The following is a 55345-nucleotide window of genomic DNA, read 5'->3' on the forward strand; positions in this document are numbered from 1 at the left end:
CACTGCTTGGTGAGTCGGACGACAAAAAAGCCCAAGTGCTTGTGGCGACTTGGGCTTCTTGCGTTGTCTGACGTTCGCGAACGGTTACGAACAATCAATCTCTGGCGGAGCAGGCGGGATTCGAACCCGCGGAGGGCTATTAACCCTCACACGCTTTCCAGGCGTGCGACTTAAACCGCTCATCCACCGCTCCTGAGCCTGCGATTGTAGCAGTCAGTTCAGGCCGGATTCGACGGCTTGCCTGCCTGGACCATGCGCATCGCCGAAGCGATGAGCGCGGCGGTCTCGGTCATGTTGCTCGGCACGATCAGTGTGGTCTTGGAATCGGCTGCCACCTTGCCGTAGGCGTCGACGGCGCGCTCGGCCACCTTGAGCTGCACGGCCTGCTCGCCGCCGGGCTGGCGGATGGCCGCTGCCACGCGTTCGATGGCGTCCGCCGTTGCGGTGGCCACAGCGGTGATTGCTGCGGCTTCACCCTGTGCGTTGTTGATCTGCGCCTGCTTCTCGCCCTCGGAGCGGGCGATGAAGGCCTCGCGTTCGCCGGTGGCGATGTTGATCTGCTCCTGGCGGCGGCCTTCCGAGGCCGCGATCAGCGCGCGCTTGCCGCGTTCGGCGGTGATCTGCGCCTGCATGGCCAGCAAGATCTCCTTCGGCGGCGTCAGGTCCTTGATTTCGTAGCGCAGCACCTTCACGCCCCAGTTGAGCGCGGCCTCGTCGATCGCGGCCACCACCTGGGCGTTGATCACGTCGCGCTCCTCGAAGGTCTTGTCGAGCTCGAGCTTGCCGATCACGCTGCGCAGCGAGGTCTGCGCGAGCTGCGTCACGGCCACGATGTAGTTCGACGAGCCGTAGCTCGCGCGCATCGGGTCGGTCACCTGGAAATACAGGATGCCGTCCACCTGAAGCTGCGTGTTGTCGCGCGTGATGCAGATCTGGCTCGGCACGTCGAGCGGGATTTCCTTCAGGCTGTGCTTGTAGGCCACGCGATCGATGAACGGGATCAGGAAGTTGGGGCCGGGCGTCATGGTGCCGTGGTACTTGCCCAGGCGCTCGCGCACCCAGGCGTTCTGCTGCGGCACGAACTTGACCGACTGGCTGATGAAGATGATCGCGATGACCAGGATGATGAGAGGGACCGAAAATTCCATGGTGCGCTTCCTTTTCTGAGTTTCTTCTGAGTTCTATGTATGGACGGACTAAACCTTGTCGACGATCAGCCGGCTACCGACCACCTCGACCACACGGTGCTCGCCGGTCGACGGCGTGCTGCCTGCGCGCTGAACCACCGTCCACTGCGCGCCGCGATAGCGCACAGTCGCCGTGCCGTCGGCATTCCAGGCATCGACATGCACGCTCTCGCCGATATCGAGGTTCACGTCGCGGTTGGCTTCGGTGGGCGGTGCAGGAGGGCGCTTGCGTTGGATCGAGTACCAGGTGAGCACGGCGCCCACGCCGATCACCGAGGCCACGATCAACTGCGTGACCGTGCCGAAGCCCAGGTGAGCCGAGATCGCCGCGGCCGCAAAGCCTGCGGCCAGCAGCAAAAGGTAGACGGTGCCCGAGAGCAACTCGACCACGATGGCGGCCCCCGCAATCAGCCACCAGACGGTGGAATTCGCCATTTCAACTCCTCTTTTTCCTTGTTCGATGCGCGCCATTCTGAGGCATATGCCCCAAGCGCTTGCAGTGGGTAGGGGTACTGCGCCGCAGCCGGAAAAAGGGGCCTTGCCGGACGGGCCGGAATGGCTTGCAGGAAGCTGACCGGATCCGTCATCTGAATTCCGTACACTTCGCGCCTCTCCTCATTGCCTGTCTGTCTGCCTGTACGGAGCCCCGCTCATGAAATTCCGCTTTCCCATCGTCATCATCGACGAGGACTTCCGCTCCGAAAACACCTCGGGCCTCGGCATCCGCGCGCTCGCGCAGGCCATCGAGACGGAGGGCTTCGAGGTGCTGGGCGTCACGAGCTACGGCGACCTGAGCCAGTTCGCACAGCAGCAAAGCCGGGCCAGCGCCTTCATCCTGTCGATCGACGACGAGGAGTTCACCATCGGCCCCGACCTCGACCCGGCCGTATTGAACCTGCGCAACTTCATCGGCGAAGTGCGGCGCAAGAACGCCGACGTGCCGATCTACATCTACGGCGAAACCAAGACCTCGCGCCACATTCCGAACGACATCCTGCGCGAACTGCACGGCTTCATCCACATGTTCGAGGACACGCCCGAATTCGTGGCGCGCCACATCATCCGCGAGGCCAAGAGCTACCTCGAGGGCGTGCAGCCGCCGTTCTTCAAGGCGCTGATCGACTACGCCGAAGACGGCTCCTACTCGTGGCACTGCCCGGGCCACTCGGGCGGCGTAGCGTTCCTGAAGAGCCCGGTGGGCCAGATGTTCCACCAGTTCTTCGGCGAGAACATGCTGCGCGCCGACGTCTGCAACGCGGTGGAAGAACTGGGCCAACTGCTCGACCACACAGGTCCGGTCGCGGCCAGCGAGCGCAATGCGGCGCGCATCTTCAATGCCGACCACTGCTTCTTCGTGACCAACGGCACCAGCACCAGCAACAAGATGGTGTGGCACCACACGGTGGCGCCGGGCGACGTGGTGGTGGTCGACCGCAACTGCCACAAGTCGATCCTGCACGCGATCATCATGACCGGCGCGATTCCGGTGTTCATGAAGCCCACGCGCAACCACTTCGGCATCATCGGCCCCATTCCGAAGAGCGAGTTCGAGCAGAGCGCCATCAAGGCCAAGATCAAGGCCAACCCCCTGTTGGCCGACGTGGACGCCGACAAGGTGAAGCCGCGCGTGATGACGCTCACGCAATCGACCTACGACGGCGTGATCTACAACACCGAGACCATCAAGAACATGCTCGATGGCTACGTCGACACGCTGCACTTCGACGAAGCGTGGCTGCCGCACGCGGCCTTCCACCCGTTCTACGGCGCCTACCACGCGATGGGCAAGCGCCGCGTGCGGCCGAAGGAATCGCTGGTGTTCGCCACGCAATCCACCCACAAGCTGCTGGCCGGCATCAGCCAGGCCAGCCACGTGCTGGTGCAGGACTCGCAGAACCGCCAGCTCGACCGCGACCTGTTCAACGAGGCCTACCTGATGCACTCGTCGACCAGCCCGCAGTACGCGATCATCGCGAGCTGCGATGTGGCCGCTGCCATGATGGAGCCGCCCGGCGGCACCGCGCTGGTGGAAGAGAGCATTCTCGAAGCGCTGGACTTCCGCCGCGCCATGCGCAAGGTGGAAGAAGAGTTCGGCAAGGACGAGTGGTGGTTCAAGGTCTGGGGGCCCGAGAAGCTCGTCGACGAGGGCATCGGCCGCGCCGAAGACTGGATCATGACGGGCGAGAAGAGCGGCAAGCCAAAGAACAAGAAGTCGCCGCGCAACTGGCACGGCTTCGGCGAGCTGGCCGACGGCTTCAACATGCTCGACCCGATCAAGTCGACCATCGTCACGCCGGGCCTCGACCTCGAAGGCAACTTCGCGGAGACCGGCATCCCCGCGAGCGTGGTGACCAAGTTCCTCGCCGAGCACGGCGTGATCGTGGAGAAGACCGGGCTCTACAGCTTCTTCATCATGTTCACCATCGGCATCACCAAGGGCCGCTGGAACACGCTGCTCACGGCGCTGCAGCAGTTCAAGGACGACTACGCGCGCAACCAGCCGATGTGGCGCATCCTGCCCGAGTTCTGCCAGCAGCACCCGGGCTACGAGCGCCTTGGCCTGCGCGACCTGTGCCAGCACATCCACCAGCTGTACGCGCGTTTCGACGTGGCGCGCCTCACGACCGAGATGTACCTGAGCGACCTGACACCGGCCATGAAGCCCAGCGACGCCTTCGCCCACATCGCGCACCGCAAGACCGAGCGTGTGGAGATCGACGAGCTCGAAGGCCGCATCACCACCAGCCTGATCACGCCGTACCCGCCGGGCATTCCGCTGCTGATTCCGGGCGAAGTGTTCAACAAGAAGATCGTCGACTACCTGAAGTTCTCGCGCGAGTTCAATACGCAATGCCCGGGCTTCGAGACCGACATCCACGGCCTCGTTGCGCGCATCGACGAGACGGGCAAGAAGCGCTACTACGCGGACTGCGTCAAGGAAGCGAAGTAGGCCGCTGCCGAAACCGTTCGAGGGGGTGGTCAGCCCTCGCGAACGCGCATGAAGCGTGCGAAGCGGGGCAGGCCCTTGGCCGTGGTGCCGTTGTAGCGGTAGGTCACCCAACTGCCGATGGCGGGTGGGTTCTCCCGTTCGGCATCGGTCAGTCCGGTGCCGAGCTTGAAGCGCTTGCCGTCGGACGTCTCGACCACCAGTGCGCCAAGCCGCGCGCTGTGCCGGCCCTTGCCGGGCACGTGCTCGATCACGCGAGCCTCGGCGTCTTCATAGGGCTTGACCTTCAGCAGGTCGCTGTTGCGCTCGCCGCGGTACTGGGAACTGCCGCGATGGAGCATCAATCCTTCTCCGCCCATCTTGACCGTCTTGTCGAGCAGCACCTGCAGTTCTGCATGCGTGGTCGCGCGCTGCTGCGGCACCGGCACCACCCAGGGTGCGTCGGTGATGGGCAGCAGCTTGCGCAGGACGGTCAGCCGCGTCGTGAAGTCGCCGCCCTGGGCGGGCAGGTCGAACACCATGAAGCGCATCTCGTGCCATGCAATGTCGTTGGGCGTCTGGCTGCGCACCGTCGACACGGCATGGGCGAAGCGGTCGCGTCCCGCCCACAACTCGCCGTCGAGCGGCTGCCGGGGCAGCGGTGCGGTGAACCAGGCCGGTGCCATGATCCGCTCGCCGCCGCGCGTCCAGAGCTGCTTGCCGTCCCAGTAGCCGCGCACGCCGTCGTACTTCTCGCTGACCCAGTAGTCGTTCAGCGACATGCCGGGGCGGTAGACGTCGGCCAGCATCAGCGAGGGTGCCGCCTCGCGTGCGAACGCGCAGGGCGCGGCGATCACGCCGAAAGCGGCAAGCAGCAAGGAACGTCGATTCAGCACGATGTGTGAAATGGGTTGCGCAGTACGGCCGCTTGGCAGCCGTGCCGGGGTTTGACGCAGGACTACTCGGCCATCCCGCCGACGACATTGCTGAAGCCGCCGTCCACATAAGTGATCTCGGCGGTCACGCCGCTGGCCAGGTCGCTCAGCAGGAAGGCGGCCACGTTGCCGACTTCCTCGATGGTCACGTTGCGGCGGATCGGCGAGGCGTCGGCCACGGCCGCCAGCATCTTGCCGAAGCCCTTGATCCCGCTGGCCGCCAGCGTCTTGATCGGGCCCGCGCTGATGCCGTTGACGCGCATGCCCTTCGGGCCGAGCGAGGCGGCCGTGTAGCGCACCGAGGCTTCGAGCGAGGCCTTGGCCAGACCCATGGTGTTGTAGTTGGGCAGCGCGCGCTCGGCGCCCAGGTAGGTCAACGTGAGCAGGGACGACTTGTCGTTGAGGTAGGGCAGGGCCGACTTGGCCATGGCCGGGAAGCTGTAGGCGCTGATGTCGTGCGCGATCTTGAAGCCTTCGCGCGAGAGCCCGTCGAGGAAGTCGCCTGCGATGGACTCGCGCGGTGCGAAGCCGATGCTGTGCACGAAGCCGTCGAACTTCGGCCAGGCCTGCGCGAGGTCGGCGAAGAGCTTGTCGATCTGCGCGTCGTCGCTCACGTCGCAGTCGAAAATCAGCTTCGAGCCGAAGTCTGCGGCATATTCGGTGATACGGTCCTTGAATCGCTCGCCGACATAGCTGAAGGCGAGCTCCGCGCCCTGCTCATGGCAGGCCCTGGCAATGCCATATGCAATGGAGCGATTGCTCAACACGCCGGTGATCAACAGTTTTTTGCCGGAAAGAAAGCCCATGAAGTTGCCTCGTGAAAATCTTGGGCAGAATTCTCGCATGCGGCTTCTCCGGGTCTGGTGGTTGATGGTGTGTGCGGTTCCCGCGTGGGCCGCGCATGGATATGCGCTCTGGGACGACCTGAAGTACGCCCCAGGCTTCAAGGCCTTCGACTACGTGAACGTGAACGCCCCCAAAGGCGGCGAGTTGCGGCTGGTGAGCAACCAGCGCTACTCGACTTTCGACAAGTACAACCCCTTCACCATCAAGGGGGCACCGCCGGCCTACCTCGACAGCATGCTGTTCGAGTCTTTGTTGGCCGGTTCGATGGACGAAACCGGATCGGGCTACGGCCTGCTGGCCGAGGATGTCGCGGTAGCCCCCGACCGCCGCAGCGTCACCTTCCGCCTGCGGCCCGAGGCGAGATTCCACAACGGCATGCCGGTCGAGGCGGCCGACGTGAAGCACAGCTACGACACGCTCATCGGCCCCTTCACCTCGCCGGGCTACAAGACGCTGCTGCAGGAAGTCGATGGTGCCGACGTACTCGATTCACGCACCATTCGTTTCCGCTTCAAGACGGTCAATCGCGAGTTGCCGCTGATCGTGGGCAGCCTGCCTGTCTTCAGCCGCGCCTGGGGCGTGGAGAACGGCAAGGCCAAGCCCTTTGACCAGGTCGTGATGGATATTCCCATCGGCAGCGGTGCCTACAAGATCGGCCCCGTGCGCTTCGGCAAGGACATCACCTACGTGCGCGACCCCAACTACTGGGGCCGCGAGCTGCCGGTGAACCGTGGTTTGCACAATTTCGACCGGATCACCGTCAAGATCTACAAGGACAACACGGCCCGGCTCGAAGCCCTGAAAGCGGGCGAGTTCGACATGATGAGCTTCTACTCGGCCGGCGACTGGGCGCGCCGGGTGAACGGCAAGCGCTTCAATACGGGCGAACTCGTCAAGCACGAGTTCCCGCACAAGAAGCCGGCGGGTTTCCAGAGCTTCGTGCTCAACAGCCGCCGCGACAGGCTGAGTGATCCGCGCGTGCGCGAGGCGCTCGGCCTGGCACTCGACTACGAGTGGATGAACCGGCAGATGTTCTACAACGGCTATCCGCGCGTGAAGGACCTGTTCGGAAATACCGATTGCGAGGCGCAGGGCTTGCCGTCTGCCGAGGAGAAGGCGCTGCTCGAACGTTGGCGCGGCAAAATCCCCGACGCGAGCTTTGGTCCGATGTTCACGCCGCCAATCACCGAGGGCGAGGGCCAGTCACTGCGCAACAACCTGCGCCGCGCGCGCGACCTGCTCAAGCAGGCCGGCTGGGAATACCGTGACGGCGCCTTGCGCAACGCCAGGGGCGAGGCCATGACGTTGGAATACCTCGACAGCAAGGAAGGCGGCGTGCGAACCGTGTCGCCTTGGATCCGCAACCTCGAGAAGCTCGGCATCACCCTGAACTTCGCGACCGTCGACTTCGCTCTCTACCAGGAGCGCCTCGACCGCTTCGACTTCGATATCACGACCATCAATTTCCCAGGCACGAACAACCCCGGGCAGCAGTTGCTCGAGATCTTCGGCAGCAAGGCGGCCAAGACGGAGAGCTCGGGCAACTACATGGGCGTGTCGACGCCGGCGGTCGATGCCTTGCTCAAGGACATCGTCGATGCCGACACCAAGGCCGATCTGATACCCGCCTGCCGTGCGCTCGACCGCGTGATCATGCACAGCCACTATCTGATTCCCCAATGGACGCTGAACTCGCATCGCATCGTCTATGACGACTGGCGGCTCTCGTTCAAATCGCCCATGCCGCCGTACGCCAACGGTGAGGACTGGGTCATGGGCACATGGTGGGCCAAGCCGCCGCGCCAGAAATAGAAGAGAAGGAAACAGGCCATGCTCTCCTATGTCCTCAAGCGTCTGCTGCTGTTCATCCCGACCCTGCTCGGCGTGCTGCTGGTGACTTTCCTCGTGATCCAGTTCGTGCCCGGCGGGCCGGTGGAGCAGTACCTGGCCGAAGCCAAGACGGCGGGGCGGGGCGGCGGTGGCGGCGGCTTCGAGTCCGGCGGCGGCAGCTATCGCGGCAACCAGGGCGTCGACCCGAAGCGGCTCGAGCAGATCAAGGCGCTGTATGGCTTCGACAAGCCGCCGCACGAACGGCTGTTCCAGATGCTAGGCCAGTTCGCCCGCTTCGACCTGGGCAAGAGCTTCTTCCAGAACAAGGACGTCTGGACGCTGATCCTGGAGAAACTGCCCGTCTCGATCAGCCTGGGCCTCTGGACCTTCTTCATCAGCTATGGCGTGGCGGTGCCGCTGGGTGTTGCGAAGGCGGTGAGGGCGGGCACGCGCTTCGACCTGATCAGCACGCTGATCGTGCTCATCGGCTACGCCATCCCGGGCTTCGTGCTGGGGGTGGCGCTGCTGGTGGTGTTCGGCGGGCAGTTGCAGTGGTTCCCGCTGCGAGGGTTGACCTCGGCCAACTGGGACGACCTGGGCTGGGGCGCGCGCATCGTCGACTATCTCTGGCACATCACGCTGCCCGTCACGGCGATGGTTCTCGGCAGCTTCGCGGTGACGGCCATGCTCACCAAGAACGCCTTCCTCGAGGAAATCCGCAAGCAGTACGTGCTGACGGCGCGCGCCAAGGGGCTGGGCGAGAAGCAGGTGCTCTGGAAGCATGTGTTCCGCAATGCGCTGATCCCCATCATCACCGGGCTGCCTTCGGCGTTCATCGGTGCGTTCTTCGCCGGCTCGCTGCTGATCGAAACGTTGTTCTCGCTCGACGGCCTGGGCTTGCTGGGCTACGAGAGCGTGATTCGGCGCGACTATCCCGTCGTGCTCGGCACCCTCTATCTCTTCACGCTGATCGGCCTGGTGACCAAGTTGATTTCCGATCTCTGCTACGTCTGGGTGGACCCGCGTGTCAAATTCGACTGAGGGCGTTGTGCCGGTGAGTGCGCCCGGTGGCACGGAGACGAAGGCAACGCCTGTGGTCGCAGCGGCCCACCTCTCCCCTGGTCGTCGTGCGTGGATGCGTTTCAAGCGCAACCGCCTCGGCTTCTGGAGCTTGGTGCTCTTCGCGACCCTGGTGGTGCTGAGCCTGTTCGCCGAGGTGCTGTCGACGGACAAGCCGCTTGTCCTGCGCTATGAAGGGCGCACTTATTTCCCGGTGCTGCGCGATTACTCCGAGAAGACTTTCGGCGGCGACTTCGAAACGCCAACCGACTACCTTGACCCCTTCATTCGAGAACGCATCACGAAGGGCGACAACTGGGCGATCTATGCGCCCAACCCCTACGGACCGAAAACTCTCAATTACTTCGCCAAGTCGCCGAGCCCGGCCGCCCCGACGGCCGACAATCTGCTCGGCACCGACGACCGCGGTCGCGATCTCTTCGCGCAACTGATCTACGGCTTCCGCGTGAGCGTGCTCTTCGGCCTGGCGCTCACCGCCATCGGCACGGTGCTGGGCGTTATCGCCGGCGCCGTGCAGGGCTACTTCGCCGGCAAGACCGACCTCGCGTTCCAGCGATTCATCGAAATCTGGAGCTCCATGCCGGAGCTGTACCTGCTGATCATCTTCAGCGCGATCTTCGCTCCCAGCGTGGCACTGCTGCTCATCCTGCTGAGCCTGTTCGGCTGGATGGGCCTGGCCGACTACGTGCGCGCGGAGTTCCTGCGCAACCGCCAGATGGACTACGTGCGCGCCGCGCGCGCCCTCGGCGTAGGCAACCTGCAGATCATGTGGCGCCACATCCTGCCGAACAGCATGGTGCCGGTCGTCACCTTCCTGCCGTTTCGCATGAGCGCGGCCATCCTGGCGCTGACCTCACTCGACTTCCTGGGCTTGGGCGTGCCGCCGGGCACGCCATCACTCGGCGAACTGCTTAGCCAGGGCAAGGCCAACATCGATGCCTGGTGGATCTCGATATCGACCTTCGGCGTGCTCGTCGTCACCCTGATGCTGCTGACCTTCATGGGCGACGCGCTGCGCGACGCGCTCGATCCGCGCAAGGCCGACAAATGATGAACGACCCACAACTCAAGCAGGCCCTGCTGGACGTGAAAGGCCTGCGCGTCGCATTCAGCGGCAAGGAGGTTGTGCACGGCATCGACTTCCAGGTGGCCGCCGGCGAAAAGCTCGCGCTGGTCGGCGAGTCGGGCTCGGGCAAGACGGTCACGGCGCTGTCGCTGCTGCGGCTGGTGCAGAACGCTGATGTCACCGGCGTCGCAAGGCTCTTCGGTGGCGCAGCGCCGCAGGGCGTGCGCGACCTGCTGTCGATTCCGGAGCGCCAACTGCGCGGTATCCGCGGCAAGGAGATCGCGATGATCTTCCAGGAGCCGATGACCGCGCTGAATGCGCTCTACAGCGTCGGCGACCAGATCGCCGAGGTGCTCGAACTGCATGAGGGTCTGTCGGCTCGCGCCGCGCAGGCAGCCGCCGTCCAGTTGCTGGCCGATACCGGCATTCCCGAGCCGGCGCGGCGGGCGAGGGCGTTTCCGCACCAACTCTCGGGCGGCCAGCGCCAGCGCGCGATGATCGCGATGGCGCTCGCCTGCAAGCCGCGCCTGCTGCTGGCCGACGAACCGACTACCGCGCTCGACGTCACGGTGCGCGCGCAGATTCTGGAATTGCTGGCCGACCTGCAGCGCAAGTACGGCATGGCCGTGCTGCTCATCACGCACGACCTGAATCTGGTGCGTCGTTTCGCCGATCGCGTGGTGGTCATGGAGAACGGCCACATCGTCGAGCATGGCACTGTGGCACCGGTGTTCGACGCCCCGCAGCACCCCTACACACGCAAGCTGATCGACAGCCATCCGCAGCGCAATGTGGCGGCCGTCGCTGCACGCGCTGACGCGGCGCCGGTGATCGAGGCGAAGGCCCTGCGCGTGATCTACCCGGTGCCGAGGCCCGGCATCGCCGGCTGGTTCCGAAAGGGCGAGTTCGTGGCGGTGCAGGGCGCAGACTTCCGCATCGTGCCGGGTGAGACCCTCGGTGTGGTGGGCGAATCGGGTTCCGGCAAGTCGACGCTTGCGCTGGCGGCGCTGGGGCTTTTGAAGCACCAGGGTGCGTTGAAGGTCGCGGGCAAGGGCTGGGCGGTCGATCGCGCCTCCGACCTCGGCCTGCGCCGCGTCATGCAGGTGGTGTTCCAGGACCCGTTCTCGTCGCTGTCGCCGCGCATGACGGTGGAGCAGATCGTGGGCGAGGGGTTGCGCGTGCATGCGCCCGAACTCGACGTCGGAGCGCGCCGCGCCCGCGCGCTCGCCGCACTGGCCGACGTCGGGCTGACGGAGGCCCAGTTCCCCTCGCTGCTCGATCGCTATCCGCACGAGTTCTCGGGCGGACAACGGCAGCGCCTGGCGATCGCCCGTGCGCTGATCGTCGATCCGCAACTGCTGGTGCTGGACGAGCCGACCAGCGCGCTCGACGTGACGATCCAGAAGCAGGTGCTGAGCCTGCTTCAGCGCCTGCAGCGCGAGCGTGGGCTGAGCTACCTGCTGATCACGCACGACGTCGAGGTGATCCGTGCCATGGCGCACCACGTCATCGTGATGAAGGACGGGGCCATTCTCGAAACCGGGCCGGTCGAGCGCGTGCTCGATGCGCCCGATCACCCCTACACAAAAAAGCTGGTGGCCGCCGCGCTGCTGGAATAAACGGAGTTTGCAAGAAATGTCGGAAACCGGACGCGACCGGCGCGGCGCCTGGCGCGCGGCGCTGGCCTGCATGGTCACCCTTGCGGTGGCGATGGGCCTGGGGCGCTTCGCCTTCACGCCCATGCTGCCCATCATGCTGCACGAGGGAAAACTGGAGCTGGCGGCGGGCGGGGTGCTGGCGTCGCTCAACTACCTGGGGTACTTCCTCGGTGCGCTGAGCTGCGCGGCCATCGGCATCAAGGCTTCGAGCATGGTGCGGGGCGGCTTGGCGGCCACGGCGGCCCTGCTGATCGGCATGGGGTTGCTTCACAGCTTCACGAGCTGGGGTGTGCTGCGTACGGCGGCGGGCGTGATGAGCGCCTGGGTTTTCGTCTTTGCCTCGGGCTGGGGGTTACGCCGCCTGTCGGAAACGAACGCGCCAACGCTGGCCGGGGTGATCTACACCGGGCCGGGCATCGGTATCGCCATGACGGGCCTGCTCGGCGGCGCGCTGGGGCGCTGGGGTTCCGAGGCGGGGTGGATCGGCCTGGGTGTCCTGGCCATAGTGCTGGTCGCGGTGATCTGGCGGGTTTTCGACGACGGCGAGCGGGCACCGGTCGGCGGCGGGGCAGCACCGGCGCCTGCTGCTGCGGCCCGCGCGGCCGGATCGGCGGCTGACCGCAGCGACGCGATCTGGCTGGTCGCGCTCTACGGGCTGGCCGGTTTTGGCTACATCATCACCGCCACCTTCCTGCCGGTGATCGCCCGGCAGGCGCTGCCGGGGTCGCCCTGGCCCGACTTCTTCTGGCCGCTGTTCGGGCTGGCCATCATTCCGGGTGCGCTGATCGGAGCCCGCGCGCCAACGCACTGGGACAACCGGCTGCTGCTGGCTGGCGCCTACGCGCTGCAGGCGCTCGGTGTCGTGCTGTCGGTGGCGTGGCCGACGATCGCCGGGTTCGCGCTCGGCAGCCTGCTGCTGGGCATGCCGTTCACCGCCATCACGCTTTTTGCGATGCGGGATGCCCGCCGTCTGCGAGGCAACGCCGCGGCCGGGCTGATCGGCTATGCAACGGCTTCTTATGGGGTGGGGCAGATCATCGGCCCGCTGTTTGCGGCGCCGCTCGCCCAGCGAACCGGGTCTTTTCAGCTGCCGCTGCTCGTGGCGGCGGCGGCGCTGGCACTCGGTGCGGTCCTGTTTGCGTTGGTTTGGTCTAAATCACGTCGCGCAATAGCCGATTGAGGGACAAAGCCCCTTCATATATTGCACAAATAGCATATAATTCGAGGCTCACGACCAAACGGGCGGGTACCAACCGCCCGTTTTTTTTGGTCTATGCATTCTGGGCTGAGCATTCATGGCTGAGCTCATGGCGATTTGGCATCCGTGGCGGGCGGGTGGCATGAACCCAGTTATTCAAAAGGCGCATTCGAACACGTGGCATTGCAGCAAATAGTGGAACAAACCGTGGCCGGTCTCGGCTATGACCTGGTCGAGATCGAGCGCTCGGCCGGGGGATTGCTGCGCGTGACGATTGATTTGCCCTGGACGGCCCCCACCTCTGAAGCTGTGGCTGCGGGTGTGCCCGAGCCCTTCGTGACGGTCGAGGACTGCGAGAAGGTAACGCGCCAATTGCAGTTCGCGCTCGAGGTCGATGGTGTCGATTACAAGCGGCTCGAGGTGTCCTCGCCGGGTATTGACCGTCCGCTGCGCAATGAGCAGGATTTCGAGCGTTTCGTGGGCGAGGTGATCGACATCACGCTCAAGGCGCCCATGGGCGCGGCAGCGGCGGGCCAAGTGTCGGCCAACCGCAAGAAGTTTCGCGGCACGCTGGAGCGGGTCGCAAAGGTAGAGGGTGCCGCTGGCGCCCAGGGCTGGCAAATCGTCTGGAACGATGCGCCGGAGCCCAAGCCAGGTCAAAAAGTGAGCAAGAAGCGCGCGCCCGCAACGCTGCAGGCGCTGGGCTTCGTGCTGGACGAGCTGCGCGACGCGCGGCTCGCGCCCATTGTGGATTTCAAGGGCCGCAAGGCCAAAACCCAACCGGGTTTTTCGGATATTGACGACGGAACGCAGGTTCCGGACTGACCAGAGGAGTGGTGGCATGAATCGCGAAATGTTGATGTTGGTGGATGCGATCTCGCGCGAGAAGAACGTCGAACGTGACGTCGTCTTCGGCGCGGTCGAATCCGCACTGGCGCAAGCCACCAAGAAGCTCCACCAGGGCGACGTGGACATTCGCGTCGCGGTCGATCGCGACAGCGGCGACTACGAGACCTTCCGCCGCTGGCATGTCGTGCCCGACGAGGCCGGCCTGCAGCTGCCCGACCAGGAAATCCTCCTGTTCGAAGCCAAGGAAGAAATGTCGGACATCGAAGTCGGCGAGTACATCGAAGAAGCTGTGGACTCGGTGCCGATCGGCCGCATTGGCGCCATGGCTGCCAAGCAGGTCATCCTGCAGAAGATCCGCGACGCCGAGCGCGAGATGCTGCTCAACGACTTCATGTCGCGCGGCGACAAGATCTTCGTGGGCACCGTCAAGCGCCTGGATAAGGGCGACATCATCGTCGAGGCCGGCCGCGTCGAAGGCCGCCTGCGCCGCAGCGAGATGATCGCCAAGGAAAACCTGCGCAATGGCGACCGCGTGCGCGCCATGATCATGGAAGTCGACCTGACGCTGCGCGGCGCTCCCATCATCCTTTCGCGCTCGGCCCCCGAGTTCATGATCGAGCTGTTCCGCCAGGAAGTGCCCGAGATCGAACAGGGCCTGCTCGAAATCAAGAGCTGCGCCCGTGATCCGGGTTCGCGCGCCAAGATCGCCGTGCTCTCGCACGACAAGCGCGTCGATCCGATCGGCACCTGCGTCGGCGTGCGCGGTACCCGCGTCAACGCCGTGACCAACGAGCTCGCCGGCGAGCGCGTGGACATCGTGCTGTGGAGCGAAGACCCGGCCCAGTTCGTGATCGGTGCGCTGGCTCCGGCCAACGTGTCGTCGATCGTGGTGGACGAAGAAAAGCACGCGATGGACGTGGTGGTCGACGAGGAAAACCTCGCGATCGCTATCGGCCGCGGCGGCCAGAACGTGCGCCTGGCTTCCGACCTCACCGGTTGGAAGATCAACATCATGGACGCCAACGAATCTGCACAAAAGCAGGCCGTCGAGACCGATGCCAGTCGCAAGCTCTTCATGGAAAAGCTCGATGTCGACGAGGAAATCGCCGACATCCTGATCTCCGAAGGCTTCAACAGCCTCGAGGAAGTGGCATATGTGCCGATTTCCGAAATGCTGGAGATCGAAGCTTTCGACGAAGACACCATCAACGAGCTGCGCACGCGAGCCAAGGATGCGCTGCTGACCATGGAAATCGCCAAGGAAGAGGGTGTCGAGCCCCAATCGGCAGTGTCGCAGGACCTGCACGATCTCGAAGGCCTGGACCCCGAGCTGATTCCCAAGCTGACCGAAGCGGGTGTGAACACCCGTGACGATCTTGCCGACCTCGCGGTCGATGAACTCACCGAAATCACCGGCCAGAGCGCCGATGACGCCAAAGCCCTCATCTTGAAAGCCCGCGAACACTGGTTCGCCGGCCAAGAGTGACGGTCATGGAGGCACGAAACCAATATGTCCAGTACCACTGTCGCCGAGTTCGCGAACGAGCTCAAGAAGACTCCCGAAACCTTGCTTGACCAGCTCAAGAGCGCAGGCGTGCCCAAAGCGGCCGCCACCGATGCACTCACCGAGGCTGACAAGCAGCGCCTGCTCGGCCATCTCAAGGCCAGCCACGGCAACGTCGAGCCCGAGCGCAAGAAGATCACGCTGACCAAGAAGTCGACCAGCGAGATCAAGCAGGCCGACGCCACCGGCCGCGCTCGCACCATCCAGGTGGAGGTGCGCAAGAAGCGCACCTTCATCCAGCGCGAGGATGGCCATCCGGCCACCCCCGAGCATGCCGAACACGTGGCAGAGGCGCCCGCAGCCGCACCGGCCGCACCTCAGATCGACGAGGCCGAACTGGCCCGCCGCGAGGAAGAAGCGCGCCGCCAGGCCGAGCTGATTCGCCGCCAGGAAGAAGAGCTGGCCGAAAAGCGCCGCCTGCGTGAAGAAGCCGAAGCGCGCGAACGCGAACAGGCTGAAAAAGCCGAGCGCGCCGAACAGGCTGAGCAAGCCCAGCAGGAAGCCGTGCGCATCGCCGCAGCGAAGAAGGCCGCCGCTTTTGCAGAAACCGCTGCAGTCAACGCGGCGAGCAAGGACGCGCATTCCAGGCCCGTGGCCGCACCCGCTCCCGCAGTGATTGCCGCAGCAGCCGCCGCTGAACAGCAGGCCGCCGACACCAAGCTCGCTGCACAGGCCGCCGCCATGCAAGCCAAGGAAGACGCGAAGGCCAAGGCCGCCGCCGAATCGAAGGCCCGTGCCGACGAGGAAGCGGCGCGCGCCAAGGACCTCGACGAGCGGCGCCGCAAGGCCCTCGCCGAAGCCGAAGCCATTCGCGCCATGATGAACGCACCGGCCCGCGTGCTGGTGCCGCACAAGGCGCCCGAGAAGCCGCAGCCCGAAAAGGCCGCGGTCAAGGGTACGCTGCACAAGCCGGCCACGCCCGCCGCACGCCCTGGTGCGCCTGCCGCGCCCGGCGCTGCAGCAGCACCCGGTGCCGCCGGTGCGGGCAAGGAAGTCAAGTCCGCGAAGCTCTCGTCGAGCTGGGCTGGCGATCCCGCCAAGAAGAAGGAAATCAAGACCCGCGGCGATGCCAGCGGCGGTGTCGGTCGCGGCAATTGGCGCGGAGGCCCGCGCGGGCGTCGCGGCAACGACCGTGGCGGTCATGACGAGCAGCACGCACCGGCCGCACCGGTCGAGGCACGCGTGCTCGAAGTGCACGTGCCCGAAACCATCACGGTGGCCGAGCTCGCGCACAAGATGGCCGTCAAGGCGCAGGAAGTCATCAAGCAGCTGATGAAGCTCGGCATGATGGCGACCATCAACCAGTCGCTCGACCAGGACACCGCGATGATCATCGTGGAGGACATGGGTCACAACGCCGTGGTTGCCGCGCTGGACGACCCGGAAGCCTTCACCGACGAGGACGTGTCGGCGCAAACAGCCGAAGCTCTGCCGCGCGCACCGGTCGTGACCGTCATGGGCCACGTCGACCACGGCAAGACCTCGCTGCTCGACTACATCCGCCGCGCCAAGGTGGCGGCGGGCGAAGCCGGCGGCATCACGCAGCACATCGGCGCGTACCACGTGCAGACCGAACGCGGCATGGTGTCCTTTCTCGACACCCCGGGTCACGAGGCCTTCACGGCCATGCGTGCCCGCGGTGCGCAGGCGACCGACATCGTGATCCTGGTGGTGGCGGCCGACGACGGCGTCATGCCTCAGACCAAGGAAGCCATCAAGCACGCGAAGGCGGCGGGTGTGCCGATCGTGGTCGCGATCAACAAGATCGACAAACCCGATGCCAGCCCGGACCGCGTGAAGCAGGAACTGGTGGCCGAAGAGGTCGTGCCCGAAGAGTACGGCGGCGACGTGCCGTTCGTACCGGTGTCCGCCAAGACAGGCCAGGGCATCGACAACCTGCTTGAGCAGGTGCTGCTGCAGGCCGAAGTGCTGGAACTCAAGGCGCCGGTGGATGCCGCCGCCAAGGGCCTGGTCATCGAGGCCCAGCTCGACAAGGGCCGCGGCCCGGTCGCTACCGTGCTGGTTCAGTCCGGCACGCTCAAGACCGGCGACGTGGTGCTGGCCGGCTCGACCTATGGCCGCGTGCGCGCCATGCTGGACGAAGACGGCAAGTCGACCAAGGCCGCGGGCCCGTCGATCCCGGTCGAAATCCAGGGCCTGACCGAAGTGCCGCAGGCGGGCGACGAGTTCATGGTGATGAGCGACGAGCGCCGTGCGCGCGAAATTGCCACCTACCGTGCCGGCAAGTTCCGCAACACCAAGCTGGCGAAGGCGCAAGCCGCGAACCTGCAGAACATGTTCACCGACCTGTCGGCCGGCGAAGTGCAGACGCTGCGCATCATCATCAAGGCCGACGTGCAGGGCTCGCAGGAAGCACTGGCGCAATCGCTGCTCAAGCTGGCGACGGACGAGGTCAAGGTGCAGGTGGTGTACGCGGGCGTGGGTGGTATCAGCGAAAGCGACATCAACCTCGCCATCGCCTCCAAGGCGGTCGTGATCGGCTTCAACGTGCGTGCCGATGCCGGTGCGCGCAAGCTGGCCGAAGGCAACGGCGTGCAGCTGAACTACTACAGCATCATTTACGACGCCGTGGACGAGATCAAGGTCGCGATGTCGGGCATGCTGGCGCCGGAGCGCCGCGAGGAAATCATCGGCTCGGCCGAGATCCGCACGGTGTTCGTGGCCTCGAAGATCGGTACCGTCGCAGGTTCGTACATCACCTCGGGCTCGGTCAACCGCAGTGCGCATTTCCGCCTGCTGCGCGACAACGTGGTGGTCTACACCGGCGAAGTCGACTCGATCAAGCGCATGAAGGACGACGTGCGCGAAGTCCGCGAAGGTTTCGAGTGCGGTATCAAACTCAAGAACTACAACGACATCAAAGAGGGCGATCAGCTCGAGTTCTTTGAAATCAAGGAGATCGCCCGTACGCTGTAACAGGCGTTCGATGCGACCGAGTCCATGCCGAAAAGAAAAGCCGCCGCCCCCAACCGCGCGTTCAAGGTTGCCGACCAGATCCAGCGCGATCTGACGGAGCTGATCGCGCGCGAGTTGAAGGACCCGCGCGTGGGCATGGTCACGATCCAGGCCGTCGAGGTCACGCCCGACTATGCGCACGCGAAGATCTTCTTCAGCCTGCTCACGGGCGACGTGGACGAGACCACCGAAGCGCTGAACCAGGCCGCGGGCTTCCTGCGCAACGGCCTGTTCAAGCGCCTGCATATCCACACCGTGCCCACGCTGCACTTCCTGTTCGACCGCACCACCGAGCGTGCGGCCGACATGAACGCGCTCATTGCGCAGGCCGTCGCTTCGCGCTCGAAAGACGACTAGCCATGAACGCGCCACGCACACGGGTGCAGCGGCGCCCTGTGCATGGGGTGTTGTTGCTCGACAAGCCGCTGGGACTCTCCAGCAACCAGGCCTTGCAGAAGGCCAAGTGGTTGCTGCGCGCCGAAAAGGCGGGCCACACCGGCACGCTCGATCCGCTTGCGACCGGCGTTCTGCCGGTGTGCTTTGGCGCGGCCACCAAATTCAGCCAACTTCACCTTGATGCCGACAAGACTTACGAGGCCACGGCCCGTCTGGGCGTCAAGACTGCGACCGGCGATGCCGAAGGCGACGTGATCGCCGAGCGGCCCGTACACGTCACGCCGCAAGACCTGGCGCGCGTCGAGGCGCAGTTCACCGGCCCGATCCGCCAGGTGCCCCCGATGCACAGCGCGCTCAAGAAAGACGGCAAGGCGCTGTACGAGTACGCCCGCGAAGGCATCGAAGTCGAGCGCGCGCCGCGCGACGTGGTGATCCACAAGCTCGAACTCGCCGCCATCGATGGCAACACGATCCGCATTCTTGCTGCCGTCAGCAAGGGCACCTACATCCGCACCCTCGGCGAAGACATCGGTGAGGCGCTGGGCTGCGGTGCGCACCTGACCTCGCTGCGCCGCACCGCTACGGGCGGCTTCGTCGAAGCCCAGTGCATCACGCTCGAGGCGCTTGAAGCCTTGGACGAAGAAGAGCGACTGGCACGGCTCCTGCCTGCCGAAGCCTTGGTGGACGGCCACAGCCGCGTCACGCTCGGCGCGGAAGATTCGGCACGTTTTCTCTCGGGACTGCGCCGCCGCGGCAGTTGGGCCGATGCGAGCGAGGTGGCCGTGTTCGGCACCGAGCCACCTGCCTTCCTCGGCACGGCCCACGTCACGGCCGGCGAACTGATACCGGGGCGCTTGCTGAACCCCATCGAAATCCAGCAAATTCTTTTGAACGCACAACAGATCGAAGCGACACCATGAGTACCAACCAAATCCGCAATATCGCCATCATTGCCCACGTGGACCATGGCAAGACCACGATGGTCGACCAACTGCTGCGCCAGTCCGGCACCTTTGCCGAGCACGAGAAAGTGGTCGACACGGTGATGGACAACAACGCCATCGAAAAGGAACGTGGCATCACGATCCTGGCCAAGAACTGCGCCGTGACCTGGGAAGGCACGCACATCAACATCGTCGACACCCCGGGCCACGCGGACTTCGGCGGTGAAGTGGAGCGCGCGCTGTCGATGGTCGACGGCGTGGTGCTGCTGATCGACGCGCAGGAAGGCCCGATGCCGCAGACGCGCTTCGTGACCAAGAAGGCGCTGGCCCTTGGCCTGAAGCCCATCCTCGTGGTGAACAAGGTCGACAAGCCGGGCGCGAACCCCGACAAGGTGGTCAACGCCGCCTTCGACCTGTTCGACAAGCTCGGCGCAACCGACGAGCAGTTGGACTTCCCCGTGGTGTATGCCTCGGGCATCAACGGCTGGTCGTCGCTGGAAGAGGGCGCGCAGGGCGAGCAGTGGGGTCCCGACATGTCGGCCCTGTTCAACACCATCCTGAAGCACGTGCCTTCGCAGAAGGGCGATCCCGCTGCGCCGCTGCAACTGCAGATCTCCGCGCTCGACTTCTCGACCTTCGTCGGCCGCATCGGCGTGGGCCGCATCAGCCAGGGCACCCTGAAGCCGATGACGGACGTGGTGGTGATGGAAGGTCCGGACGGCAAGGCCGTCAAGGGCCGCGTCAACCAGGTGCTGACCTTCCAGGGCCTGGACCGTGTGCAGGCGACCGAAGCCGGCCCCGGCGAGATCGTGCTGATCAACGGCATCACCGACATCGGCATCGGCGTCACCGTGACCGATCCCGCCAACCCGGCGCCGCTGCCGATGCTCAAGGTCGACGAGCCGACCCTGACCATGAACTTCTGCGTCAACACCAGTCCGCTGGCCGGCCGCGAAGGCAAGTTCGTGACCAGCCGCCAGATCTGGGACCGCCTGCAGAAGGAACTGCAGCACAACGTGGCGCTGCGCGTGAACGAGACCGACGAAGAGGGCGTCTTCGAAGTCATGGGCCGCGGCGAACTGCACCTGACCATCCTGCTGGAAAACATGCGCCGCGAAGGCTATGAAATGGCCGTGTCGAAGCCGCGCGTGGTGTTCCGCAACGTCAACGGCGAAAAGCACGAACCCATCGAGCTGGTCACGGCCGACATCGAAGAACAGCACCAGGGCGGCGTGATGCAGGCACTGGGCGAGCGCAAGGGCGAACTCGTCAACATGGAACCGGACGGCCGCGGCCGCGTGCGCCTCGAGTACCGCATTCCGGCGCGTGGCCTGATCGGCTTCACGAACGAGTTCCTGAACCTGACGCGCGGTTCGGGCCTCATCAGCAACATCTTCGACAGCTACGAGCCGCACAAGGGCGAGATCGGCAGCCGCAAGAACGGCGTGCTGATCTCCATGGACGACGGTGAGATCTTCACCTACGCCCTGGGCAAGCTGGACGACCGCGGCCGCATGTTCGTGAAGGCGAACGACCCGGTGTACGAAGGCATGATCGTCGGCATCCACAGCCGCGACAACGACCTGGTGGTGAACGCCACGCGTACCAAGCAGCTGACCAACTTCCGCGTCTCGGGCAAGGAAGACGCGATCAAGATCACGCCTCCGATCGAACTCACGCTCGAATACGGCGTGGAATTCATCGAGGACGACGAGCTGGTCGAAATCACGCCCAAGAGCGTGCGCCTGCGCAAGCGCTACCTGAAGGAACACGAGCGCAAGCGCGCAGGCCGCGACACGTCGCAGGGCTGATCGCCTTCGGATCGCCGCACCGTTCATGCGCCTGACGCACGGCAGCGCCGTCTGGCTGATGGCCGTCGTGACCCTGATGTGGGGCACGGCGGGCGTCGTCACGCGGCACCTCGCGCAGGCGCACAGTTTCGAGATCACCTTCTGGCGCAGCTTCTTCACGATGCTGGCGCTGCTGGTGATCTTGCCGCTTTGGCGGGGGCGCGCGGTGTTCTCGCAACTGCGCCATGGCGGGCGCGAGCTCTGGATTTCCGGCGTGTGCTGGGCCGTGATGTTCACGGCCTTCATGGTCGCGCTCACGCTGGCTTCGACGGCCAGCGTGCTCGTCACGATGTCGCTCGGGCCGCTGTTCACTGCGCTGGCGGCGCGCTTTTTCATCGGGCATCGGCTGCCCGCGCGCACCTGGCTGGCCATCGTGGTCGCGGGTGCGGGCATCGGCTGGATGTACGGCACGCAACTGCTGCAGGGCGGCGGCGGTTCGCTGGCCGGCACGCTCGTGGCGCTGTGCGTGCCCTTGGCCGGCGCGACCAACTGGACCGTGGTTCAACACGCGCAAGTCAAGGGCCACAGGATCGACCTGGTGCCTGCCGTGCTGATCGGCGCGGTGCTCTCGGCGCTGTTCACGTTGCCCTTCGCCTGGCCCTTCAGGGCCAATGCGCATGATCTCGGGCTGCTGGCTTTCCTGGGCGTATTCCAGCTCGCCATTCCCTGTGTGCTCTCGGTGCTGTGCGCCCAGGTGCTGAAGGCGCCTGAAGTCGCATTGCTGGCCTTGCTGGAGGTGATCTTCGGCATCGCGCTGGCCTGGATCGGCGCGGGCGAGCAGCCTGCAGCGAGCGTGCTGACCGGCGGTGCGCTGGTTATCGGTGCGCTGGTGTTCAACGAATTGCTGGCATTGCGCGGGCGGCGCACCACGGTCGCGGACAACACGCTTCCCAGCGCGCACTAGGCCGCACCCGTGGGCCAAAAAGAAAAGGCCCCGACATCTGTCGGGGCCTTGGAGTGAGGGCGCTTAGCGGGCCGCGATTGTGGACACGGCGGAGTTACCGACCGCAATGGCAGTGACCTGGTTACCCGACGCGAGCAGCGTGCTGCCAGCGGCGGCGCCGGAGATTCCAATGCCGTAGTTCACGCTGGTGGCCGTCGCAGCGATGGTGCCGGAGTTGGTCTGGTAGTTGCCAATTGCCGCAGTCGGCCGGCCGGCGGCCGGCGCTGTCACCGAGATCGTGTTGGTCGCGCTGTTGCCGTAGGCTCGTGCCGTGACGGTATTCGCCGCGACGGCCGCCGTACCGCCGGCCATGCCCGGGACTGTTCCCGCATTCAGACCATTGAGTGCGATCTGGTGGATCCCCGTGCTGGCCGCGGTCACGTTGCCGGTGTTGCCCTGGGTGTTCAGCACTGCGGCGGCTGCTTGCGTGCTGCCGCCCAAGACGCTGCCGGCGGGTGCCGCTTCCGGGATCCCGTAGCTGCTGCCCGCCGACACGTTGAGCGCATTGCTGGCCAAATTGCCACGGGCCAATGCCGTGGTGCTGTTGCCGCCGATCGTGATCCCGCTGTTCAGCGATGTGGCCGGCGCGGAGCCTTCCAACTGGAACGTGGCCGAGGTGCTGGCAGTAGCCGTGACCGCCGCGCCGCTGGTTTGCGTGTTGGCGAGGCCGGCGCTGGCGCCATGGAGGGCTGCACCGTTCAGCGCAACCGCGTTGACGGCGCGATTGGCGGAAGCTTCTGCCGCGGTGCCGTTGCCGGTGACCGTCATGGTGCTGTCGACCAGTCCCGAGGTGGCCGCGGCCGTCTGGTCCTGGTTGTAGAGCCGAGTAGTCGCCGTGCTGCCCACCGAGGTCGTCGCGCTCTGGCTGTTGTTGAGCACATGGTCGCCGACGGCGGTGCCGGCGACGAGTTGCGCATTCACCGCAGCACCCACCGGCGAGACGTTGGCAGTGCCGACTGTCAACGTGTTCGTCGCGTCGTTGATCACCCCGAGCGAGGTGTTCTGGTTGCGCGACAACTCCACCGCCGATGCCGACACCGCGCCCGGTGCATACAGCTCGAGGTTGGAGCCTGCGGCCACGGCCGCAGCACTCGACTGCTGCGAAGCGAGCGCCGAGGTAGTCGACAGGTTGGTGCCCGACACGCTCAGGCTGTTGGCCGCCGTGTTGGCCACGGCCGCGCCGTGTTGACTGTTGTCCGACACGCTCAGCGTCGAGCCGGCGATGGCAACTGCCGGCGCCGTGTCGATGGCGAAAGTGCCATGGACGCTGGACCTCAGCGCCGACTCGCCGGTGATTTGCTGCACGTTGGACAGCGCGTTGTCCGCCTGTGCACCCGTACCGGCCGCCAGGACACCCGCGCTCGCCACGGTCTGTCCGCTGCCAGCGGTGATCTCGTTGGCCGAGATTGCCATGCTGTTCGACGCGCTGTTGCCGACCACCGAACCGCTGGTGCTGTTGCCCTTGACCGACAGCAGCGAGCCGGTGACATTCTCCCCGACCGCGACCATGACGCCACCCTGGTTCGGCGTTCCTGCCGTCGCGGGAATGCCCGCTGCTATACCGACGAATGTCGCGCCGCCGCTTGCCGGCGACAGTTGACCGTAGCGTACCGGGCTAAGTGTCATGCCGGCGGCGTTCTTCTGATAGATGCCGGGGCCAGCCGGAGTCCAGCCGTCGCCGATCAGATACGCGATCTGATCGGCGGAGAAGCCCGTTGCGTTGACGTTCAAGGTACCGGTCGTTACCAGCCACGTGTCGCTCACGTTGTCGTACGTTCCGAACACCAGGGTTCCCGTGACCGTGTAATTGAACGGGCCACCCGGAATGCCAGGCGAACCCGCCACGCCAGCCTGGCCGATCAGAGCATTCACGCTGGCGCTGGTCGCCTGGAAGTTCTGCAGTGCACTGGAACTCGCCAGCTCGTTGGCCGCGATGCTCAGGCCGTTGGCCGCGCTGTTGCCCGTGGCCGCCGCGGTGGACGTGTTGCCGTTGGCCGCGACCGTCGAGCCGGTAACCGAGCCGCCGGTGGACGCGAACACGCTGGCTGCGGTATCGCCCAGGCTGTCCCACTGCGTGGCGGTCACCGTACCCGAACCGGTTTGGGCGTTCTGGACGCTGAAGGCCGCGTCAGTGGTCGACATCGAACCGTTGACTACGGCGCCGCCGAGCGGCGCGAGCGAGGCTGTGTCAATGGTGTTGCCAGCTACGGCGAGCGTGTTGCCGGTCGAGCGGTTGCCGAAGGCGAGTGCCTGGACAGGATTGTTTGAGCTGGACACGGTCGAGGCCGAGACATTGCCATCGATGAGTGTGTTCACCACGGTGCCGCTAGCGGCCGTGATCTCCGAACCGGTCACCGCCTGCAGGTTGGTCACGTTGGCGATCGAGGAAGAACCAGCGCTCGTCGCGCCGGTGCCCAGCGCGAGCTCGATGGCGCTGGCGGCGTCGTTGCCGTAGGCGGCGGCCACGAAGGCATTGTCCGCGTTGCTCACTGAGCTGCCGTTCACGTTGCCCTCGACGAGCACGGTCAGCGCGTTGGCGGGCGCGGTGATGCCCGAAGCCATCGCGCTCACGTCGCCCAGAACCGACTGGTTGTTCAGCACGCCGTAGGCGGCGCTCACGACAGCCGGCCGGGCTCCGACATCCACCATCGAGGCCGGCCCGCCCGATGCCTGCACGTCGGCGCTGTTGGCGGCCACGTTCAGCGTGTTCGATGCCGAGTTGCCGTAGCCGATGGCGCGTTGCAGGTTGTTTGCGAGCGACAGGGTGCTGTCGCTCGCATGCGTCCCCGCGTGCAGGCTGGCCGTCGAGTCGGCCAGTTCAGCCCAGACGGGCGAGTTGCCGTCCACGGTTTGCACGCTGACGATGCCGGCGCCCGAACCCACGGTGGTGCCGGCGAGCGACAGCGCGTTGGAGGCGCTGTTGCTCAAGCTGACGGCTTCCTGGGTATTGCCGCTGACGGTGAGCGTGCTGCCGTGGATGGTGTCGCCGGCAATGCCGCGCGAATCGGCCGACAAGCCAATGATCGAGCCCGCGTTCAAGGCGCTGACGGCGCCTGAATAGCTGTTCTGCTGGTTGCTGACGACGGCTGCGCCAAGGGCCGTGATGCCGTCCGGCAGGTGGCCGCCGATCAGCGACGCGGTGCCGCCGAGGGGCAGCGCATTGGCTTCGAGCGACAGGCCCTGGCCGATGCTGTTGCCGTGGGCGGTGGCGGCGGAGCGGTTGCCGGCCACGGCCACCGTGCTTGCGTTGGTGGTGCCGTCCTCTTGCCCGGTCACCGCGCCGATGAACGACAGACCAGTGACGGCCGACACGTCTGAGTTGAAGTTGCTTTGCTGGCTGGCGACCGCCGCGGTGCCGGCGAACGAAGCGCCGTTCTGGCCGCTGGCAATTGCGCTGGAAGCGGCGTTGCCGCTGGCTGTGGAGGTGACGCTGTTGTCCGACAGCGTGATGGAGCCCCCGTCGATCGACTGTGCACCGGCGCCAATGGTCGCGCCGATGGTCGCGCTGCCGAGCGAAGCACCGACGTTGCCCTGGCTGTTGGAGATCACCAGGTCGGCCATGACGTTGGCCGAGAGGCTGTCGGCGATGTAGGCACTGTTGCTGAGAGCGAGGCCCGTCGAGCCCGCGAACGACATGTCGTCGCCCAGCAGGATGCGGTTGCCGGCCACGCCCGCGGCACCGAGAGACTCGTTGCCGGTGGCTGCGCTCGTGATGCTGTTTCCCTGCACCGACAACGCACCTTGCAGAGTGTTGGCCGTGCCGGCGCCCGAGCTGTCGATGGTCGCGGCGATGGTCGAGCCCACGTTGCTTGCAGTGTGGGCCACAGGATCGACGGCCGTGTTCAGCTGCTGGTTCGACACAACGGCCGACCCGGAGAACGCGGGTGCGCCGCCGGCCTGGATGTCGACGGTGCTGGTTGCGCCGTTGCCCTTGAGCGTGGCCGAGATCGTGTTGCTGTCGAGCGCTGAGGCGGAGTCCACGGCGTTGGTGGCGTTGGATCCCAGCTCCAGCGACACGGTGTTGCCAGCGGCGACTGCGCTCGAGCCGGCGCCCGTGCCTTGCTGCGCCGAAGTGATGACGCTGCTGCCCAGCGCATTGCTGGAGCTGCTGTCCGGCGAATAGTTCAGGTTCACCAGGCCGGGCGTGGCCGAGGCGTGGTCGTTGGGCACCGTGCCTGCGATCGAGGACGTGCCATTGTTGAGCGTCGTGCTCGCGGAGATGGTGTTGAATGTGTTGGACGCCCCGCCGCTGGAGAAGCCGTTGAGGTCGAGCGCCACGGTGTTGCCGCTCGCGCTGCTCGAGATCACGCCGCTGTTGGTTGCCACGCCGAGCGAGGCGGCGCCTTCCGTGGGAAGCCCCGCGCTGCCTGTGAGCGACGAGTCGATCGAATTGCCGAAGGTGTTGGCGGTGGCACTGGCACCGACCTGGTTCCGCGTCACGGCGTTGGTGGTGCCTGCCTGGGGGCCGTCCACGGTGATGGCGATGTCCTGGTCCGATGCCGTGGCGGCCACGGGCAGTGCCTCGTCCTGCACCGACTGCACGGTCAGATAGCCGGTGGTCGTGACGGTTGCGGGGCCCGCTCCGATGCGGACGGAGGAGTCGGCGGCTTGTGCACCGCCGCCTATCAGGGTGGCGAGCACAGCGAGGCCGACGCTGTTGAGTACGGGCGTGCTGGCGACGCGGCCGTGATTCTTGCGATTCTTGTTCATGAGATTTCCCTGGGTTGTAAAAAACTGGCTGACGAATTGCCGGCCGGACCGCTCCGGCCATGCAATGAGACTGAAGATTGCGTGTCCGTTACTTGCCTCCGGTAGCGTTTTCTTCTCGGGCCGGCTTGGCCGGTCCGCTCCTTCCCGTGCCTTGGACGCGGAGCTTGGCCACTTCCTGCAGGCCGGGACCATCGCGATGGATCGATGTGTCTGCCTTGTCCGGCCGCCACGTGATGCTCACGCCGCCCGGCGCAACGCCTCGGGAAGCGAGTGCCGAGCTGACCACGCCGATGCGTTGGTCGGTCAGCATGTCGCGCTTGCCCGCATCCCAGTTCTCGGTGTCCCGCGCCACCAGCACGACCTCGGTCGCGCCTTTGGCGGCGGCTGCAGCAATCTGGTCGAGCAGGTTCAGGGTTCCTCCCGTCAGTGCAGCCGCGCCGAACTCGAACGGGATCTGCACGCTCGAGCCCGACAGGCTGGCCTCGGTCTGGCTGGCAGCATTGACCGCCTCGCCCTGCAGCACCGGCGCGCCCGCGGCATCGACGAGCGGGTTGCCCACCTTGCGCAGGTCCTCGGCCGGCGTGAGCTGCAGCTCGTTGGACAGGCGCATGCTGAGGCAGGGCTTGGGATCGATCTTCGCGACCGCCGCCACCAGGCGCACCACGCCTTCCTCCAACGCCGCGCGCACGCCCATCTGCACGGGCTCCTGGCCCTTCGCGCCCACGTCGATGTCGTACAGCTTGCTGCCGAAGAAGCGGAAGACGTTGAAGCCGACTTCGTAGCCGTTGAACTGCTTGGTCAGGCTGATGGTTTTCACGATCATCAGCGTCTTCGTATCGACGATGCGCAGGTCCACACCCACCGACTGGCTGAAGGTGCGCGCCTTCACGCCGATCTGGTTCACACCGATCTCGCCGCCACCCGAGTGGATGTTGTAGTTGAGTTCGGTGATCCCCCCGACGATGAAGTAGTCCGACTTGTTGATCGACCCGCCGAAATAGGGAAGCCATGGCACCGTTTGCCCGCCGTTGGGGCCCGCGAGCTGGTGCGTGCGGCCGTCGCCGAGTTGGCGCCGGTCGGCATAGCCGAGTTCGCGCTCGGCGATCACCGGGTCGAAGCGCTCGGCCACCTGCACCGCGCCGCCGAGCTTGCCGAGCGCCGAATAGACCATGAGCGCACCGCCTTGCGTGATGGCGTTGCCCTCGTTGATGCTGTACTTGCCGGTGTAGTCCTTGACGTCGCCCACAGTGATGACGATGGGCGGGCGGTGGGTGGCGGCCACGTGGTCGCCGAAACAGGCCAGTACGACCTCCATGGGGGTGACGTTCTCGCGCACCGCGGGGCCCAGGACAATGGGCGCTTCGTTCGGTGCCATGCGCTGCTGCGGCGCCATCACGCAACCGGCCAGGCTCATTGTGGCGGCAACGGCCAGCAGGCTGCGGCTGGCCGCCTTTGGACGAGCCAGGGCGCGGATCGACTTGAGTGTGATCATTTCTTTTTTCTTCCCTGTTAGTTGAGGGCGCCGAACGCGCATGCCGTGCTGCCGCTCACGCTCGCACTCTGGCTGCCGGTGTTGGTCTGGTTGGAGTTGAGAGCCTGGCTGGACCAGCCTTGCACGCTGCTGCTGGTCGAGCCGATCACGGCAGAGCCGACCGTGCCGCTGTTGGCCTGCCCCGTGCTCACCGTGCCAGTTCCTCCATAGCCGGTGTTCGCATTGCCGGTGGAGTCGGCCGCCGCGCCAGTGGTGCTGGGCGAATTGGCGACCGTGCTGTTGCTGCCCTGGTTGCCTTGGGCTGTCGCACCGACGTCGCAGTTGTACTGACGCCCGACGTAGTTGTTGGTGGTGTAGTTGGCCGCGCCATAGGAGCCGGCCTTCTTGCGTTGGATCATGTCCTGGACCGCGGCCTGGTTGGCCTTGTCGGTCGAGATCTGGAACTGCCAGGCGCTGTTCTCGCCCACGTTGTTGGCGGACGCCGCCATGGCAGCGCCCGCGAGCAGCGCGCAGACACCGCCCTGCGCGAGTTGTGCCAAGCAGGAATACCGGGTCCGGCGATTCGACCGCTGATCGCGCGGGACTTCCGAAGGCGGGAAAAATTGGTTTGGCATGGAATTCTTTTCAGAAAGAAAGGATGAAATGATGGATGCACAATGGCGGTATTCATCGGATGGCGGCGACCTTTGGCAGGCCGTGCCTTGTGCAAGCTATGAATTTTTTTGGTTGCATGAGCCCGGCGGCTGTTGCTGGGCCATTGCTTAAAAAACAATTGGCAACACCACTTTTGACAATGTAACGTCAGCCAGAAGTGCGCTATCGGCCATTTCGTCCCAGACTATTCAGAATTCGTCTCAATCGGCCCCGGTGGTGCGCGGATCGGGTCAGAGACGATTCGAAATCACCAGTTCTTGGTGGCTGAATAATTGCTGGCGACGCCCAGGCATGGAGCAGCAGGAAAACGATGAATGCGCTCGTCGTTATCCGGCTGAGATTGATTGAGGGTATTCCCTCATGGCAATTACCCGCATAATTGCCATTGCGCGCAGAAGAATTGCGTGGCAGCTATTGCCGGCAATTCGATCTCAACTACTCGAGAGCGTCAGGCCTTCGAGCCAAGTTTGCAGCCAATTGTCCTGCGGGCTGACGAGGTGCGCTCTGGTCAGGGTCCGCCGGTCCGCTTCTAGGAGCGCTTCGCGCGGCGGCATCCCAAAGCGCTGGCGGAACGCCCGTGAGAACGCAGCTTCCGTGCTGAAGCCGCAGGCAAAGGCCAGCTTCGAAACACTGCCCCGGCCGGCGCCTGCTGAATTGAGACGCAGGAAGGCGCGATCGAGGCGACGGCCGCGAATGTACTCGGCGACACCGCCCAGCGCCTCGAAGGTGCGATACAGCGCTGAGCGCGATAGTCCGAAATGGCGCATCAGCATTTCGGGCGACAAAGCGACGTTGTTCAGATTCCGCTCGATATAGCTCTGGATCGCCTGCAGCGAGCCCCCCACCAGGTCGCTGCCCACGATGGCGTCACGTCCCGAAACGGCAGCCGAAAGACTCGCCGCGACCAGCGTTGCGGTGACCTCGGCAGCGAGCCTGCTTTCATTGGTGTCGATCTGGGGAGCGACCCGTGCCATGGACGTCAAATGCTCGCGCAGGAGGGCTCCGAATGTCGTCTCGCCGTCAAGCACCGCACCGTGCAGCGTGTCCAAGGTGCGCGGGGCGAGCCGAAGCAGTTCCCGTGGGATGACGATGCTTATCGTTGCCAGCGGCGAAGTCCGGGAACTCATCTGCCGTGACATGTCGAAACAGACCACATCGCCGGCCTTGCCACGCGCTGCCTGGCCATCCGCCTCGAACTCGCACTCGCCCGAAACGTAGAGCTGAAGCATCAGATGGTCGATGCCAACGGCGGAGGCAAGTTGTCGATCACGGCGAAACACCAGCGGCGAGGCACTGGAAAGGCCGAGCAGAAAACCGCCGAAATTGTAGGCCGTGAGGTCGGCGCGGAACGCGTCAGCTTCAAAATCGGGAGGAAGGGTTTCGAATAGACTCGAGAGACTGTCGCGCCACTGCTCGAAGTTCTCTACTGGCGTGAGCAAGTCCGCCCTGATTTGGTGGATCGGCACAGTCCTGTTTTTCATTCCGAAACCTCGCACGCAGGCAAAAGATTTGGATCCGGTCCCTTCTTTATCGACCAGCTCCCTGGGCATCGCTCCGACCGGCATCAATGCACTCACGTCCGCTGGCCTTCGTTGAAATTTGCTGTTCATTGCAAGCCTTCTGAGCATAGGGCTTGCAATATTTAAATATGCGCGCGAGAGAATGATCACCAAATCGATCTCGCAGAGTGTATTCCAGGATGTAATTCTTAATTGCGAATTGGGGGCACATTTTAAAATTTCCGCAATTCGCTTCGCGAATTCAGTTCTATCAACAAGCGGAAAAGAAAAAAGGCCCCGGCATTCGCCGGGGCCTTTCACACTCAGGAGACTACGGGATCAGGGACGGGCAACCTTCCAGGCCCCGTTCAGGACGCCGTCGCCGGTCTTGTCGCCCGGCTTGCTGTCCTTCGCCCAGTAGTAGAGCGGCCAGCCCTTGTAGGCCCATTGCTTCTTGCCGTCTTCACGCATGATGATGGTGTAGCCGCCCATGGGCTTGGCCGTTTCGGACACCGGCAGCGGCGGCCAGTTAGCGGCGCACTGTGCATTGCAGGCGGAGGTTCCTGCACCGGCGGTGTCGCGGGCGAAGGTGTACAGCGTCATGCCATTCGGGCCGACCAGCACGCCATTGGCGGTGCGGGTGGGCGTGTCGGGCGCGCTGGCGGTCTTGTTGGACATGCCGCCGCAGCCGGCGAGCAAGGCCGCCACGAGGATCGAGGCGCTGAGCAATTTCATGCAGTTTCTCCTTCAGTTGAAAAATCGCGACAACAAGCTTGGTGACAGGCCAGGCAGGATGATTGCGCGAGCCGGCAGTTTATGCGGTCATCACGACAAATTGCGGTAGGCCGGGGTCGCGAGTTCGAGCAAAAGGGTCATGCGGCAACCTGCTGGAGATGGCGCCTGCGGGAAAAGACTCAGCGGCTGCGGTTCTTCATCGCGCGCTCGACCTCGCGCTTGCCTTCGCGGTCCTTGATGGTGTCGCGCTTGTCGTGCTCGGCCTTGCCCTTGGCGAGCGCGATCTCGCACTTCACCTTGCCGGCTTTCCAGTGCAGGTTGAGCGGCACTAGCGTGTAACCCTTTTGCTCGACCTTGCCTATCAGTCGGCGGATCTCGTCCTTCTTCAGCAGCAGCTTCTTGGTGCGGACCGAATCGGGATTGACGTGGGTGGACGCGCTCTTGAGCGGGTTGATCTGGCAACCGACGACGAAGAGTTCGCCGTTGCGGATCACCACGTATCCGTCGGTGAGCTGCACCTTGCCTTCGCGCAGCGATTTGACTTCCCAGCCTTCGAGGACCATGCCGGCCTCGAAACGCTCTTCGAAGAAATAGTTGTACGCGGCCTTCTTGTTGTCGGCGATGCGGGAGGAGGTATCTTGTTTCTTTGTGGCCATGACTCGGGAATGTGGGGGCTGCATGGCTTCAATACAATCCGTCGCGCACGCTGTGCCGATTCTATGAAAACAGTCAACAAGTCCGTCCTGATCTGGTACAGCGCCGAAGAGATGTATGCGCTCGTCATCGATGTGGCGAGGTATCCGCAGTTTCTTCCGTGGTGCGACAAGGCCCGCATCCTCGAGCAGGACGAGGCCGGCATGACGGCCGAAGTCGGCCTGGCTTTCGCCGGTTTGCACCAGAGCTTCACCACCCGCAACACGCACGTACCGGGGCGCGAGGTGCAGCTGAAGCTGGTCGACGGGCCGTTCTCCAACCTCGATGGCAAATGGAAGTTCGTGCCCGTGGGCGAGCAGGGCGAGCGCGCCTGCCGCGTCGAGCTGCACATGAGCTACGGCTTCAGCAACTTCGCCCTGCAGGCACTGGTGGGGCCGGTGTTCGACACCATCGCCTCCAGCCTGGTCGAGGCTTTCGTCAAGCGCGCCGAGCACGTCTACGGCTCGTCCTGATGATCATCGAGGTCACACTGAGCTGCTCGCCGGCGGAGCGCGAGGTGTTCGAGCAGGTCTTGCAGCTTGCGCCCGGCACGACGCTGGCCGAAGCGGTCCGGGCCAGCGATCTTTCTCTGCGCTTTCCCGATCTCGATTGGCGTCACGCCATGACGCCGGGCATCTGGGGCAAGGTGGTTGAGTGGGAGCAGGCCCTGAAGGACGGCGACCGCATCGAGCTGTGCCGGCCCCTCAAGGTGGACCCCAAGGTGGCGCGCCGGGAGCGGTTCCAGCGCCAGGGTGCTCGGGGCACAGGCCTGTTTGCGAATCGCCGCAAGGGCGGCAAGGCCGGCTACTGAGCGCCGGTTACTTGCAGTCGCTGTTGATGACTGTCTGAAGGCGCTTCTGCTCGGCGGCGCGCGCAGCGTCGTCCATGATCTCGCGCTCGCCCTGCGCATTGACCTTGGCAAGGCGGATGCCGCTGTCGACCGTGGCCTTGCCCTGGCGCGCGAGTGCGCAGTTGTCGGCCTTGGCCTTCGCAACCTTGGCTTCCTCTGCAGCCCGCTTGGCCTTTTCCTCGGCCTCGGCCTTCTTGGTCTTTTCCTCGAGTTCCTTGTCGACGCCAGTGGGCTTCGGTGTGCCCGCCGTCTTGGCAGGTGCACCAGCCTCTGCAGTCGCGCCTTCGGCGGGCGGTGCATCGACGTTGGGATTCGCGCGCGACACTGGCGGCGCACCCACGCGGCGCAGGATGTTCTTCTCGGGCACATCGGGCGGTGGCGCCTGATCGCTGAAGACCTTCTTGCCGTTCTTGTCGATCCATTGCCATTGCGCGCTCGCCGACAGCGGCAGCGCAACGACACATCCCAGTACCAGCCAGTGCACGAATTTCATCCCTGAAGTTTAGCCGGGCCTTACTTTTTGCAACATGCGGGGTGGGTGGTTTTGCAACGCTTCGAAAAAACCCGGGCCGGCAAACAGGTCAGGGGCCTCGTTACAATCCGTCTTTTGGAGCTTCACCCATGCGCCTTCTCGGCAAAGCGCTCACCTTCGACGACGTGTTGTTGGTGCCAGCGTTCTCCCAGGTCCTGCCCAAGGACACCTCTCTCGCCACCAAATTCTCCCGCAACATCACGCTGAACCTGCCGCTCGTCTCGGCAGCCATGGACACCGTGACTGAAGCCCGCCTCGCGATCGCCATCGCGCAGGAGGGCGGTATCGGGATCGTGCACAAGAACCTCACCGCGCAACAGCAGGCCGCCGAAGTGGCCCGCGTGAAGCGCTACGAGTCGGGCGTGCTGCGCGACCCGGTGGTGATCACGCCGACGCACTCCGTGCGCCAGGTGATGGCGCTGTCCGACCAGCTCGGCATCTCGGGCTTCCCGGTGGTCGACGCCGGCAAGGTGGTCGGCATCGTCACGGGACGCGACCTGCGCTTCGAGAACCGCTACGACGTGCCCGTCAGCGAAATCATGACGCAGCGCGACCGGCTCATCACCGTGCCAGACGGCACCACGCTGGCCGAGGCCAAGGCGCTGCTGAACAAGCACAAGCTCGAGCGCCTGCTGGTCATCAACAGCGACTGGGAGCTCAAGGGCCTGATCACCGTCAAGGACATCACCAAGCAGACCAGTTTCCCCAACGCCGCACGCGACGCCAGTGGCCGCCTGCGCGTGGGCGCGGCGGTCGGCGTGGGTGACGGCACCGAAGAGCGCGTCGAAGCCCTCGTGAAGGCCGGCGTCGACGCCATCGTGGTCGACACCGCGCATGGCCACAGCGCCGGCGTGATCGAGCGCGTGCGATGGGTCAAGAAGAACTATCCTCAGGTCGACGTCATCGGCGGCAATATCGCCACCGGCGACGCCGCTCGTGCGCTGGCCGACGCCGGCGCCGACGCGGTCAAGGTCGGCATCGGCCCCGGTTCGATCTGCACCACGCGCATCGTCGCCGGCGTGGGCGTGCCGCAGATCATGGCGGTCGACAGCGTCGCCACCGCGTTGCAGGGCACGGGTATTCCGCTGATCTCCGACGGCGGCGTGCGCTACTCGGGCGACATCGCCAAGGCCATCGCAGCCGGCGCCAGCACCGTGATGATGGGCAGCATGTTCGCCGGCACCGAAGAGGCGCCGGGCGAGATCGTGCTGTACCAGGGCCGCAGCTACAAGAGCTACCGCGGCATGGGCTCCATCGGCGCGATGCAGCAGGGCAGTGCCGACCGGTATTTCCAGGAGTCGACCACCGGCAACCCGAACACCGACAAGCTGGTGCCCGAAGGCATCGAAGGCCGCGTGCCTTACAAGGGCTCGATCGTCTCCATCGTCTACCAGATGGCTGGCGGCGTTCGTGCCAGCATGGGCTACTGCGGCTGCGCGACCATCGAAGACATGCAGAACAAGGCCGAGTTCGTCGAGATCACCACGGCCGGCATCCGTGAGAGCCACGTCCACGACGTGCAGATCACGAAGGAAGCGCCGAACTACCGGGCAGAGTAAGCCCGATCTGGCCAGACCTTGAAAGTCGGGCCACATTGGCATTAGAATTTGGGCCAGATTCAAATTTTCTGGCCCAAATGCAATCCATCGGCATCGCTGAAGCCAAGAACAACTTCTCGGCCCTGATCGACCTGGTCGAGAAGGGCGAGGAGGTTCGCATCACCCGCCACGGCAAGGAAGTCGTGCGCATGCTGCCGGTGCGCCGCAAGCCGGTCATCACCGATGAGCAGATCGCGCGCGAACTCGGGCAAATCGACGCGCTGCACGCCGCCATCCAGCCGGGCCTGCCATTGCGCGCCTTGCTCGACGAAGGGCGCCAATCGTGACAGCCTTCGTCATGGACGCCTCCGTCACCGCTGCCTGGCTGCTGCCTGATCAGGCCAGCGAACACACCCGCAAGCTCTACGCCGCCATTCGCCGCGACGAGGTCGAGCCGCAGGCGCCGAATGCCTGGCAATGGGAGTGCGCCAACATCCTCGCCAACGGCGTGCGCAGCGGCCGGATTCCACCGTCCGCGGTCGAAGGGCTGTGGAGTGTGCTCGACGCCATTCGCCACCGAGTCGAGCTGCACGAGCTCGCACCCGCCCAGCACAAGGCCGTGCTCGCCGTGGCCATCGACGTAGGCGTCTCGCTCTACGACGCGGGCTATCTCTGGCTCGCCAAGTCGCTCAATCTCCCGCTCGCCACCTTCGACGAGCAACTCATCCAGGCGGCGCCCAAGGCGGGCGTCAAGCTGTTCGACATTTCAACGCTCTGAGTCCCAACGCCCATGCAACACGACAAGATCCTCATCCTCGATTTCGGCTCGCAAGTCACGCAACTCATCGCACGCCGCGTGCGCGAAGCCCACGTGCTGAGCGAGGTGCACCCCTGCGACGTCACGGACGAATGGGTGCGCGAATACGCGGCCGATGGCCATCTCAAGGGCGTGATCCTGTCGGGCAGCCATGCCAGCGTGTACGAAGAAACCACCGACAAGTGCCCGCAAGCCGTGTTCGACCTCGGCGTGCCCGTGTTCGGCATTTGCTACGGCATGCAGACCATGGCGCATCAGCTCGGCGGCAAAGTCGAAGGCGGCCACAAGCGCGAGTTCGGCTTTGCGGCCGTGCGCGCCCATGGCCATACCGCGCTGCTGAAAGACATCTCGGACTTCACCACGCCCGAAGGCCACGGCATGCTCAACGTGTGGATGAGCCACGGCGACAAGGTCACCGAACTGCCGCCGGGCTTCAAGCTCATGGCCAGCACCGACAGCTGCCCGATCGCCGGCATGGCCGACGAGGCGCGCCGCTACTACGCGCTGCAGTTCCACCCCGAGGTGACGCACACGGTTCAGGGTAAGGCGATCATCGAGCGCTTCGTGCTCGGCATCTGCGAAGCGAAGCCCGACTGGGTCATGCGCGACCACATCGCTGAAGCGGTGCAGAAAATCCGCGAGCAGGTGGGCGATGAAGAGGTCATCCTCGGCCTGTCGGGCGGTGTCGATTCGAGCGTGGCCGCCGCGCTGATCCACCGCGCCATCGGCGACCAGCTCACCTGCGTGTTCGTCGACCACGGCCTGCTGCGCCTGAACGAAGGCGACATGGTCATGGAGATGTTCGAAGGCAAGCTGCACGCGAAGGTGATTCGCGTGGATGCGAGCGACCTGTTCCTTGGCAAGCTCGCCGGCGTGAGCGACCCCGAAGCCAAGCGCAAGATCATCGGCGGCGAGTTCGTCACCGTGTTCAAGCAGGAAGCCGCCAAATTGAAAGCAGGCGACGGCGGTCACAAGGGCGCTACCTTCCTGGCCCAAGGCACCATCTACCCCGACGTCATCGAGTCGGGGGGGGCCAAAAGCAAGAAGGCCGTCACCATCAAGAGCCACCACAACGTCGGTGGTCTGCCCGAACAGCTCGGCCTGAAGCTGCTCGAACCGCTGCGCGACCTGTTCAAGGACGAAGTGCGCGAACTCGGCGTTGCGCTCGGCTTGCCACCCGAGATGGTGTACCGCCATCCGTTCCCCGGCCCGGGCCTGGGCGTGCGCATCCTGGGCGAAGTGAAGAAGGAATACGCCGATCTGCTTCGCCGCGCCGACGCCATCTTCATCGAGGAGCTGCGCAACTTCAAGGACGAGAGCGGCAAGAGCTGGTACGACCTCACGAGCCAGGCCTTCACCGTGTTCCTGCCGGTGAAGAGCGTGGGCGTGATGGGCGACGGCCGCACCTACGACTACGTGGTCGCGCTGCGTGCCGTGCAGACCAGCGACTTCATGACGGCCGACTGGGCCGAGCTGCCTTATGCGCTGCTGAAGAAGGTGTCGGGGCGCATCATCAACGAGGTGCGCGGTATCAACCGAGTGACCTACGACGTGTCGAGCAAGCCGCCGGCGACGATCGAGTGGGAATGATCCGCATGGGTGCGAGGTCTATCGCGGATTTTTGAACTCACCGAACGGAAAAACTAGCTGATTGAGTCCCTCAAGGCTCTTTGGCTTGCGAAGAACGGCGCAGAAATCGAGAGGCGAGCGTACAGTTCGATGCTGAGCCGCGGCATTGGCGTGGGCCGCGACCTCTGCGCATGACCGCATCAGTTCATCGAAGGGCAGGGCGTTGCCGACCATGACTTCGTCCTCGAGCATCTTGGCGTAGTCTGTGGCAAGCGCTTCCCGGGCAGCGCCTTCGGGCACGATCTGCAAGGCACCTTGCACTGCACTGGCGTAATCGATGACCTCGCCGCCGGCGTCCTTCTCGCTGAAGAATCGCAAGCGCTTCCCGGGCAGCGCCTTCGGGCACGATCTGCAAGGCACCTTGCACTGCACTGGCGTAATCGATGACCTCGCCGCCGGCGTCCTTCTCGCTGAAGAAGCAGGACTTGTGCTCGGCCACCGCTCGGGCGACCGCCCGGTCGTCAATGGCGGTGCCGAAGTGCGCGCTCCGCATGATCGCGGCCAGGTCATGCCAATGTCGCGCATAGCGTTCGCCACGGATTCGCCCTTGAGCGCAATAGACGTGTGCCGCGGTGGCTTTCTCCCAGAATGTCCGCGCGACGTTCATCACCTGCGGAGATGCCACCGGGAAGGTCACGCCATCAACCTGAAGATCGAGGGCGGGCGGGTTTTTCTCGCGTTCGAGGGCTGATCTGTTCTGCCGCTGATCTGCAGTCTCTGTATCTGTTGCGCGGTGAGAGGGCTGGCGACAATGAACCTCCCTTTCACGGAAGCGCCATGACAGCAGAGACGACACGAGACCAGATCGCCGACCAGATTGCGGCGGAGCTGGGCCACAGCTTCGACGGCGAGATCATTGCCGGCGGCCACTATGTGCCGCTCGTGCGCGACGGCCGCACGGTCTACCTCAGCGGCCAGGTGCCGCGCGTGGGCACCACGGTGGTGGTCACAGGCCGCGTGGGCGACACGGTGTCGCTCGACAAGGCCCGCGAAGGCGCGCAGATCTGCACGCTGCGCAGCCTCGCGCTGCTGCGCAGGGCCTTCGGGTCGCTCGATGCCATCGAGAAAGTCTTGCGCGTCGGCGTGTTCGTGCAATGCACGGCCGACTTCACGCAGCAGAGCGAAGTGGCAGATGCCGCTTCCGACCTTTTGCACCGCGTGTTCGGCGAGGCCGGCGTGCACGTGCGCACGGCAGTCGGCGTCTATGCACTACCGAAGAATGCGACGGTCGAAGTCGAGATGACGGTCGCCGCCAAGCAGCACATCGGCTAGCGCGACGTGAAGCCGATGAGGTCGCGTGCCAGCTGGGCAATGGTCAGCGGCGCGCAGCCTTCGGCGTTGTTGCTGACGGTGACGAAGGCGTTCTGGCCCGCGCGCGTGGTTCCCGCGATCACCTTGGCCAGCGCCGTGCGCGTCTCGGGATCTGGGTCGACGATCTTGTCGAAGGGGCCGTAGAGCTTTTCCGCATCCTCATAGCCGAAGCGGCCGTGGCGCCGGTGCAGGTTCCAGCGGCACACCAGCGGACCGGCCCATAGCGCACGCAGCATCGGCAACTGGTCTTCGATGGGGGGCATCTTGGCGTGCAGGCCCATGCAGAAGGTGGCGCGCACGCTGCGCAGCATCGCGGCGAAGGCGGGGTTCAGCAACTGCGGGTCGCGCACTTCGACGGCGATCACCGCATCGGGCGCAACCGATGTGAGGTCGGGCAGCGAGTCGAGCATCTCGGCGATGCGCGCCAGCAGGGCGGGCTGGTCGGCCAGCAGGTGGCCCGGAATCGGGCTCAGCTGAAACACCAGCACGCCGATGCGATGGCCCAGCCCTTCGAGCGCGGGCAGCACGAACTCCTGCCGCGCGATCTCGCTGCTGAGGAACACGGGGTTGGCCTGCATGCCGCGGCCGCTTTCGTCGCGCACGGTGGCATCGGTCACGAGGCTCGGCGCCTTCACCACGAAGCGGAAGTCGTCCGGCACCATCGCCGCGTAGCGCGCGTACTGGCTGGCGGTGAGGGCGCGGTAGAAATTGCGGTCCAGGCTCACGGTGCGAAACAACGGGTGCTTCGCCAGCGCCGAGAGGCCGTTCTTCGACAGCACGGTCTCGGCATATTCGCCGTCCCAAACCAGGTCGGCCCAGCCCGGATAGCTCCACGACGAGGTGCCGAGCCGCAGTTCGGACGGCAATGCGGCGGCCAGCTCGACCAGCGCCGGATCGGTGGAAGCGGGCTCGACCGTGCCGGTGCGCGGCTTCTTCTTCGCGGGCGGGTCAACTTCCGTCTTGGCGGGCGCTGGCGCCGCCGCGGACGCCTCTTCAGGGCGCGGAAGATCGGGAAAAAGAGAGTCCTGTACGTCAGCCATGTCTGGACCCGCATTCTCGGCCAACGCCGGATGGGCTCGCCGCGCCGGGCACAATCCGCGCCATGAAACAGTGGATGCGCACGCAGGGTGGTTGGTGGCTGGCATGGCTGGCGCTCACCGCCGCGGGCGCGGTGTGGCTCGCGCGCGCCGAACTGGAGCAGATTCACCAGGACTTCGAGACCGACGTACGCATCGCGCACCGGCTCATGAGCCAGCAGATGGTGCAGTACGACGCCGTGCTGGCCACGCTCGCGCTGCTGGAGCCGAGCACCGGCGCGGACCAACCGGAGCAGCGCCTGCCTTCGGTGTATTCGTCGATCCTGCGCGTGCAGCGGCGCGACCGCGACGAGCCTTGGGCAGACAGTGCGCAGGCCGGCGCACTGGCCGCGGCCGAGGCGCGTTCGCGCAGCCAGCAGCGCCCCGAACTCGCCATGCTCGACCTGGCCCATGGCCGCTATGCGCTCGTGATCGGCGCCACGCCGTTCAGCTACGCGCTCGACATCGACCTGGCCGGCTCCGTGCCGTGGCGCGACTGGCCGATGGACCCGCAACGCAGCCCCGTGCGGTTGAGCCTGCAGCGCGACGGACAGCAACTGATGCTGCAACCCGGTGTGCCGGCCGCCAACGGCTGGCGCTTCGGCCTGACCAAGGCGCTGGCCTCGCCGAGCCAACCCTTCGACCTCGTGGCCGAGCGGCAGGTGGGGTGGGGCGAGCTGCCGTGGCGCCGCATCGCTGGCTGGGCCGCGGCCGTGGCGGTGCTGCTCGCCGGCCTGTGGGCCGCACAGCGCCAGCGGGTTGCGCGGCGGCGGGCCGAGGAGCTGCTGCGGCTCGGGCAGGTCGCGCGGCTCAATGCGCTGGGCGAGCTGTCGGCGGGCCTCGCGCATGAACTCAACCAGCCGCTCACGGCGGTGTTGGCCAACGCGCAGGCCGCGCGCCGCTTGCTCGACGACGAGCCGCCGGACCTGGCCACGGCGCGCGACGCGATGGGCCAGGCTGTCGAGCAGGCGCGCCGCGCGGCCGGCGTGGTGGGGCGCCTGCGTCGCGTCATCGAGCGTCCAGAGGCCGGCGGCGACGCGAAGCCGCTGGTGCTGCAGGAGGTGGTGCGCAGCGCCATGCACCTGCTGGCGCCGGAGTTCGCGAAGCACACGATCAACGCGCAGTTCGACGCCACCGCGCAGGCGCCGGTGCGCGTGCAGGCCGAGGCAGTGGCCCTCGAGCAGATCGTGCACAACCTGCTGATGAACGCGCTTCAGGCGCTCGAGCTCGTGCCGGCGGCCGAGCGGCGCCTCGTCGTCTCGGTCGGCCGCAATGGGCAGGAGGGTGTGCTGACCGTGACCGACAACGGACGCGGCATTGCGCCCGAAGCGCTGCCGCGCCTCTTCGAACCTTTCTTCAGCACGCGCGAAGGCGGGCTGGGCCTCGGCCTGAGCCTCAGCGAAACCCTGGCCGGCGGCATGGGCGGCAGCCTGAGCGCGGCCAACGCCTCGCCGCGCGGCGCGCGCTTCACCCTGTTGCTGCCACTGGTCGCGCCGTCCCCGTGAACACATCGAGCATCCATCCACCGCAATCCCCGCTGGTCCACTTGATCGACGACGACCAGGCAGTGCGCGACAGCCTGTCGCTGCTGATCGGCACGGTCGGCCTGCGCGTTCAGGCCTGGGCCGACCCGCAGGCCTTCATCGACGGCTTCGACCGCGCGAGCGTCGGCGCCATCGTGCTCGACGTGCGCATGCCCGGCATCAGCGGGCTGACGGTGCTCGACCGTCTGGTGGCGCAGGGCGTCGACCAGCCCGTGATCATGCTGACCGGCCACGGCACGGTCGAGATGTGCCGCCGCGCCTTCAAGGCCGGCGCGGCCGAGTTTCTCGAAAAGCCGGTGGACGACGAGCAATTGCTCGAAGCCATGCAGCATGCCGTGCGCCAACACGTGCGCTCGCGCGAACGCTCGCAGGCCGACAACGCCGCGCGCGAGCGGGTGGCGCAGCTGTCCGAGCGCGAGCGCGAGGTGCTCGCCTTCATCGTGCAGGGGCTGACCAACAAGGAGATCGCGCGCGCGCTCGCGCTGTCGCCGCGCACGGTCGAGACGCACCGCGCCAACCTGTTTGCCAAGCTCGGCTGCGATTCGCTCGCGCAATTGATACGGCGCTATGCCGTGCTGGTGGACAGCGCTGCGTAGAACTACGGAGCACCGCGCGTAGCCGTACGAATGGCCGTTGCGCGCCGGGTTTTCTACAGTGGCGCAGCCGTCGGCAACAGCCGGCGCAACCACCCGCATCCACTGGAGAAAACGAACAATGCATTCCATCCTTCGCCTCGGCGGCCTCGCCGCTCTGCTCGCCGCTTCCGCAGTCCAGGCCCAGACGCCCGCACCCGCGGCTTCGACCGTGCGCACCGAAAAGAACATGTCGCTCGCACTGGCCAACCAGATCGCGGCCGAAGCCGTGGCCGCCTGCGCGGCCAACGGCTACAACGTGGCGGCGACCGTGGTCGACCGCGCCGGCACCGTGCGTGCCGTGCAGCGCGCCGACAACGCCGGCCCGCACACGCTGGCTTCGAGCGAGCGCAAGGCCTGGACCTCGGCCTCGGCCAAGAGCCCGACGCAGGCCATGATGGAAGGCGCGCAGAAGAACGCAGGTGCGGCCAACCTGGTCTACCTGCCGGGCTTCCTGCTGCTGGGCGGCGGCGTGCCGGTCAAGTCGGGCAATGAAGTGATCGGCGCGGTCGGTGTGGGCGGCGCACCCGGCGGCCACCTCGACGACCAGTGCGCCAACGCGGCGCTGGAAAAGGTCAAGGGCCTGCTCTGATGAAGGCGTGCGGCATCTGGCCGGGTGTGATGGCGATAACGCTCGGGTTGGGCGTGCCGGTCAGTGCGCTCGCCCAGGTGCCGCCGCTGGCAGCGGAGGTGCTGGCCTACGAAGGACTGCACCAGGCCGCATGGCATGGCGACCTGCAGAAGCTGAAGGCGCTGGCCGCCTCGGGCGCCAACCTCGATGCGCGCGACACGCGTGGCCGCACGCCGCTGCATGTCGCCACGCATGCGCGGCAGCGCGAGGCGATCAAGCTGCTGGCCAAGGCCGGCGCCAACCTCGATCTGCTCGACGACGACCGCTACGACGCGGTCACCATCGCGTCGGTGGCCGATGACACGCCGACGCTTTCGCTGCTGCTGTCGCTTGGCGCCAAGGCCGGGCAGACCACGAGCCGCTACGACGGCACCGCGCTGATCGCGGCCGCACACCTCGGGCACGACGAGGTGGTGCGGCGGTTGATCTCGGCCGGTGCGCCGCTCGACCACGTCAACAACCTGCACTGGACGGCCGTGATCGAATCCATCGTGCTCGGCGATGGCGGCCCGCGCCACCAGCGCACGCTGGCCGCGCTGATCGATGCCGGCGCCAGCCTAAAACTGGCCGACCGCCAGGGCAACACGCCGCTGCAGCTGGCCAAGGCGCGCGGCTACGCCGCGATGGTGAAACTCCTGGAGGCGCCGCGTACAAGATAGGGGCGGCTCGGGGACAATCGGGCCTCGCCACGAGGAAAAACGCCCATGTACATGCCCCCGCAGTTCAATGCCAAGGATCCGTCCATCGCGCTGGAGCTGATGCGCTCGCACCCATTCGCGAGCCTGATCTCGAACGACGACGACGGGCTGCCGTACGTCACGCACCTGCCGCTGGTGGCCGAGCCGCGCGGAGGCGACGAACTGGTGCTGCTGGGGCATTGCGCCAAGCCCAATCCGCACTGGCGCTACCTGCAGGCGCGACCCCAGGCGGTCGTCACCTTCCTCGGTCCGCATTCGTACCTTTCGCCTTCGGTGTACCCCGACCTGGCCCGCGTGCCGACCTGGAACTACCTCGCCGTGCACTGCACCGTCGAGGCCCGGCTGATCGAGGAGCCTGTGGACAAGGACGCGCTGCTCAAGAAACTCATCGGCGACCACGAGCCTGCCTATGCGCAGCAGTGGCGCGACCTGGGCGAGGAGTTCCAGCTCAAGATGCTGGCCGGCATCACGGGCTTCGAGTTGCGCGTGACGGCGCTGCAATGCAAAGTCAAGCTCAACCAGCATCGCCGCGAGTCGCATGCCGCGATGCACGCGGTCTACAGCGCAGGCACGCCGGACGAGCAGGCGCTTGCCGTGTGGATGGGCCGGCTCGGCATGACGGCCGATGCGCCCGTGGCGGAGGAACGCTGAGATGCGCGGATTCGGGCTCATCGGCCTCGTGCTGGCACTCGTGATCGCCGGGCTGGTTGCGAAAAAGCAGATGACGAGCATGGCTTCTTCTTCGCGGCCGGCCGTGCCCGGCGTTGCTGCACCAGCAGGCGAAGCGCCTGTGAATGCGCAACAGGTGCAGCAGCAGGTCAAGGAAGCGCTCGACGCGGCGGCCAAGGCGCGCCAGATGCCGGATGACAACTGAGGCCATTCCCGCGCCAATGCCGGGCGACGCGCACTGGATGGCGCTTGCGCTCGCCGAGGCGCAGCTTGCCGCCGAGGCAGGCGAGGTGCCCGTCGGCGCTGTGCTGGTCAAGGACGGCCAGCTGATCGCGACGGGCCGCAACACGCCGGTCGCGCAGCACGATCCCAGCGCGCATGCCGAGATCAACGCGCTACGCGCCGGCGCCGCCGCGCTCGGCAACTACCGGCTCGATGGCTGCGAACTGTTCGTCACGCTGGAACCTTGCGCGATGTGCTCGGGGGCGATGCTGCATTCGCGCCTGGCGCGCGTCGTGTACGGCGCTGCGGACCCAAAGACCGGTGCAGCCGGCTCGGTGCTCGATCTCTTCGCCGAACCCCGGCTGAACCATCACACGCTGGTGCAAGGCGGTGTGCTGGCGCAGCAGTGCGCCGCCGTGCTGCAGGCCTTCTTCCAGCAGCGCCGGAGCGCCGCGCGCGCGCAGGCCGAACCCTTGCGCGACGACGCGTTGCGCACGCCGCAGGAGCGCTTCGACGCGCTGGCCGGCTACGCCTTCGCGCCGCACCACGTGCAGGACCTGCAGAGCCAGCAGGGCTGGCGCATGCACTACGTCGATGAAGGCGGTGAGGGCGAAGCGGCATGCTGCCTGTGCCTGCACGGCCCGGGCGAATGGGGCTACTTCTTTCGGCACCTCGTGGGTCTGCCCGGGCTGCGCACGCTCGTGCCCGACCTGATCGGCTTCGGCAAGAGCGACAAGCCAAAGCGCGAAACGCCGCATCGCTTTGAATGGCACCGCGACGTGCTGCTCGAATGGCTGGATCGCGTGCAGCCCGGTGCGATGGTGCTCGCCCACAGCGCGGCCGCGACCGACCTGGCCGCGCTGCTGCAGGCCGCGGCGCCCGGCCGTTTCGCGGCGATGCTGCTCGCGCCCGACGGCGGCGAGCAAATCGAGGGCGCATGGCGCGCGCCTTTCCCCGATCGGGGCTACGAAGCCGCGCTGCGCGCGCTCGGCCCCATCGCCACGTCGTCCGGGCCTGCGCTGGCGCAAGCCCGAACGTTCGTGCTGCAGGCACGAAACGCAATGGGATACTCGAACACGTGAGCAAACACATCTATATCTATTCCCCCGCCAGCGCGGTCCGCGACAAGGCCGCCTTCCGGCGCGGCGTGAAGCGGCTCGAGGCACTGGGCCATGAAGTCGAAATCGACGAGGCGGCACTCTCGGCGCACCAACGCTTCGCGGGCGACGACGCCACGCGGCTGGCCGCGATTTCGCGCGCGGCAGCGAGCGGTGCCGACGTCGCGCTCATCGCGCGCGGCGGCTACGGCCTCACGCGCATCCTCGATGCCATTCCGTACAAAGCCGTGGCCAAGGCCATCGACAAGGGCACCGAGTTCGTCGGCTGCAGCGACTTCACTGCGCTGCAGAGCGCGTTGCTGGTCAAGACCGGCGCCGTGAGCTGGTCGGGCCCTGCGCTCGGCGAAGACTTCGGCGCCGAGGCCGGCCCCGACGACATCATGGAAGCCTGCTTCGACGACCTCGTGAGCGGGCAGGGCGAAGGCACCGGCTGGCGCATGCCGGTGCGCGATGCCGACCTGAAATTCAAGCCCGTGCAGGACGCAGTGCTGTGGGGCGGCAACCTCTGCGTGCTGGCCAGCCTGCTCGGCACGCCGTACTTTCCCGCGGTCGACAAGGGCGTGCTCTTCATCGAGGACACCAACGAGCATCCGTACCGCATCGAACGCATGCTCGACCAGTTGAAGATGGCCGGCGTGCTGGCGCGCCAGCGTGCCATCGTGTTCGGGCAGTTCACCGGCATCCGCAAGGTGCCGGGTTACGACCGCGGCTTTGGCCTTGACACGGTGATCGACCGGCTGCGCGCATCGCTCAAGGTGCCCGTGCTGGCGGGCCTGCCATTCGGCCACGTGCCGACGAAGGTGCTGCTGCCGGTGGGTGCGAAGGTGTCGATGGCGGCGCAAGGGCGCGACGTCTTCCTCGTATGGGGCCACTTGCACGCGTCGGCGCATGGGCACCACCACGAACATGATCATCAACACGCCCATTGACCACGGGCAGGGAGAAGAAAGCGAAAAAAGAAAAACGGCCCCGAAGGGCCGCCGCAGCTTCAGCTGTTGTTGCTGGTAAAGCGCTGATGCGCGCGAGGCCCCATCGAGCCCGGCAATCCGCCCTTGAACATGCTGTTGATGGCTTTCATCTGGCGGCGTGCGGCGGTTTCGCCGTCAATGGCACTCAGCGCCATCATCACGTCCTGGCGCAGGTACCAGAGTGCCTCGACGTCGGCCGCGAAGCGCACGCGTTGGCTGACGCGCTGCACCGAGTGGCCGCCATGGCCCTGAAGCACCGACAGCATTGCGGTGCGAATGCGCCCCAGCTGGCTCTCCGTCGCCTGGCGGGATCCGGAGCCGGGTACGTTCAGCAGGCGAAGGAGGCGGAGAAGCATGGACGGGATGCGTGTGGGAAGCCAGGACGGCCGCTACCTTAAGCCTCAGTTACGAGTTCCACAAGATCTGAAACGATGTTTCTTGTTTGTAAACAACACCCTTTACTTAGTGTTTTCGCCGTCGTTGTGTTTTGTTTTCAAAAGTACTACAAGCGGCCAAAAGACCCTGATATGCCTGCCCCGTTCCCGGCGGGGTATACCAAGCGGTCAACACGAAGAGGGCGCACGCCGTTTCATCTGTGCGTGAATGGATATAGCCAAGAGAGCTGCTTGCGGAGGAAGGTAGAGAGCCTGAACGTTCACAACCTGCGATAGAGAAATCGAGAATCACAACAATATGGGTGTCAATTCCACAGTCGTGTTCGCGGACTTGACGGGGAGCACGAGAGTCTTCGAGGCCATGGGGAATGCGCGGGCCACGGAAACGGTGACGCGGCTGACGCAATGGATCGGCGGCGTGTGCCAGGCGCACGGCGGTCGGGTGGTGAAGTCGCTCGGAGACGGCGTGTTCGCCATCTTCTCCAGCGGTGCTGCCGCCACGCACGCCGTCGTCGAACTGCAGCGCTATCACCAGAAGCGGCTGCTCGCGTGGCCTGTGCCGTTGCGCATGGCGCTGCAGATCGGCGTGGCCAGTGGCGAGGTGGTCGAGGTCGAGGGCGACTGCTACGGCGACGCCGTCAACCTGGCCTCGCGCCTGAGCGACCTGGCCGGCCCCGGCCAGATCTGGGTGACCGACGCCGTCATCTCGCAATTGCGCGAAGGCACGGTGCAGCACCGCGACCTGGGGCTCATCAACATCCGCGGCCGCAGCGAGATGTCGGTGGTGCACCGTATCGACTGGCAGGAGGAGGTGACGACCTTCCTCACCGTGCCTGCGACGCTCGCTCCGCTGCGGATGCCGGACTCCACCTTCGGCCAGATCGAACTGGCCTGGCTCGACGTTCGTTCGATGTTCCGTACCGAAGAACTCCCGATCCACCTCGGGCGCGTCAACGACGCGCAATTCGTGGTCAACGATCCGCGCGTCTCGCGGCTGCATGCGCGCATCGAGTTGCGACAGGGCAGCTGTGTGCTGATCGACGTCAGCACCTATGGCACCTGGGTGCGCTTCCACGGCAACGGCGGGCCAAGCACCGAGATCGCCCTGCGGCGCGAGGAATGCGTGCTGCACGGGCGCGGCGAGATCGGGCTGGGCGCGCCACTCAGCGATGTCAGCGCGCCGACCATCGCCTTCAACACGAACAGCGGCGATGTGATGCTGTCGCGCCGAGAGATCGCGCGTTGACGCTGCGCGGCCGCTGCCCCAAGGCTTGATGCAGCGGCATGCACATTGGCATGCCAATTTTGTTTTGGGAAGTGACCAAAAAGTCACGCAAGTACACATTTGTGTGGCGAAGGCGCTGGTTTTTGAATGCCTGCCAGTCGGTTTTTCACAGGGCATGCTGCTTGCCTTGTATCGCTCGACCGGCGTTGAAACGCCGTAGGAGCGAGGAACATGGTGGAACAGTTCGAGGCCGGCTGCGCGAGCCGGGTCGTTGCATGAACGCAGTGAGCAGCATGGGTGCCATCGGTGGCCTCAACGGCATGGAAGGTGGGGCCAGCGTGAACTTCAGCGCCGAGCACCCCGCGAATGAGCCCACCGCGGCGCGCAGCAAGGGGGTGACGCACGTGCGCCCCTTCACCAGGGTCGAGGCCGCCATCGCGGCGGTGGAGTCGCTGGACCGCGAACTCAAGAAGTTCGAACTCGCGGTGGCCGACAGCCTGCAGGACTACCTTGGCGTGCAGATGGCGCAGATCACCGACTGCGCGCTGGCACGCGGCTGGGAGCCGGTCAGCTTCATGCAGAAGGACGGGTTCCGCGTGTACCGCTATGAGGCCATGCCCGCCTACAAGGGGCGCCGCAAGAAGCGCTGAGGTGCCGCCGCGGAGCCGGACGGTCAGCCGCCGGCCGTCGTGTCGAAGACGGCCAGGGTGCCGAGCACGCCGTGCGTCTCGAGCACGCCCAGGTGGCGCGCCACCGTCGCCACGAATCGCGGTTCGCCGCCAAGCTCGCCGAAGACTGGCGCGAACTCCGCGAAAAAGGCCACGCGCTCCTGTATCGACGGTGCCGCATCGGCTTGCACGAGCCGTTGAGCCAGTGCATCGGCCAGCGGGTCCTGGATGTCGTGCGTGGCACCGGTCTCGTCCGCGCCGCGCAGGTAGTGAATCCACGCGGCGACGGCGAGCGCGAGCCGGTCGATCGGTTGCTTGGCGGCGAGCCGGTCGCGCACCGTACCGAGCAGGCGCTGCGGCAGCTTCTGCGAGCCGTCCATTGCGATCTGCTTCGTCTGGTGCTGCAGCGCTGGGTTCGAGAAGCGCTGCAGCAAGCGCGCGCGATAGCTGTCCAGGTCGAGGCCTTGCATGGCCGGCAGCGTGGGGGCGATCTCTTCTCGCATCAGCGCATCGATGAAGTTGCGCAAGGCCGGCTCCGCCATCGCGCTGTCCACCGTGCGAAAGCCCGCCATCGCACCCAGGTAGGCAAGCGCCGAATGGCTGCCGTTGACCATGCGCAGCTTCAGCCGCTCGAACGGTTCCGCATGTTCGACGAAGCGCGCGCCACCCGCGGCCCAGTCGGGGCGCCCGTGGGCGAAGCGGTCTTCCACCACCCATTCGAGAAAAGGCTCGCCGATCACCGGCCATGCATCCTCGGCACCGAGGCGCACGGAGATGCGTTCGCGGTCGGCGTCGGTGGTTCGCGGCACGATGCGGTCGACCATCGAATTGGGGAAGCTGCAGTGCGCGTCGATCCAGCCGTGCAACGCGCCGTCGACCTGCTGCGCAAAGGCCAGCACGATGCCGCGCAACGTGTCCCCGTTCGCGGGCAGGTTGTCGCAGGACAGCAGCGTGACGGGCGGCAGCCCGCACCCGCGGCGCAGGTTCAGCGCATGCACGACGAATCCGGCCATCGTGCGCGGCGCTTCCGGGTGCGCGAGATCGTGCGCGATGTCCGCATCGTCCAGCCGCAGCGCGCCGGTGGCCGGATCGTGGTGGTAGCCCTTCTCGGTGATCGTCAGGGTGACGATGCGCGTGTCCGGATGGGCGAGGCGTTCGAGCACGGCCTGCGGGTCTTCCGGCGCCACGAGCACGTCGAGCAGGTTGCCCACCACCTGCAGTGCCTCGCGCGGGCTGCCGTCGTCGGCCGCATCGCGCAGTGCCAGCGTGTAGAGGCCGCTCTGCGACATCAGCGCATCGCGCGTGTCGGCTGCGCGCAGCGACACGCCCACCGTGCCCCAGCGCAGGTCGCCGCTGGCATGCAGCGCCGCCTCGTTGACGACCGCGAGGTGTGCGCGGTGAAAGGCGCCCACGCCAAGGTGCACGATGCCGGCCTGCAGCGCCTCGCGGTCATAGCGCGGCTTCGCCACGTCGGCGGGCAGCGAGGGCAGGGTACCGGGATGCAGGCGTGCCATGGCGCTTGCCCCGCTCACCAGTTCCACAGCGTGCCGTCGTGCTGCAGCCGGTTCACCGGCAGGTAGGCGCGCTGGTACGGGTACTTGGCGGCCAGCTTCTCGTCGATGTCCACGCCATGGCCCGGCGCCTCGCCCGGATGCAGCATGCCGTTGGCGAAGCTGTAGGCGTGCGGGAACACCGCATCGGTTTCATCGGTGTGGCGCATGTACTCCTGGATGCCGAAGTTCGGCACCCACATGTCGAAGTGCAGCGCCGCGCCCATGCAGGCCGGGGAGAGGTCGGTCGCACCGTGGCAGCCCGTGCGCACCTGGTAGAGCGAGGCCAGGTCGGCGATGCGGCGCAGCTGCGTGATGCCGCCCGCGTGGACCACCGTGGTGCGGATGAAGTCGATCAGCTGGTTCTCGATCAGGTCCTTGCAGTCCCAGATGCTGTTGAAGATCTCGCCCACAGCCAGCGGCGTGGTCGTGTGCTGGCGGATCAGCCTGAAGGCTTCCTGGTTCTCGGCCGGCGTGGCGTCTTCCATCCAGAACAGGTTGAAGGGCTCCAGCGACTTGCCCAGCCGCCCGGCCTCGATGGGCGTGAGGCGGTGGTGCACGTCGTGCAGCAAGTGGATGTCGGGGCCCACAGCGCTGCGCACCGCGTCGAACAGCTTGGGCGTGTGTTCCAGGTACTTGGCGGTCGACCAGTCGTGCTCGCTCGGCAGGTCGGAATCGGCCGGCTCGTAGAACATGGTGCCGCGGCCCACGCCGTACACCTTCTCCAGGCCCGGCACGCCGCTTTGCGCGCGGATGGCCTGGTAGCCCTCGGACTTGTAGCGCAGCACCTCGTCCACCGTCTGTTCGATGTCGCGGCCGTTGGCGTGGCCGTACACCATCACGCCGGTGCGGCTCTTGCCGCCGAGCAGCTGGTACAGCGGCATGTTGGCGGCCTTGGCCTTGATGTCCCACAGCGCGGTGTCGACCGCCGCAATGGCGGTCATGGTCACCGGGCCGCGGCGCCAGTAGGCGCCCTTGTAGAGGTACTGCCAGATGTCCTCGATCTGATGCGCGTCGCGCCCGATCAGGCAGGGAATGACGTGCTCCGTGAGGTAAGCCGCCACGGACAGCTCGCGGCCGTTGAGCGTGGCGTCGCCGATGCCGGTGAGGCCTTCATCGGTTTCGATCTTCAGGGTGACGAAGTTGCGGCCCGGGCTGCAGACGATGACGCGTGCGTTGGTGATTTTCATGATGCGTGACTTGAGGGGGTGTGGGGTTCAGCCGTTCCAGCCGAGGTGACCGAGGAAGTCGCGGGTGCGCTCCACCGTCGGGTTGTCGAAGATCTGCGTGGGCGGGCCCTGTTCGATGATGGCGCCGGCCTCGAATACCACCACCCAGTCGGCCACGCGCCGCGCGAAGCCCATTTCGTGGGTTACCACGATCATGGTCATGCCTTCCTGCGCGAGCTTCTGCATCACGCTCAGCACTTCGCCGACGGTCTCGGGGTCGAGCGCCGAGGTGGGTTCGTCGAACAGCATCACCTCGGGCTCCATCGCCAGCGCCCGGGCAATGGCCACGCGCTGCTGCTGGCCGCCTGAAAGGTTGGCCGGGAAGTTGCCGGCCTTGTCGGCCAGGCCGACTTTTTCAAGCAGCACCTTCGCGCGTTCCCGGGCCTTCGCTTCGGACATGCCGAGCACGGTGACCGGGCCCATCGCCACGTTGTCGAGCGCCGACTTGTGCGGGAACAACTCGAAGCTCTGGAACACCATGCCCATGCGCTGGCGCACCTTGCGCACCTGCGATTCCTGCGTGGGCAGCGCCACGCCGTCGACCAGCACGCGCCCGCCGTCGATGGTCTCCAGGGCGTTCGTGCAACGCAGCAGGGTCGACTTGCCCGAGCCCGACGGGCCGATCAGGCACATCACCTCGCCCTTGTGCACCTGCAGCGACACGCCGCGCAGCGCCACGAAGTCGCCGTACAGCTTGCGGACGTTCTCATACACCAGCACGGGCGGCTGGTCGGCGTTCTTGCGCGCCGGGGAAAGAGCGGTGGGGGTGGCTGCGTTCATTCCTTGACTCCGTATTTGCGGTGGATCCAGTCCACCAGCTTGGCTTGCGGGTAGCCCATGAGCCAGTAGATGACGGCCATGGCGGTGAGCATTTCCAGCACGCGGAAGGTCTGCGCGCGGATCTGCATCGAGGTGTAGGCAAGCTCGCTCACTGCGATGACCGAGACCAGCGAGGTGTCCTTGAACAGCGAGATCCAGGTGCTCGCGATCACCGGAAGGATGCGGCGCGCGGCCTGCGGAATCACCACCTTGAACATCGCCTGCCGGCGCGACATGCCGATGGCGAGCGCGGCCTCCATCTGCCCCTTGCGGATCGAGTTGATGCCCGCGCGGAAGGTCTCGGCGTTGTAGGCCGCGACGTTCAGCACCAGCGCCACGAGCGCGGTGGTGATGGCCGAGAACTGCACGTCGAAGGCCATGGGCATCACGTAGAAGGCCCAGTAGATGATCAGGATCAGCGGCAGGTTGCGAAAGAACTCCACGAAGCCGAGCGAGGCCGACTGCAGCAGCTTGTTGGGCGACAGGCGCATCAGCGCGAGCACGATGCCGCCCGGCACCGCCAGCAGCATGGTGACCACCGTCAGCCCCACCGTGAGGGCGGCGCCTTCGAGCAGCGCGGCGCGGTGCGTCCAGATCACGGACCAATCGAATGTCATGGCGTGTCTTTCCTAGGAGCGGCCGAGGTGCGCGAAGCGGCGGTAGAGCCGGTCCACGCCCCGCGTCACGGGGAACAGGATGCAGAAGTACGCCACCATCACCGCGGTGAACACCTCCACCGGCCGATAGCTCTGGCCGGCCACGGTTTCGGCGCGGTGCATCAGTTCGGGCACCGCGATCACGGTGGCGATGGCCGTGTCCTTGATGGCGATGGTGAGGATCGAGCCGAAGGCCGGCAGCATCCGCACGATGGCCTGCGGCAGCAGCACCTTGCGCAAGATTTGTGCGCGCGACATGCCCAGCGCCAGCGCGGCGCGCGTCTGGCCCGGCCGGATCGACTCGATGCCGGCGCGGATCACCTCCGCCGCGTAGGCCGCGATGTGCAGCGTGAGTGCGACCAGCGCCGCCCAGAAAGGCGGGAAGGTCACGTTCGCGATGATCGGGAACGCGAAGTAGATCCAGATCAGCACCACGAGCACCGGAATGGCGCGCATCGAGTCGATGTAGAAGACCAGCAGCGGCCGCAGCCAGCGCGGGCCGTACAGCCGCAGCAGCGCAATCACGAGCCCGGCCAGCAGGCTCGTGGCCGCGCTGACGATGCTCAGCAGCACGGTCATGCCCAGGCCGCTGGTGAAGAAGCGCCAGTTGTCCGCGATGGGCGAAAAATCGAAGTTCATGGGAAGAACCTCCGTCAGGTGATGAAGGAAAGGGCGGCCGCGTTCTTCAGAACGTGACCATCACCTTCATGGCGCGCTGCCGGTCGGCGGCCAGCGCGAAGGCCTCGTGCACGCGCGCCACCGGCAGTGCGTCGGTCAGCAGCGGCGACACGTCGAGCACGCCGCGGCTCAGGTAGTCGACCGCCCATGCGTACTCGTCGACGAAGCGGAACGTGCCTACGTAGGTGAGGCTCTTCACCATGATCTGGTTGAACGGGCAGCCATCGCTGCTGCCGTTGAGCGTGCCCACCTGCACGACGGTGCCGCGCGGGCGCGTCAGCCGGATGCAGTTGGCCAGCCCCGCGTAGTTGCCCGACACCTCGAAGCTCACGTCGACCTGGCCCTTGCCTTCGGCCAGTGCGTCCAGCGCCGACGGGTCCTTCGCGGCGTTGATGGTCTGCGTGGCGCCCACGCGGGTGCACGCGGCCAGCGTCTGGTCCTGGATGTCCACCGCGATCAGCCGGCTCGCGCCCGCCAGTTTCGCGGCCATGAGGATCAGCGCGCCGATGGGGCCGGTGCCGATCACCATCACCGTCTTGCCGAGCAGCGAGCCCGCCTCCTTCACCGCGTGCAGCGCCACCGCCAGCGGCTCGCCGAAGGCGGCCAGTTCGAACGACAGGTTCTCGGGCACCGGCACGCACTGGCTCGCTTCCACCACCACCTGCTCGCGCATCGCGCCCTGCATGTGGGGCCACTTGCTCGCGCTGCCGAAGAAGTGCACGTTCTCGCAATGGTTGGAGGCGCCCATGCGGCAGAAGCGGCAGTGGCCGCAGGTGCGCGAGGGGTTGAGCGCCACGCGGTCGCCGGCGCGCACCGACGTGACTTGCGCGCCCACTTCCAGCACCTGGCCCGAGGCTTCATGGCCCGGCGTGAGCGGGGCGCGAATCAGGAAGTCGCCGACGCGGCCGTGCTGGTAGTAGTGCAGGTCGGAGCCGCAGATGCCCACGGCCTTGACGCCGACGCGCACCTGCGTGGGCGACAGCGCTTCAATGGGCACGTCTTCCACGCGCAGGTCGCGGGCACCGTGGATCTGGCAATTCAACATGGTGAAGATCTCGAAATGATGGGCAAAGGGGTTCCCGCGGGCCGCGCCGATGGCGGCGGCCCGAAAGGCTTCGATGGGGACGGAGGGAGCGCCCGAGGGCGCTCAGCTCACTTGAGGTTCTGCGTCATGCGCCGCTCTTCCGCGGTCAGCGCGGGCTGCATGCGCTGCGCCACCGAGCGCAGCCAGTCGAGGTACACCTGCTGCTCCTTGGCCACGCCCATGCCGGACTGGATCTCGAAGATCTTGCTGTCCTGGCAGTCGTTTTCTTTCGGGAATGCGGCCAGCCCCTTCACCTTCTTGCTGATGTTGGGCCACAGCATGCGGTTGAGCGGCGCGACGTCGGAGCGCCCGGCCATCACTTCCTCGATGGGTGCGACCGAGCCCGAATTGGCCACGCCGCGCAGCTTGGCCTTGGGGAACTGCTGGCGCACCAGCGGCTCTTCGCCGGCGCCCGAGAAGTAGGCGATAGTGACCTCGGGCTTGTTGAAGTCGTCCAGCGTCTTCGCGCTGGTGAACTTCGGGTTGTCGGCACGGCCGAACATGCACACACCGGTGCTGGAGAAGGTGACGAAGTCGATGATCTTCGCGCGCTCGGCCGTCTGGTTCAGCGGGCCGATCATGATGTCCATCTGGTTGGCCACCAGTGCGGGCACCTTGGTCTCGTGGCTCACCGGCACCGGCATCATCTTCACCCCGAGCAGCTTGGCGAATTCCTTGCCCAGCATCCACGACGGGCCGGCCCAGTCCTCGCCGTCGCCGCTGGTGTTCTGTACCAGCCAGGGCGGGTTGTTGACCACGCCGACGCGCAGCACGC

General features: G+C 65.9%; 54 protein-coding genes and 1 tRNA gene (1 of these 55 cut by a window edge). 31 read left to right on the forward strand and 24 right to left on the reverse strand.

The window, feature by feature from the left end; genetic code table 11:
- Positions 1-102 precede the first annotated feature (102 nt).
- From ASC92_RS17955 to ASC92_RS29350, 4 genes are all read right to left on the reverse strand, one after another.
- Positions 103-193 (reverse strand) — tRNA-Ser (locus ASC92_RS17955).
- Positions 194-218: 25 nt separating this feature from the next.
- Positions 219-1148 (reverse strand): SPFH domain-containing protein, encoded by a 930-nt coding sequence (locus ASC92_RS17960; RefSeq protein ID WP_007832284.1) that lies wholly within the window; start codon positions 1146-1148, stop codon positions 219-221.
- 48 nt (positions 1149-1196) lie between these two features.
- Positions 1197-1622: an NfeD family protein gene (locus ASC92_RS17965; RefSeq protein ID WP_056518362.1), complete on the reverse strand. Its 426-nt coding sequence runs from the start codon at positions 1620-1622 to the stop codon at positions 1197-1199.
- Positions 1595-1774, reverse strand: coding sequence for a hypothetical protein (locus tag ASC92_RS29350; protein WP_235505871.1), 180 nt, complete (start codon positions 1772-1774; stop codon positions 1595-1597). The genes ASC92_RS17965 and ASC92_RS29350 overlap by 28 nt, the downstream gene beginning before the upstream one ends.
- Before the next feature lie 65 nt (positions 1775-1839).
- On the opposite strand from ASC92_RS29350, the gene ASC92_RS17970 reads away from it, so the two are divergent.
- On the forward strand, positions 1840-4137 hold the full coding sequence (locus ASC92_RS17970) for an arginine/lysine/ornithine decarboxylase (protein WP_056518363.1): 2298 nt from the start codon (positions 1840-1842) through the stop codon (positions 4135-4137).
- Between the two features lie 29 nt (positions 4138-4166).
- On the opposite strand, the gene ASC92_RS17975 is transcribed toward ASC92_RS17970, so the two are convergent.
- Both ASC92_RS17975 and fabI read right to left on the reverse strand, forming a co-directional pair.
- Positions 4167-5009, reverse strand: a complete 843-nt coding sequence (locus tag ASC92_RS17975) for a DNA ligase (RefSeq protein WP_056518366.1) — start codon at positions 5007-5009, stop codon at positions 4167-4169.
- Between the two features lie 62 nt (positions 5010-5071).
- Positions 5072-5854, reverse strand: a complete 783-nt coding sequence (gene fabI, locus ASC92_RS17980) for an enoyl-ACP reductase FabI (RefSeq protein WP_056518368.1) — start codon at positions 5852-5854, stop codon at positions 5072-5074.
- A 37-nt stretch (positions 5855-5891) separates the two neighbouring features.
- Between fabI and ASC92_RS17985 the strand changes: the two genes are divergently transcribed.
- The 12 genes from ASC92_RS17985 (at position 5892) to ASC92_RS18040 (ending at position 22209) form a co-directional block, all read left to right on the forward strand.
- Positions 5892-7706 (forward strand): extracellular solute-binding protein, encoded by a 1815-nt coding sequence (locus ASC92_RS17985; RefSeq protein ID WP_056518370.1) that lies wholly within the window; start codon positions 5892-5894, stop codon positions 7704-7706.
- A gap of 18 nt (positions 7707-7724) precedes the next feature.
- Entirely contained in the window at positions 7725-8765 is a 1041-nt protein-coding gene (locus ASC92_RS17990) for a microcin C ABC transporter permease YejB (protein WP_056518372.1), read from the forward strand.
- Positions 8766-8817: 52 nt separating this feature from the next.
- Positions 8818-9855 (forward strand): ABC transporter permease, encoded by a 1038-nt coding sequence (locus ASC92_RS17995; RefSeq protein WP_414820416.1) that lies wholly within the window; start codon positions 8818-8820, stop codon positions 9853-9855.
- Positions 9852-11489: an ABC transporter ATP-binding protein gene (locus ASC92_RS18000; RefSeq protein WP_200936001.1), complete on the forward strand. Its 1638-nt coding sequence runs from the start codon at positions 9852-9854 to the stop codon at positions 11487-11489. The genes ASC92_RS17995 and ASC92_RS18000 overlap by 4 nt, the downstream gene beginning before the upstream one ends.
- Before the next feature lie 16 nt (positions 11490-11505).
- Complete coding sequence (locus tag ASC92_RS18005; protein ID WP_056518378.1) at positions 11506-12708, forward strand: YbfB/YjiJ family MFS transporter; 1203 nt, start codon at positions 11506-11508, stop codon at positions 12706-12708.
- Positions 12709-12903: 195 nt separating this feature from the next.
- Positions 12904-13551 (forward strand): ribosome maturation factor RimP, encoded by a 648-nt coding sequence (gene rimP / locus ASC92_RS18010; RefSeq protein WP_056518381.1) that lies wholly within the window; start codon positions 12904-12906, stop codon positions 13549-13551.
- 16 nt (positions 13552-13567) lie between these two features.
- Complete coding sequence (nusA, locus tag ASC92_RS18015; protein WP_056518384.1) at positions 13568-15061, forward strand: transcription termination factor NusA; 1494 nt, start codon at positions 13568-13570, stop codon at positions 15059-15061.
- 24 nt (positions 15062-15085) lie between these two features.
- A complete protein-coding gene (infB, locus tag ASC92_RS18020; RefSeq protein WP_056518386.1) occupies positions 15086-18076 on the forward strand; it encodes a translation initiation factor IF-2 in 2991 nt (996 codons plus the stop codon).
- 24 nt (positions 18077-18100) lie between these two features.
- Entirely contained in the window at positions 18101-18472 is a 372-nt protein-coding gene (gene rbfA, locus ASC92_RS18025) for a 30S ribosome-binding factor RbfA (protein WP_056518388.1), read from the forward strand.
- Between the two features lie 2 nt (positions 18473-18474).
- Entirely contained in the window at positions 18475-19431 is a 957-nt protein-coding gene (truB, locus tag ASC92_RS18030; RefSeq protein ID WP_056518390.1) for a tRNA pseudouridine(55) synthase TruB, read from the forward strand.
- Positions 19428-21266: a translational GTPase TypA gene (typA, locus tag ASC92_RS18035; RefSeq protein ID WP_056518392.1), complete on the forward strand. Its 1839-nt coding sequence runs from the start codon at positions 19428-19430 to the stop codon at positions 21264-21266. Before truB ends, typA begins: the two co-directional genes overlap by 4 nt.
- Before the next feature lie 25 nt (positions 21267-21291).
- Entirely contained in the window at positions 21292-22209 is a 918-nt protein-coding gene (locus ASC92_RS18040) for a DMT family transporter (RefSeq protein WP_056518393.1), read from the forward strand.
- Between the two features lie 63 nt (positions 22210-22272).
- Here ASC92_RS18040 and ASC92_RS18045 read toward each other — a convergent pair whose 3' ends face one another.
- The 3 genes from ASC92_RS18045 to ASC92_RS18055 all read right to left on the reverse strand — a co-directional run bounded on the left by ASC92_RS18045 (position 22273) and on the right by ASC92_RS18055 (position 28989).
- Positions 22273-26958: a beta strand repeat-containing protein gene (locus tag ASC92_RS18045; protein WP_056518396.1), complete on the reverse strand. Its 4686-nt coding sequence runs from the start codon at positions 26956-26958 to the stop codon at positions 22273-22275.
- Positions 26959-27046: 88 nt separating this feature from the next.
- Positions 27047-28450 (reverse strand): CsgG/HfaB family protein, encoded by a 1404-nt coding sequence (locus ASC92_RS18050; protein ID WP_056518399.1) that lies wholly within the window; start codon positions 28448-28450, stop codon positions 27047-27049.
- A 17-nt stretch (positions 28451-28467) separates the two neighbouring features.
- A complete protein-coding gene (locus tag ASC92_RS18055; RefSeq protein ID WP_082519630.1) occupies positions 28468-28989 on the reverse strand; it encodes a hypothetical protein in 522 nt (173 codons plus the stop codon).
- A gap of 73 nt (positions 28990-29062) precedes the next feature.
- On the opposite strand from ASC92_RS18055, the gene ASC92_RS28920 reads away from it, so the two are divergent.
- A complete protein-coding gene (locus ASC92_RS28920) occupies positions 29063-29215 on the forward strand; it encodes a hypothetical protein (protein ID WP_162245729.1) in 153 nt (50 codons plus the stop codon).
- A 320-nt stretch (positions 29216-29535) separates the two neighbouring features.
- Here ASC92_RS28920 and ASC92_RS18060 read toward each other — a convergent pair whose 3' ends face one another.
- The 3 genes from ASC92_RS18060 to smpB form a co-directional block, all read right to left on the reverse strand.
- The gene (locus ASC92_RS18060) at positions 29536-30714 is read right to left on the reverse strand and encodes a helix-turn-helix domain-containing protein (RefSeq protein ID WP_235505873.1); all 1179 of its coding nucleotides are present in this window, start codon (positions 30712-30714) and stop codon (positions 29536-29538) included.
- A 228-nt stretch (positions 30715-30942) separates the two neighbouring features.
- A complete protein-coding gene (locus tag ASC92_RS18065) occupies positions 30943-31338 on the reverse strand; it encodes an ATP-binding protein (RefSeq protein WP_056518401.1) in 396 nt (131 codons plus the stop codon).
- Positions 31339-31517: 179 nt separating this feature from the next.
- On the reverse strand, positions 31518-31994 hold the full coding sequence (smpB, locus tag ASC92_RS18070) for an SsrA-binding protein SmpB (RefSeq protein ID WP_007832247.1): 477 nt from the start codon (positions 31992-31994) through the stop codon (positions 31518-31520).
- A 63-nt stretch (positions 31995-32057) separates the two neighbouring features.
- Here smpB and ASC92_RS18075 point away from each other — a divergent pair, with 63 nt between their 5' ends.
- Together ASC92_RS18075 and ASC92_RS18080 are read left to right on the forward strand one after the other, a co-directional pair.
- Positions 32058-32504, forward strand: a complete 447-nt coding sequence (locus ASC92_RS18075) for a type II toxin-antitoxin system RatA family toxin (RefSeq protein WP_056518402.1) — start codon at positions 32058-32060, stop codon at positions 32502-32504.
- Positions 32504-32842 carry an RnfH family protein gene (locus ASC92_RS18080; RefSeq protein WP_056518403.1) on the forward strand — a complete coding sequence of 113 codons (339 nt, stop codon included), beginning with the start codon at positions 32504-32506 and terminating at the stop codon, positions 32840-32842. Before ASC92_RS18075 ends, ASC92_RS18080 begins: the two co-directional genes overlap by 1 nt.
- 7 nt (positions 32843-32849) lie before the next feature.
- Here the strand turns inward: ASC92_RS18080 and ASC92_RS18085 are convergent, their stop codons facing one another.
- On the reverse strand, positions 32850-33374 hold the full coding sequence (locus ASC92_RS18085; RefSeq protein WP_056518404.1) for a DUF4124 domain-containing protein: 525 nt from the start codon (positions 33372-33374) through the stop codon (positions 32850-32852).
- A 128-nt stretch (positions 33375-33502) separates the two neighbouring features.
- On the opposite strand from ASC92_RS18085, the gene guaB reads away from it, so the two are divergent.
- The 4 genes from guaB (at position 33503) to guaA (ending at position 37358) form a co-directional block, all read left to right on the forward strand.
- Positions 33503-34972 carry an IMP dehydrogenase gene (gene guaB / locus ASC92_RS18090; protein ID WP_056518405.1) on the forward strand — a complete coding sequence of 490 codons (1470 nt, stop codon included), beginning with the start codon at positions 33503-33505 and terminating at the stop codon, positions 34970-34972.
- 77 nt (positions 34973-35049) lie between these two features.
- Positions 35050-35298 (forward strand): type II toxin-antitoxin system Phd/YefM family antitoxin, encoded by a 249-nt coding sequence (locus tag ASC92_RS18095; protein ID WP_056518406.1) that lies wholly within the window; start codon positions 35050-35052, stop codon positions 35296-35298.
- A gap of 11 nt (positions 35299-35309) precedes the next feature.
- Positions 35310-35729: a type II toxin-antitoxin system VapC family toxin gene (locus ASC92_RS18100; RefSeq protein ID WP_056518407.1), complete on the forward strand. Its 420-nt coding sequence runs from the start codon at positions 35310-35312 to the stop codon at positions 35727-35729.
- A gap of 12 nt (positions 35730-35741) precedes the next feature.
- Positions 35742-37358, forward strand: a complete 1617-nt coding sequence (gene guaA, locus ASC92_RS18105) for a glutamine-hydrolyzing GMP synthase (protein WP_056518408.1) — start codon at positions 35742-35744, stop codon at positions 37356-37358.
- Between the two features lie 18 nt (positions 37359-37376).
- Here guaA and ASC92_RS28925 read toward each other — a convergent pair whose 3' ends face one another.
- Positions 37377-37646: a hypothetical protein gene (locus ASC92_RS28925; RefSeq protein ID WP_162245725.1), complete on the reverse strand. Its 270-nt coding sequence runs from the start codon at positions 37644-37646 to the stop codon at positions 37377-37379.
- Positions 37543-38004, reverse strand: coding sequence for a nucleotidyl transferase AbiEii/AbiGii toxin family protein (locus ASC92_RS28130; RefSeq protein ID WP_082519631.1), 462 nt, complete (start codon positions 38002-38004; stop codon positions 37543-37545). The genes ASC92_RS28925 and ASC92_RS28130 overlap by 104 nt, the downstream gene beginning before the upstream one ends.
- A 170-nt stretch (positions 38005-38174) precedes the next feature.
- Between ASC92_RS28130 and ASC92_RS18115 the strand changes: the two genes are divergently transcribed.
- A complete protein-coding gene (locus ASC92_RS18115) occupies positions 38175-38669 on the forward strand; it encodes a RidA family protein (protein ID WP_056518410.1) in 495 nt (164 codons plus the stop codon).
- On the opposite strand, the gene ASC92_RS18120 is transcribed toward ASC92_RS18115, so the two are convergent.
- The gene (locus ASC92_RS18120; RefSeq protein WP_056518411.1) at positions 38666-39748 is read right to left on the reverse strand and encodes a DUF72 domain-containing protein; all 1083 of its coding nucleotides are present in this window, start codon (positions 39746-39748) and stop codon (positions 38666-38668) included. The genes ASC92_RS18115 and ASC92_RS18120 overlap by 4 nt on opposite strands.
- 62 nt (positions 39749-39810) lie before the next feature.
- Between ASC92_RS18120 and ASC92_RS18125 the strand changes: the two genes are divergently transcribed.
- The 8 genes from ASC92_RS18125 to ASC92_RS18160 all read left to right on the forward strand — a co-directional run bounded on the left by ASC92_RS18125 (position 39811) and on the right by ASC92_RS18160 (position 46227).
- Positions 39811-41289 carry a sensor histidine kinase gene (locus tag ASC92_RS18125; protein ID WP_056518412.1) on the forward strand — a complete coding sequence of 493 codons (1479 nt, stop codon included), beginning with the start codon at positions 39811-39813 and terminating at the stop codon, positions 41287-41289.
- Positions 41286-41924, forward strand: a complete 639-nt coding sequence (locus ASC92_RS18130; protein ID WP_056518413.1) for a response regulator transcription factor — start codon at positions 41286-41288, stop codon at positions 41922-41924. The genes ASC92_RS18125 and ASC92_RS18130 overlap by 4 nt, the downstream gene beginning before the upstream one ends.
- A gap of 118 nt (positions 41925-42042) precedes the next feature.
- Positions 42043-42552 (forward strand): GlcG/HbpS family heme-binding protein, encoded by a 510-nt coding sequence (locus ASC92_RS18135; RefSeq protein WP_056518414.1) that lies wholly within the window; start codon positions 42043-42045, stop codon positions 42550-42552.
- A gap of 29 nt (positions 42553-42581) precedes the next feature.
- Positions 42582-43250 (forward strand): ankyrin repeat domain-containing protein, encoded by a 669-nt coding sequence (locus ASC92_RS18140; RefSeq protein WP_235505875.1) that lies wholly within the window; start codon positions 42582-42584, stop codon positions 43248-43250.
- A gap of 45 nt (positions 43251-43295) precedes the next feature.
- The gene (locus ASC92_RS18145; protein WP_056518416.1) at positions 43296-43940 is read left to right on the forward strand and encodes an FMN-binding negative transcriptional regulator; all 645 of its coding nucleotides are present in this window, start codon (positions 43296-43298) and stop codon (positions 43938-43940) included.
- A gap of 1 nt (position 43941) precedes the next feature.
- A complete protein-coding gene (locus ASC92_RS18150; RefSeq protein ID WP_056518417.1) occupies positions 43942-44163 on the forward strand; it encodes a hypothetical protein in 222 nt (73 codons plus the stop codon).
- Entirely contained in the window at positions 44153-45262 is a 1110-nt protein-coding gene (gene tadA / locus ASC92_RS18155) for a tRNA adenosine(34) deaminase TadA (RefSeq protein ID WP_056518418.1), read from the forward strand. Before ASC92_RS18150 ends, tadA begins: the two co-directional genes overlap by 11 nt.
- Complete coding sequence (locus ASC92_RS18160) at positions 45259-46227, forward strand: LD-carboxypeptidase (protein WP_056518419.1); 969 nt, start codon at positions 45259-45261, stop codon at positions 46225-46227. Before tadA ends, ASC92_RS18160 begins: the two co-directional genes overlap by 4 nt.
- Positions 46228-46286: 59 nt before the next feature.
- Here ASC92_RS18160 and ASC92_RS18165 read toward each other — a convergent pair whose 3' ends face one another.
- Complete coding sequence (locus ASC92_RS18165; RefSeq protein WP_007832215.1) at positions 46287-46622, reverse strand: hypothetical protein; 336 nt, start codon at positions 46620-46622, stop codon at positions 46287-46289.
- 337 nt (positions 46623-46959) lie between these two features.
- Between ASC92_RS18165 and ASC92_RS18170 the strand changes: the two genes are divergently transcribed.
- Together ASC92_RS18170 and ASC92_RS18175 are read left to right on the forward strand one after the other, a co-directional pair.
- Entirely contained in the window at positions 46960-47907 is a 948-nt protein-coding gene (locus ASC92_RS18170; protein ID WP_056518420.1) for an adenylate/guanylate cyclase domain-containing protein, read from the forward strand.
- A 254-nt stretch (positions 47908-48161) separates the two neighbouring features.
- Positions 48162-48536 carry a hypothetical protein gene (locus ASC92_RS18175; RefSeq protein WP_056518421.1) on the forward strand — a complete coding sequence of 125 codons (375 nt, stop codon included), beginning with the start codon at positions 48162-48164 and terminating at the stop codon, positions 48534-48536.
- 23 nt (positions 48537-48559) lie between these two features.
- Here the strand turns inward: ASC92_RS18175 and ASC92_RS18180 are convergent, their stop codons facing one another.
- The 7 genes from ASC92_RS18180 to ASC92_RS18210 all read right to left on the reverse strand — a co-directional run.
- Complete coding sequence (locus ASC92_RS18180; RefSeq protein WP_056518422.1) at positions 48560-50068, reverse strand: mannitol dehydrogenase family protein; 1509 nt, start codon at positions 50066-50068, stop codon at positions 48560-48562.
- Positions 50069-50082: 14 nt separating this feature from the next.
- Positions 50083-51294: a D-mannonate dehydratase ManD gene (gene manD, locus ASC92_RS18185; RefSeq protein WP_056518423.1), complete on the reverse strand. Its 1212-nt coding sequence runs from the start codon at positions 51292-51294 to the stop codon at positions 50083-50085.
- Positions 51295-51321: 27 nt separating this feature from the next.
- The gene (locus ASC92_RS18190) at positions 51322-52113 is read right to left on the reverse strand and encodes an amino acid ABC transporter ATP-binding protein (protein WP_056518424.1); all 792 of its coding nucleotides are present in this window, start codon (positions 52111-52113) and stop codon (positions 51322-51324) included.
- On the reverse strand, positions 52110-52769 hold the full coding sequence (locus tag ASC92_RS18195) for an amino acid ABC transporter permease (RefSeq protein ID WP_056518425.1): 660 nt from the start codon (positions 52767-52769) through the stop codon (positions 52110-52112). The genes ASC92_RS18190 and ASC92_RS18195 overlap by 4 nt, the downstream gene beginning before the upstream one ends.
- Before the next feature lie 12 nt (positions 52770-52781).
- Positions 52782-53447, reverse strand: a complete 666-nt coding sequence (locus ASC92_RS18200) for an amino acid ABC transporter permease (RefSeq protein ID WP_056518426.1) — start codon at positions 53445-53447, stop codon at positions 52782-52784.
- 46 nt (positions 53448-53493) lie between these two features.
- Complete coding sequence (locus ASC92_RS18205) at positions 53494-54531, reverse strand: L-idonate 5-dehydrogenase (RefSeq protein ID WP_056518427.1); 1038 nt, start codon at positions 54529-54531, stop codon at positions 53494-53496.
- A 107-nt stretch (positions 54532-54638) separates the two neighbouring features.
- Positions 54639-55345: the 3' portion of a transporter substrate-binding domain-containing protein gene (locus tag ASC92_RS18210; RefSeq protein ID WP_056518428.1), read on the reverse strand. It continues 145 nt past the right edge of the window; the window shows 707 of its 852 coding nt (coding positions 146-852); its start codon lies off the right edge, out of view; its stop codon occupies positions 54639-54641.

Origin of the sequence: Variovorax sp. Root411, assembly GCF_001425205.1 — a bacterium.
In the GTDB taxonomy this organism is placed as follows: domain Bacteria; phylum Pseudomonadota; class Gammaproteobacteria; order Burkholderiales; family Burkholderiaceae_C; genus Variovorax.

What these genes read in the sequence shown, in the direction of transcription:
- ASC92_RS17960 (WP_007832284.1), bottom strand. Translation starts at nt 1,148, where the DNA reads ATGGAATTTTCGGTCCCTCTCATCATCCTGGTCATCGCGATCATCTTC.
- ASC92_RS17965 (WP_056518362.1), bottom strand. Translation starts at nt 1,622, where the DNA reads ATGGCGAATTCCACCGTCTGGTGGCTGATTGCGGGGGCCGCCATCGTG.
- ASC92_RS29350 (WP_235505871.1), bottom strand. Translation starts at nt 1,774, where the DNA reads ATGACGGATCCGGTCAGCTTCCTGCAAGCCATTCCGGCCCGTCCGGCA.
- ASC92_RS17970 (WP_056518363.1), top strand. Translation starts at nt 1,840, where the DNA reads ATGAAATTCCGCTTTCCCATCGTCATCATCGACGAGGACTTCCGCTCC.
- fabI (WP_056518368.1), bottom strand. Translation starts at nt 5,854, where the DNA reads ATGGGCTTTCTTTCCGGCAAAAAACTGTTGATCACCGGCGTGTTGAGC.
- ASC92_RS17985 (WP_056518370.1), top strand. Translation starts at nt 5,892, where the DNA reads ATGCGGCTTCTCCGGGTCTGGTGGTTGATGGTGTGTGCGGTTCCCGCG.
- ASC92_RS17990 (WP_056518372.1), top strand. Translation starts at nt 7,725, where the DNA reads ATGCTCTCCTATGTCCTCAAGCGTCTGCTGCTGTTCATCCCGACCCTG.
- ASC92_RS18000 (WP_200936001.1), top strand. Translation starts at nt 9,852, where the DNA reads ATGATGAACGACCCACAACTCAAGCAGGCCCTGCTGGACGTGAAAGGC.
- ASC92_RS18005 (WP_056518378.1), top strand. Translation starts at nt 11,506, where the DNA reads ATGTCGGAAACCGGACGCGACCGGCGCGGCGCCTGGCGCGCGGCGCTG.
- nusA (WP_056518384.1), top strand. Translation starts at nt 13,568, where the DNA reads ATGAATCGCGAAATGTTGATGTTGGTGGATGCGATCTCGCGCGAGAAG.
- infB (WP_056518386.1), top strand. Translation starts at nt 15,086, where the DNA reads ATGTCCAGTACCACTGTCGCCGAGTTCGCGAACGAGCTCAAGAAGACT.
- rbfA (WP_056518388.1), top strand. Translation starts at nt 18,101, where the DNA reads ATGCCGAAAAGAAAAGCCGCCGCCCCCAACCGCGCGTTCAAGGTTGCC.
- truB (WP_056518390.1), top strand. Translation starts at nt 18,475, where the DNA reads ATGAACGCGCCACGCACACGGGTGCAGCGGCGCCCTGTGCATGGGGTG.
- typA (WP_056518392.1), top strand. Translation starts at nt 19,428, where the DNA reads ATGAGTACCAACCAAATCCGCAATATCGCCATCATTGCCCACGTGGAC.
- ASC92_RS18040 (WP_056518393.1), top strand. Translation starts at nt 21,292, where the DNA reads ATGCGCCTGACGCACGGCAGCGCCGTCTGGCTGATGGCCGTCGTGACC.
- ASC92_RS18045 (WP_056518396.1), bottom strand. Translation starts at nt 26,958, where the DNA reads ATGAACAAGAATCGCAAGAATCACGGCCGCGTCGCCAGCACGCCCGTA.
- ASC92_RS18050 (WP_056518399.1), bottom strand. Translation starts at nt 28,450, where the DNA reads ATGATCACACTCAAGTCGATCCGCGCCCTGGCTCGTCCAAAGGCGGCC.
- ASC92_RS28920 (WP_162245729.1), top strand. Translation starts at nt 29,063, where the DNA reads ATGGAATTCTTTTCAGAAAGAAAGGATGAAATGATGGATGCACAATGG.
- ASC92_RS18060 (WP_235505873.1), bottom strand. Translation starts at nt 30,714, where the DNA reads ATGAACAGCAAATTTCAACGAAGGCCAGCGGACGTGAGTGCATTGATG.
- ASC92_RS18065 (WP_056518401.1), bottom strand. Translation starts at nt 31,338, where the DNA reads ATGAAATTGCTCAGCGCCTCGATCCTCGTGGCGGCCTTGCTCGCCGGC.
- smpB (WP_007832247.1), bottom strand. Translation starts at nt 31,994, where the DNA reads ATGGCCACAAAGAAACAAGATACCTCCTCCCGCATCGCCGACAACAAG.
- ASC92_RS18075 (WP_056518402.1), top strand. Translation starts at nt 32,058, where the DNA reads ATGAAAACAGTCAACAAGTCCGTCCTGATCTGGTACAGCGCCGAAGAG.
- ASC92_RS18080 (WP_056518403.1), top strand. Translation starts at nt 32,504, where the DNA reads ATGATCATCGAGGTCACACTGAGCTGCTCGCCGGCGGAGCGCGAGGTG.
- ASC92_RS18085 (WP_056518404.1), bottom strand. Translation starts at nt 33,374, where the DNA reads ATGAAATTCGTGCACTGGCTGGTACTGGGATGTGTCGTTGCGCTGCCG.
- guaB (WP_056518405.1), top strand. Translation starts at nt 33,503, where the DNA reads ATGCGCCTTCTCGGCAAAGCGCTCACCTTCGACGACGTGTTGTTGGTG.
- ASC92_RS18095 (WP_056518406.1), top strand. Translation starts at nt 35,050, where the DNA reads ATGCAATCCATCGGCATCGCTGAAGCCAAGAACAACTTCTCGGCCCTG.
- ASC92_RS18100 (WP_056518407.1), top strand. Translation starts at nt 35,310, where the DNA reads ATGGACGCCTCCGTCACCGCTGCCTGGCTGCTGCCTGATCAGGCCAGC.
- guaA (WP_056518408.1), top strand. Translation starts at nt 35,742, where the DNA reads ATGCAACACGACAAGATCCTCATCCTCGATTTCGGCTCGCAAGTCACG.
- ASC92_RS28130 (WP_082519631.1), bottom strand. Translation starts at nt 38,004, where the DNA reads ATGAACGTCGCGCGGACATTCTGGGAGAAAGCCACCGCGGCACACGTC.
- ASC92_RS18115 (WP_056518410.1), top strand. Translation starts at nt 38,175, where the DNA reads ATGACAGCAGAGACGACACGAGACCAGATCGCCGACCAGATTGCGGCG.
- ASC92_RS18120 (WP_056518411.1), bottom strand. Translation starts at nt 39,748, where the DNA reads ATGGCTGACGTACAGGACTCTCTTTTTCCCGATCTTCCGCGCCCTGAA.
- ASC92_RS18125 (WP_056518412.1), top strand. Translation starts at nt 39,811, where the DNA reads ATGAAACAGTGGATGCGCACGCAGGGTGGTTGGTGGCTGGCATGGCTG.
- ASC92_RS18135 (WP_056518414.1), top strand. Translation starts at nt 42,043, where the DNA reads ATGCATTCCATCCTTCGCCTCGGCGGCCTCGCCGCTCTGCTCGCCGCT.
- ASC92_RS18140 (WP_235505875.1), top strand. Translation starts at nt 42,582, where the DNA reads ATGGCGATAACGCTCGGGTTGGGCGTGCCGGTCAGTGCGCTCGCCCAG.
- ASC92_RS18145 (WP_056518416.1), top strand. Translation starts at nt 43,296, where the DNA reads ATGTACATGCCCCCGCAGTTCAATGCCAAGGATCCGTCCATCGCGCTG.
- ASC92_RS18150 (WP_056518417.1), top strand. Translation starts at nt 43,942, where the DNA reads ATGCGCGGATTCGGGCTCATCGGCCTCGTGCTGGCACTCGTGATCGCC.
- tadA (WP_056518418.1), top strand. Translation starts at nt 44,153, where the DNA reads ATGACAACTGAGGCCATTCCCGCGCCAATGCCGGGCGACGCGCACTGG.
- ASC92_RS18165 (WP_007832215.1), bottom strand. Translation starts at nt 46,622, where the DNA reads ATGCTTCTCCGCCTCCTTCGCCTGCTGAACGTACCCGGCTCCGGATCC.
- ASC92_RS18170 (WP_056518420.1), top strand. Translation starts at nt 46,960, where the DNA reads ATGGGTGTCAATTCCACAGTCGTGTTCGCGGACTTGACGGGGAGCACG.
- ASC92_RS18175 (WP_056518421.1), top strand. Translation starts at nt 48,162, where the DNA reads ATGAACGCAGTGAGCAGCATGGGTGCCATCGGTGGCCTCAACGGCATG.
- ASC92_RS18180 (WP_056518422.1), bottom strand. Translation starts at nt 50,068, where the DNA reads ATGGCACGCCTGCATCCCGGTACCCTGCCCTCGCTGCCCGCCGACGTG.
- manD (WP_056518423.1), bottom strand. Translation starts at nt 51,294, where the DNA reads ATGAAAATCACCAACGCACGCGTCATCGTCTGCAGCCCGGGCCGCAAC.
- ASC92_RS18190 (WP_056518424.1), bottom strand. Translation starts at nt 52,113, where the DNA reads ATGAACGCAGCCACCCCCACCGCTCTTTCCCCGGCGCGCAAGAACGCC.
- ASC92_RS18195 (WP_056518425.1), bottom strand. Translation starts at nt 52,769, where the DNA reads ATGACATTCGATTGGTCCGTGATCTGGACGCACCGCGCCGCGCTGCTC.
- ASC92_RS18200 (WP_056518426.1), bottom strand. Translation starts at nt 53,447, where the DNA reads ATGAACTTCGATTTTTCGCCCATCGCGGACAACTGGCGCTTCTTCACC.
- ASC92_RS18205 (WP_056518427.1), bottom strand. Translation starts at nt 54,531, where the DNA reads ATGTTGAATTGCCAGATCCACGGTGCCCGCGACCTGCGCGTGGAAGAC.